Origin of the sequence: Dyella kyungheensis (genome assembly GCF_016905005.1) — a bacterium.
Classification (GTDB): Bacteria; Pseudomonadota; Gammaproteobacteria; order Xanthomonadales; family Rhodanobacteraceae; genus Dyella; species Dyella kyungheensis.
In genome coordinates this window covers 282008-339678 of the sequence record NZ_JADIKC010000005.1, presented here as the reverse complement: position 1 = coordinate 339678, position 57671 = coordinate 282008, and the positions used below count along the sequence as shown (strand labels likewise).

The following is a 57671-nucleotide window of genomic DNA, read 5'->3' as shown; positions in this document are numbered from 1 at the left end:
CCGCCGTGGTGCGCGCGCCCACGCCGGAGGAAGCGCGCATCGCGGCGGAGGCATTGAACGCCAAGCTGCAGGCGGACACGCTGCACTTCCACTCATCGACCACACCGGGCATCAGTCCGTTCTTCAACCGCGAGGGATTGTTGCTGCTGCCGCAGGACGAGCTGCAAAGCACGCTCGACAGCATGCTGCAGGCGCAGCCGCTGCTCGGCCCGCTGGCCAAGGATCCGTCCGCGCGGGGCTTGTTCAACGGCATCGACCTGATGGTGGAAGGCGTGCGCCGCGGCATGGCCAACGACCTGTCGTCGTACGACTCGGCGCTCGGCAATGTGGCGCAAACGATGGAGGATTCGCTGGCCGGCAAGAACGCGCCGCTGTCCTGGCAGGCGCTGCTGACGCCCAACCTGGTGAACAGCAACGGTGGCCAGGAATTCATCCTGATTCATCCCGTGCTCGATCACACCGCGCTCGAACCGGGAGCCGCGGCCACCGAGGCCATGCTGAAGCTGGCCGACACCTTGCCCGAGGTGAAGTCCGGCCGCGTACACGTCAATTACACCGGCTCGGTACCGCTGGCGGATGAGGAGTTCGCCTCGCTGACCGATCGCGCGGGCCCGATCGCCATCGGCAGCAGCCTGCTGCTGGTGTTCTGGCTGGTGCTGGCCCTGGGCACCTGGCGGCTGATCGTGCCGGTCATCATCACGCTGATCGTGGGTCTGATTTACACGGTGGGCTTTGCCGCGTTCGCAGTGGGACGCCTCAACCTGGTCTCGGTCGCCTTTGCCGTGCTGTTCGTGGGCCTGGCGGTGGATTTCGGCATCCAGTTGGGTGTGCGCCTGCACGCGCGCCAGTACAGCGACCGCACCTTCGACGACTCGTTGCACGAGACCGCCAACCGCGTCGTCAGCCAGGTAGGTCTTGCCGCCCTGGCCACTGCCTGCGGCTTCCTCGCGTTCGCGCCCACGGATTTCACCGGCGTGGCGGAGCTCGGCATCATTGCGGGCGTCGGCATGTTGCTGGCGCTGCTGTGCACGCTCACCGTGCTGCCGGCGCTGTTGCATCTTCTGTCGAAGGGATCGCCGCACGCGGAAGTGGCGTTGCCCGGCGGCGCCGCGGCGGATGCGTGGCTGGCGCGTCACAGCAAGGCGGTGCAGATCGTTTTCGCCGTGCTGGGCGCGGTAGGCATCTGGTGTGCCATCACCATTCCGTTCGACGCCAATCCGCTGCATACCAAGAATGAAAACAGCGAAGCGATGCGCACGCTCAAGTCGCTGATGGAAGATCCCAACACCAACCCATTCACCATGGACATTCTGGTCAAGGACCTGCCCACCGCCAAGGCGTTGAGCGAACGCCTGGGCAAGCTGCCGGAAGTGGCACAGGTGGTTTCGGGCGTCGACTTCGTCCCCACCGGACAAGCCGACAAGCTCGACCAGCTGCAGCAGGCGTCCGACCTGATGTTCGCCGTGCTCAATCCGGGCGAGAAGATCGCGCCACCCAGCTATGCCCAGATACGCGACGCCGCCAAGGACACCAGCGAAGGAATTGCCAGCGTGGCCGACAAGCTGCCGGCCAACTCGCCGCTGCGCCGGATCGGCCGCGCGCTGGCCGGCTTGTCGCATGGCACGGATCAACAGGCGGCGACCGCCAATCAGGCGCTGACCCAGTTCCTGCCCTATACGCTGCACCAGCTCGCCGACTCGCTGTCGGCTACCGCCATCACCCTGCAGAATCTGCCGCCCGAGGTGAGACGCGATTGGTTCGCCGCCGATGGGCGCGTGCGCGTGCAGGTGACACCGACGGTCCAGGCACAGAGCACGGCGGGCTTGCGCCACTTCGTGCAGGTCGTGCAGCAGGCCGCGCCGGACGCCGCCGGTTCCGCCGTCGACACGATCCGGGCCGCCGACACCATCCTCATCGCGTTCCGCGAAGCGGCCGTCTATGCCATCACCGCCATCGCCATCGTGCTGATGCTGGTGTTGCGCCGCGTGCGCGATGCAGGGCTGGTGCTGGCCACGTTGCTGATGTCGGCCCTGCTTACCGCGTTGTTCGCGCGGCTGTGCGGCATCTCCATCAACTTCGCCAACATCATTGCGCTGCCGCTGCTGCTGGGTGTGGGGGTGTCGTTCAACATCTATTTCGTGATGAACTGGCGACACGGCATGCACCAGTTCCTCGGCTCGCCCACCGCGCGCGCCATCCTGTTTTCCGCGCTCACCACCGGCACGGCGTTCGGCAGCCTGGCCATCGCGCGCCATCCGGGCACGGCCAGCATGGGCACGGTGCTGCTGCTGAGCCTGCTTGCCGTGCTGCTCTCCACCTTCGCGTTTTTGCCGGCAATGCTTTATTCGATTGGGACGTGCAAAGAGCCGCTTGCTAATACGTGAACCAACCCATGTCGGGGCGTTCCTCTCTCGCTCGTCATTCCGGCGTAGGCCGGAATCCAGTAGCCGCTGTACAGGGTTTTCGCGAAGACCTTGCACCCTCGCTACTGGATTCCGGCCTACGCCGGAATGACGCTGAGGGAAATGGTCGTTCGGCCGAGATTTTGAACGGGTGCCTTAGCGGATGCGGTGCACGACCATGTCGGCCAGCTCATGCAGGTGCATGGCACGCTCGCCCAGGGGCGCGAGTGCCGCATGGGCGCGCTCGCCGAGGTCGCCTGCGAGTGCGCGGGACGCATCCAGGCCTAGCAGCGACACATAGGTGGGTTTGTTGTCCTGCGCATCCTTGCCCGGCGTCTTGCCCAGCGTGGCGGCGTCGGTGGTGACGTCGAGGATGTCGTCCACCACCTGGAAGGCCAGGCCCACGGCACGCTGGTAGACGTCTAGCGCCGCATGCAATTCCCCGGACAACGGCAAGGGGCCGCAGTGCGCGCCCATGAAGATGGAAGCCCGCAGCAACGCACCCGTCTTGAGCCGATGCATCTGTTCGAGCTGCTCGCGCGCCAACACGCGGCCCACGCTGGCCAGGTCGATCGCCTGCCCGCCCACCATGCCCAGCGAACTGCTGGCGCTCGCCAGTTCCTTCAACAACGCGACCCGCTGGATCGGCGTGGCGGGAAGATCGCCAAGCACGGCAAACGCCTGCGCCTGCAGCCCGTCGCCTACCAGGATGGCCATGGCCTCGCCGTAGCGCACATGCACCGTGGGCTGGCCACGACGCAGCAGATCGTTGTCCATCGCCGGCAGGTCGTCGTGCACCAGCGAATAGGCATGGATCATTTCGATGGCGCTGGCGGCACCATCGAGGATGGCCGGATCCGCCTCCACCAGCTCGCCCGCCGCATGGCACAGCAATGCGCGCAAGCGCTTGCCGCCGCCCAGCGTGGCGTAGCGCATGCCGTCGTGCAGCGTCGTCGGCGGCGTGTCGCTGGACGGCAGGTAGTGCTCCAGCGCCCGCTCGGTGCGCTGCACGATCCGTGGCATCCAGGTGCTGAGCGGCTCCGCGCTCGCGGCGATGCCGTTCGAGGCAGGCCACAGTTGAAAGGCTTCACTCACGTCAACCACTCCACATCACATCAATGAACGGCGCCGACGGCCTGGCGAATCGTCGGCAGTTGCGCGATGAACTGGCGCGCCGTCGCGCGTGCAAGTTCGTCCGCGGCAAGAATGTCTTCCAGCGTCGCGGAGCCGGCCAGCGGCGGCAGGCGATCCAGCGTCCGCTCGACCAGGCGCGCGATATCGGTAAAGCGGAGCTTCTCGTGCAGGAACGCGTCCACGGCGATCTCGTTGGCTGCGTTGAGGGTGACGCTGGCCGTGCAACCGTCGCGCAGCACCTGCAATCCCAGCCGCAGGCAGGGGAAGCGCGCGAGATCGGGCGTATGGAAACTCAGGTTGGCCATGCGCGTGAGATCCAGCGGCGCCACACCGGAGTCGACACGCTGGGGATAGGCCATGGCATGCGCAATCGGCGTGCGCATGTCCGGATTGCCCAGCTGCGCGAGCACCGACTGGTCGGCATACGCCACCATCGAATGGATCACGCTCTGCGGATGGATCAACACCTCGATGCGTTCGGGCGGCATGTCGAACAACCAGCGCGCCTCGATGGTTTCCAGCCCCTTGTTCATCATGGTGGCGGAATCGACGGATATCTTGCGTCCCATCACCCAGTTCGGATGCTTGCATGCCTGCTCGGGCGTCACCCCGTCGAGCGTGTCCAGTTCCCGCTGCAGGAACGGGCCGCCGGAGGCGGTGAGGATCAGTCGCTCCACCCCGGTGCCCCTGCACGAGCCGGTGCTCAGGCACTGGAAGATGGCGTTGTGCTCGCTGTCCAGCGGCAACAAGGTGGCGCCGTGTTGCGCCACCGTGCGCATGAACAGCGCGCCGGACATCACCAGCGCCTCCTTGTTCGCCAACAGGATCTTCTTGCCGGCGCGCGCCGCGGCCAGCGATGAAGCAAGCCCTGCACCGCCCACGATCGCCGCCACCACCGCGTCGCATCCGGACGAGCTCGCCACCGCGCTCAATGCCTGCGGGCCGTAGGCCACTTCGGTGTTCAAGCGCGCCGCACGCAACTTCTGTTCGAGTTCGGCCGCGCCGTGGGCATCGCCGACCACGGCGATTTCCGGAAGAAACGCCAGGCACTGCTCGAACAGGCGGTCGATACGCTGATGGGCGGTCAGCGCAAACACGCGGAACCGATCCGGGTGACGCGCCGCCACGTCCAGCGTACTGGTGCCGATGGAGCCGGTGGAACCGAGAATGGCCAGCCGCTGCATGCTCATCTCATTGCCTCCTACCACGTGCGTTCACCGTTCGACGAACGCACGCTCGATCACATAGTCGCCCGGCTCGCGCGTCCGCGGCGAGGCGCGGAAACCGCGGCCATCCAGCAAGGCACTGGTGTCGTCCAGCATGGCCTGGCTGCCGCACAGCATCACCCGGTCGGTCTCGGGGTTGAGCGGCGGCAGGCCCGCAAAATCGCTCATGCGCGCATCCACGATCGCATCCGTCAGACGCCCGCGGTGGCGAAACGGTTCGCGCGTGACGCTGGGGTAATACACCAATTTGTCGCGCACCAGTTCGCCCAGGTAATCGTGCGCGGGCAGCTGTTGCTCCAGGTATTGGGCAAACACCAGGTCGCTGATGCGGCGCACGCCATGGGCCAGCACGATCTTGTCGAAGCGCTGGTAGGCCTCCGGATCGCGCACGATGCTCAGGAAGGGCGCCAGGCCGGTGCCCGTGCCCAGCAGGTACAGATGCTTGCCCGGCTTCAGGTCGTTCAACACCAGCGTGCCGGTGGGTTTGCGGCTGACCATGATGGGATCGCCGGGCTTCAGGTGCTGCAGGCGCGACGTGAGCGGCCCGTCCTGCACCTTGATGCTGACGAATTCCAGGTGTTCCTCGTAGTTGGCGCTGGCAATCGAATACGCGCGCATCAGCGGCTTGCCTTCCACCTCCAGCCCCAGCATCACGAAGTGTCCGCTGTCGAAGCGAAAACCGGGGTCCCGCGTGGTACGGAAACTGAAGAGGCTATCGTTCCAGTGATGCACTTCGAGCACGTACTCCGTCGCCAATGCCACCATCGCTGCCACCTTTGCCGAGTGAAGAGATCGACTTCGATGAGGCGAACGTTGCAACGCTTCGTGCCAAATGGACGTGAGGATCGCGCCCGAAACAGGCCGAGGCGGCGCCTTGCATCGGCCGCCGACGCCACCACTTCCGGACCCGTCGGATGGGGCAAAATGAGGCTCCAGGCCGACCACCCATAGCCAGGCTCAATGAGCCTGATGCCAACAATCAATTAGACCTATGGATTCAAACCCCGTAGTCTTACTACTCAACCCACCACAACCAACGGAAACCAACCGATGTCGTTGATCAACACCGAAATCAAACCGTTCAAGGCCCAGGCTTACAAGGATGGCCAGTTTATCGAAGTGACCGATGCCTCCTTGAAGGGCAAGTGGTCCGTGGTGGTGTTCTACCCCGCCGACTTCACCTTCGTCTGCCCGACGGAGCTGGAAGATCTGGCCGATCACAACGCCGAGTTCCAGAAGCTGGGCGTGGACATCTACGCCGTATCGACCGACACCCACTTCGCGCACAAGGCGTGGCACGACACGTCCGACGCGATCAAGAAGGTGAACTACGCCATGATCGGCGATCCGACCGGCGCGATCACCCGCAACTTCGACGTGATGATCGAAGAGGAAGGCCTGGCCCTGCGCGGCACCTTCCTGATCAACCCGGAAGGCCAGATCAAGCTGTGCGAAATCCACGACAACGGCATCGGCCGTGACGCGTCGGAGCTGCTGCGCAAGGTCAAGGCCGCGCAGTACGTCGCCTCCCACCCGGGTGAAGTGTGCCCGGCCAAGTGGAAGGAAGGCGAGAAGACCCTGAAGCCGTCGCTCAGCCTGGTTGGCAAGATCTAAGTTCATCGCTGTCCTGTCTTGCGGCCCGCTGCATCGGGCCGCCCTGGACCCGGCGATCCGCCGGGTCCGCTCTCCCCGATTCACGATGCGCACGACGCCGGGCCAAGGCCGCGGCGGCGGTAGCGCTCACCCCGAATAAAGGATGAATTCACCATGTTGGATGCCGATCTGAAGTCCCAGTTGCAGGCCTATCTCGAAAAGGTCGTCCACCCGATCGAGCTGGTCGCTTCGCTCGACCAGGGCGAAAGCTCGCAGGAGCTGAAGGAACTGCTGGAAGACATCGCGCCGCTGTCCGACAAGGTGTCCCTGCGCCTGGACGGCAACGACAAGCGCAAGCCCTCCTTCGCGATCAATCGCACCGGCACCGACGTGAGCGTGCGCTTCGCCGGCATCCCGATGGGCCACGAGTTCACCTCGCTGGTGCTGGCGTTGCTGCAGGTGGGCGGTCATCCGTCCAAGGCTTCGCAGGAAGTGATCGAGCAGGTGCGCAATCTCGACGGCGAATATCGCTTCGAGACGTTCATGTCGCTCTCCTGCCACAGCTGCCCGGACACGGTGCAGGCACTGAACCTGATGAGCGTGCTCAATCCGAACATCTCGCATGTCGCGATCGACGGTGCGCTGTTCCAGGACGAAGTGAACGAGCGCCAGGTGATGGCCGTACCCACCGTCTATCTCAACGGCGAATTCTTCGACACCGGCCGCATGGAGATCGAACAGATCGCCGCGCGCCTGGACACCAATGCGCATGCACGCGCTGCCGAACGTCTAAACACCAAGGCACCGTTCGACGTGCTGGTGGTCGGCGGCGGCCCGGCCGGCGCTTCGGCGGCCATCTACGCCGCGCGCAAAGGCATCCGTACCGGCGTGGCCGCCGAGCGTTTCGGCGGCCAGGTGCTGGACACCATGGCAATCGAGAATTTCATCTCGGTGCCGTACACCGAAGGCCCCAAGCTGGCTGCCTCGCTGGAACAGCACGTGCACGAATACGACGTGGACGTGATGAACCTGCAGCGTGCCGAGCAGCTCATTCCCGCCACCACCGAAGGCGGCCTGCATGAGGTGCGCCTCGCCAACGGCGCCACGCTGAAGGCGAAGACGGTGATCCTTTCCACCGGCGCGCGCTGGCGCAACATGAACGTGCCGGGCGAGCAGGAATACCGCAACAAGGGCGTCACCTATTGCCCGCATTGCGACGGCCCGCTGTTCAAGGGCAAGCGCGTGGCGGTGATCGGCGGCGGCAATTCGGGCGTTGAGGCGGCGATCGACCTGGCCGGCATCGTCGGTCACGTCACCCTGCTCGAATTCGACAGCAAGCTGCGTGCGGATGAAGTCCTGCAGCGCAAGCTGCGCAGCCTGCCCAACGTCACCATCATCGTCAGCGCGCAGACCACCGAAGTGCTGGGCGACGAGCAGAAGGTGACCGGTCTCAACTACACCGACCGCAGCAGCGGCCAGGCGCATTCGGTGGCGCTCGAAGGCGTGTTCGTGCAGATCGGCCTGCTGCCCAACACCGACTGGCTGAAGGGCACGGTGCAGTTGTCGCCGCGCCACGAGATCGAAGTGGACGCCCGCGGTGAAACCTCGGTACCGGGCGTATTCGCCGCAGGCGACGTTACCACCGTGCCGTACAAGCAGATCGTGATCGCGATGGGCGAAGGCTCGAAGGCCTCGCTGAGCGCCTTCGATTACCTGATCCGCCTGCCGGTTGAAGAGATCGAGCAGGAAGCCGTCACCGCCTGACGAAAGCCGTTCCACGCCCGGTCGTGCGCAGCCGAATCCCCTCTCGGCGCGCGGGGCCGGGCTTTTTTTTGCGCGGCCGCCCAGGCGCACATACCCGGCAGCCCAATCACCACGCGGCTTATAACCCCGCGTGATGCCGACATGAGAAATGCTCATCTGCCGGAGTCTTTCAATCGTTCAGCGTCCGGGCTTCCATAGCGCTACTTCCGCCGTCGACCCGCCGCCATGCTCAACGCCCTCCGTCACACCAAGGCCCCGCTGCTCGCGGCGCTGCTTGCTGCCCTGCCCGCCGCCGGACTGCATGCGGCCGAGGCAAAGACGCCACTGACCATCGACGAGGCGTTGAAGGCTTCCGCCGCACAGCATCGGCCGGTGCTGGTCGATTTCCAGGCGGTGTGGTGTTACTCGTGCTACTACATGGCCAGCCATGTGTTGAACGGCGCCGAATGGAATGCCGTGGAACGCAAGGCCATCGTGGTACAGGCCGATGCCGATTCGCCGGACGGCCAGACCTGGATGAAGAAACTCCACGCCTCCTTCCTGCCGAGCTATGTCGTGCTCGACGAACATGGCAACGAACTGGGGCGTATTTCGGCGGAACAGCCGCGCGAAAAGTTCTATCCGAAGATCAACGCCATCCTGGCCAGCGGCGACACCCTCGACGGCCTCAAGCAGAAGGCCGCCAACGGCGCGCCCGATGCCGTGGCCGATGTGCTGGAGGCGTATCAGGCACGCTCCGAGGGCGGCGAAGGCCTGGCTTGGTTCGCCGCGCTGTCTTCGTCGCGACAACAGGACGCGGGCAAGAACGCGCGCGTCCAGGTCGCCCTCGATCAGCTCGCACTGGCCAAGGCCCGGGCAGCGAACGACAACGCAGCGGTGATCGCCAGCGCACAGAAAGTGCTGGCCCAGGAGATCGGTTGCCAGCGGCCCTACGTGCTGGACAACCTGCTCGACGCCAGCGCCAGGTTGCCGGCGGACCAGCGCAAGACCCTGTTGGCCACGCAACGCCAGCCGCTCGAGCACTACGTCAACACGCAGGTGCTGATCGCCACGCCCGCATGCGCGGACCAGCGCAGTGCCGTGCTCGCCAGCGCCGACCTGGATGACGCACTGGGGGATGCAGCGGCAGCCTCGGCCATCCTCGACCGCGCCATCACGCAAACCCGGCAGCGCCTGGGCAACAAACTCGGCAGCGATCGCAATCTCGCCGACAACCTGCGCATCTATCTATTGCGCGCCAAGCGCACGGCCGAGCTGGACGACTACCAGCAACAACTGATCGCGGCGTATCCGGACGATTACGTCTACGCCTACCGCTATGGCCGCAACCTGGTGGAAACCGGCAAACCGGCGCAGGCCCTGCCCTATCTCTCGCAGGCAGCCGACAAGGCCTATGGCGCCAACCGGCTCGCCGTGGCCCTGCAGCGCGTGAAGGCACTCAAGGCGCTGCATCGCGACGATGAGGCCAGCAAGGTGGCCAGCGATGTGCTGGAAAGCAACGGACCATGGTTCCCCAAGCAGGCCGACGCGTTGAAGGCTGCGCTGAAGGCATAGGCGATCGGCATCATTCGATCCGCGCCGACGCCGTCGTGGTCACCGCACCGCACTGCGGCGGCCACGCTTCCTGTCCATCGATGTGCCAGACGAAGAACTCGCCCGATTTCGGTTCGCCGGTGTCGCGGGCGAACAGCAGGGTTTTCCCTGATGGCGAGAACAGTGCGCCGATTTCCGAGCCGTTGACGTTGACCTCCTGCCCCAGCTTCCTGCGCGGCAGCCAGCCCTGCAGGCCCAGGCGTGACTGGTAGAGTCCGCCGTCGGCCATCAGGATCAGGCGCCCACCGTCCGGGGAAGGTAACGGCTCATATTCGTCGCCGGCCGTATTGATCGCGGGGCCGGCGTTCTCGACCACCCATGCGCCAGACTCGGTTTCACGTGCACGCCAGATGTCGTTCTTCCCCAGGCCGCCCGGCCGGTTCGAACCGAAGTACAGCCATCCATCCGGCGCCAGACGCGGAAACCATTCGGCCTCCTCCGAATTGACCGGAGCGGGCAGACGTACCGGCGTTTTCCAGTGGCCATCGGCTGCGCGGTCGGCCCGCCAGATGTCCAGATCCCTGCTCTTGATGCTGCCGGTCGCGCGCGTGGAGATGTAATACACGCTGCGGCCATCCGGCGTGAACCACGGATCGGCTTCCGCACCCGGCGCGGCGAAAGCCGCAGGCAGCGGATCGCTCCAGCGCGTGCCATCGCAATGCGAATGAAGAATGCGCCAGCCGGAAAACGACTTGGAGCTGCGCACGAAGTACAGCTCGCCGGTGCGCGGATCGAAGGCCGGATGCGACTCGAACAGGTCGCTGGACACGCCCGGCGGCGTCCAGGGCTGCACGCTCGATGAGGCTGCGGCGGCAACTGCGCCCAGCGGCGTAAGGGCAAGCCAGAAAGCGACAACGCGAGGCTTCATGCGCATGGGCACCGCAACGCTCGTGTGAGGTGGGCCGATGGTAGCCCAGCCGCGTCCGCGCGATACACGCACGGACGCGCCACCGCCTCGCGCACCGACCGAGTGCGCGAGGTGACGGCCGTTGCGCATCGCCTCAGCGATGCAGCTGCTGCAGCAAGTGCTCCAACTCGGCGCGCAACTGCCTCACCTGAGACAGGGCGCCATCGCGCTCGCGCATCACTTCCTGATGCACCGCGAGCGACACCACGTGCATCGACAGGGTTTTCTTTCTGGCCCGGTAGCGTCGAGCGCGCTCGGCCGCCGTCAAGGCATTGGGCTTGCGTGGACGTCCGCGCGGACGCTTGAAATTCAAGGGCAACGCAAGCGTGCCCGGATCTCGTGGATCAACCATGACGCCTCCTCCTTGTGTGCCGCCTATTTTACGTGACGTCACGTAAAATACAAGAAAAATCTCACGAAAAAACAGCCGCAAACGCGAGTTTTTTCATCTGAAGTAACTGATAGGCGTTGTCGACCGACCGGCCTCTCGCGCGTTCACCTGACGAGGAGATTCCTGTCGCTACCGTGCGATACGTGGCTATCGGGGGAGGCAGACGCACGGCCCCAGTCCACCAAGTAGAAGAAGAAAGGAACACCGAAGATGGATTCGCTCTATGAGCTGTCATCACGGGCCATCCGCCGTCTCTACGACGCTCGCATCCGCACTCCGCCCGTGCTGGATATCGACACCCAGTTCCCCAATGGACGCCGTTTCCACGACGCGTGGGAAGTGATTCGCGGCGAGGCCATGGCCATCCTCGAAAGCAGCCAGCCGATCCCGCGCTTCCACGAGATCATGCCGGCGCAAGCGGACATCTCGGCCACCGACGGGCGCGACTGGCGCATGTTCCTGCTCAAGGTGTACGGGCAGGACCTCCCTTCGAACCAGGCCCGCTGTCCGTTTTTATCGGAGCTGCTGGCCACCTGCCCCGACGTGCTGTCGGCCACGCTGTCCTTCCTGGCGCCGCACAAACACATCCCCCGTCACAGCGGACCGTTCCGCGGCATCCTGCGTTACCAGCTGAACCTGGAAGTGCCGCTGGCCGACGATGGCCGGCCGGGCGCCGTGCTATGGCTGGCCGGCGACGAACACCGGCTGGGCAGCGGCGAGCAGTTGCTGTGGGACGACACCTATCCGCATGAAGTGTGGAACCGCAGCGAGCAGACACGCGTGGCGTTGCTGCTGGATGTGCGTCGACCGGACATGCCGCTGGACCTGCGCCTGCTGTCGAACGCCGTGACCAAGGGCGTCGGCCTGGTGGCGCGCTGGCGAGGCTTTTCCTGAGTCGGCAGCGCTATCCTTGCCCTTCCGTGCGTAGAACACGAACTCAGGCAGGAAAGGGAAGCATGCTCGGCAAAGTGGAGGAAACCCGCGCACTCGACTTCAGCGGAATGAGCACGCTGGTGCTCGCCGGCGGCGGCAATCGATGCTGGTGGCAGGCGGGCGCACTACGGCATTTGATGGAGCAAGGCATGCGCCTGCCCGCGCAACTGGTCGGCACCAGTGCGGGCGCCGCCGTCGCTGCCTCCATTCTCGCGGAAGGCGCCGACACGGCACTGCAGGCATGCCTGAAGCTCTATGCGAGCAATCCAAGGATCTTCGACTGGTCCAGCCTGTCGAAACTCAAGCTGAAATTTGCCCACCAGCACGTGTACCCCGCATGGGTCGAAGCGTTCTTGAACGAAACCACCTTCGACACGCTGCGCCACTCGTCGTCACGCCTTGTCGTTGCGCTCACGCGGCCGGCGCGGTTCCTGGGCATGAGAGGGTCCGTTGCCGCGGGAACAGTGGCCTACCTCGTCGACAAATACCTGTGGAACAGCATCCACCCCCGCCTCCCTCGCCTGTTCGGGCTTCGCCAGGACTTCATGGTCTTGAACGACTGTTCCGATATCGAGATGGCGCAGTCGCTTCTTATCGCGGCGGCGTCGGCACCACCCATCATGTCCGCCCGTCCGGTGGGCGGCGGACCTGCGATCGATGGCGGCTACACGGACAACGCGCCGATTCCGCCCCAGTCGGAACAGGAGCGGTCGACCACGCTGGTGATGCTCACCCGCCACTATCCGAAACTCCCGCCATTGTTCCGCTGGCACGGACGAACCTACTGGCAGCCCAGTCAACGCATTCCTGTTTCAACCTGGGACTGCACCTCGAAAACCACGGTGCATGAGGCCTACGATCTGGGTGCGCAGGATTCGATACAGGCACTGGAAACGGGCCTGCTTCGATAGCCATGCGTTTGTTTTACAGCGATCGAAGATCCATGCATGGCAACCTCGCCAGCCATGGGGCGGGCTTGGCGCGGCGGCTTCCGGCGACCCTCAGGCGGCGGTGCCTGTCTGCTGCGTCTCGACCCGCTCCCGATGATCGGACAGCTCGGTGCGCAGACGCGGCAAGGCCTCCGGATAGCGCGACTGGATGAAGGCGATAAGTCCCTCGCGCACCTTGCAGCGCAGGTCGAAATTGCGCCCGGAGTCGGTCGAGCTCACCAAGGCGCGCAACTGCATGGCGCGCTCGTCCGCGTCGGTGACCTGCAGCACACAGACGCGCCCATCCCACTCCGCCGCCGCGCGGCACAGGCGACCCAGCTCTTCGCGCAAGGGTTCGGTGGGCACGCCAAAATCCATCCACAGGAAGACCGTGCCCATCAGCTGCGCGCTGTTGCGCGTCCAGTTCTGGAACGGGTTTTCCATGAACCAGCCGAGCGGTACCACCATGCGCCGCTCGTCCCAGATGCGCACCACCACGTAGCTCCCGGTGATCTCTTCGATTCGCCCCCATTCACCCTGGATGATCACCACGTCATCCAGCCGGATCGGTTGGGTCAACGCGATCTGCAGGCCCGCGATGAGATTGCTCAGCACGGGCTTGGCGGCCATGCCCAGCACGATGCCGGCCACGCCCGCCGAGGCCAGCAGGCTCGTACCGAGCTGGCGCACGCCGGGGATGGTCAGCAGGACGGCCGACGCACCGAGCATCAACACCAGCACGTCGGCGGTGCGACGCAACACGCGCACCTGGGTGAGCATGCGGCGGGCGGCAAGATTGTCGGAGACGTCCAGCGGGTACTTGCGTATCGCCGCCAGTTCGAAGGCGCCCAGGCTGCGCAACACCAGCCAGGTCAGCGCCACCATCAAGGCGATGACCAATGCGTGCTGCACCAGCACGAATGCGGGAAACACATCGGCATCCGGCAACACGCGCAAGGCGACCGCCATCATCAGCAGGGGAATCAGCCATTCCATCGGCGCACTGGCACGCCTCAGCAGATCCGCCAACAGGGGACGTCGCTTCGCAGACCGGCGAAGCGTCGCGTAGGCCAACGCGCGCAACAGCACGGCGCCGACCAGGGCGCCGCCAACAGCCATCGCAAAGCGCGCCCAGGGATCGTGCTGCCACCAGCGCAGCAAACTATCGAACACGAGTAGCCCGTTTCGTTTTCGTCATCGGTGAATCTTCTTGTCATGCCCGTTAGGCACATGCCTTGCGCATGTGATCGGGCCTGGACGTAGATCAAAACGACGCTCACACCAACGTCACGAGCCGGCGAACTTCCGCCGGCGCATTCGCTCACGGGCCATGCTTTTCATGAAAACAGCACGCGTCTTGCGCGTATCGCCGATCAGCATGCGCCACGTTCAACGCACGCATCGAGGAGGGCGACATGGACCACTGGCTTCCCACCCTGCCCTGGTGGACTTTCGTAGTCCGCGGCGCCATCGCTTATGTGGGCCTGCTGGCCCTGATGCGCATGGCAGGCCGCCATTCGTTCGGCGAAATGTCGGCGTTCGACATCATCGTGCTGGTACTGGTCGGCGGCACGCTGCGCGCGGCCATCGTCGGCGAGGACAACTCGCTGTGCGGCGCCTTTATCGGTGTCGCCACGGTATTGATGATCGATCGGCTGTTCGCCTGGGCGGCCACCCGATCGCCCGCCTTCAACCGGCTGGTCGAAGGCAAGCCCACCACGCTGGTGCGCGACGGGCAGTTATTGCAAGACGAACTGCGCCGCCATGACGTGCCGATGCCCGCCTTCGAGCGCTCGCTGCGAAAACGCGGCGTGGTCGACGCGCGCGACGTCGCCGAAGCCCGGCTCGAACCGAACGGCAAGATCACCGTGATCCGCCAAAGCGATACCCGTGGCTAGCCCGCGGCCGCCACGGGTATCCATGGATCAGGCGTGACGGCTGGTCTCGAACAGGAACCACACGCGGCGCTCGGCCTCGTCGATCCAGTTCTCCAGCAGGCTGGCCGTGGCCACGTCCTTGTACTCGTCGCACAGCTCATGCGTGGCACGCATATAGCCGGCCAGACGCTGGTTGTCCTCGCGCAGCTCGGCCAGCATGTCGTCCGGCGTCACGAAGTCGGCATCGTTGTCGGACAGGCGCGCCAGCCGCTTGGCATGGCCCAGCGAACGCAGCGTGGTGCCGCCCAGCTTGCGCACGCGCTCGGCGATCGGGTCCACCGTGGCGTAGATCTGGTCCGACTGCTCGTCGAGCAGCAGGTGGTAGTCGCGGAAGTATGGACCGGACATGTGCCAGTGGAAGTTCTTGGTCTTCATGTACAGGGCCAGGATGTCGGCCAGCAGCGCGTTCAGCTCGCCGGAGATGTCGCGCGTGGCCTTCTCGCCGAGCGCGGAAGGCGTGTTGAGCGCCGCCTTCTGGCGGTTCTTGGCGGCACTGGTGTCGCCCTTGGCCTTGCTGGTCTTGCTCGTCTTGCTCATCAGATTTGCTCCGCTGTTGACCCTGCGAGTATGCACCTGTGGATGTCATTCCGATGTCGCCGCGGGCGCCACGAGGACATGGCGCCCGCCTTTTTACTTCGCTTCCTTCTCCATCAATGCGTCCACCATGTTGGCGGGCACTTCCTCGTAGTGGTCGAACTCCATGGTGAAGGTGCCGCGGCCGCGCGTGGCCGAGCGCAGGAAGTTGATGTAGCCGAACATTTCCGCCAGCGGCACGAAGCCCTGCACGAACGCCTGCGCACCCTTCTGCCCCTGGTCGCTCACCGTGCCACGGCGGCGGTTGATGTCGCCAATGACATCGCCAAGGTAATCGGCTTCGGTCACCACTTCCAGTCGCATCACCGGCTCCAGCAGCTTGGGCTTGCTCAGTTTCTGCGCTTCGCGGAAGCACTGGCGGGTGGCGATTTCGAAGGCCAGCGCGGACGAGTCGACGTCGTGGAACTTGCCGTCGATCAGGCGCGCCTTGAAATCGACCACCTCGTAGCCGGCGATCTGGCCCTCGCGCGACTCCACGTTCACCGCGTGCTCCACCGCCGGGATGTACTCACGCGGCACACGGCCGCCGACGATTTCGTCGGAGAACACCACGCCGCTACCGGTTTCGCCCGGCTCGAAGACCATGGTCACCTCGGCAAACTGGCCCGAGCCGCCCGACTGCTTCTTGTGCGTATAGGTGTGCTCCACCTTGCGGCCGAACGCTTCGCGGAAGCTCACCTTGGGCTTGCCCATGTTCGCGTCCACGCCCAGCTCGGTGCGCATGCGGTCGATGGTCACCTCCAGGTGCAGCTCGCCCATGCCCTTGAGCACGGTCTGGCCGGTCTCCTTGTCCATTTCCAGGCGCAGCGACGGATCGGCCTTGACCATCTTGTAGAGCGCCGACGACATCTTGTCGATGTCGTTGCGGGTCTTGGGTTCCACCGACACGCTGATCACCGGATCGGGGAAGCGCATGCGTTCGAGCAGCGCCGGATGCGCCGGGTCGGACAGCGAGTCGCCGGTTTCGGTTTCCTTGAGCGAGACGAAGGCGCAGATGTCGCCCGCGCGCACCTCGTCGATTTCCTTGGTCGCGTTGGCCTGCACTTCGACGATGCGGCCGATGCGCTCCTTCTTGCCGCGCGTGACGTTCTGCAGCGTGTCGCCCTTCTTGATCACACCCGAATACACACGGCAGAAGGTGAGCGTGCCGAACTGGTCGTTGATCACCTTGAAGGCCAGCGCGCGCGCCGGCGCATCGTCGATCACGCCCTGTTCGCCGGTCACATGACCGTCCTCGTCGACCAGCGCGATGCCGCCGTTCTCGCCGGGGTACGGCATGTAATCGATCACGCCATCCAGCAGCTGCTGCACGCCCTTGTTGCGATACGACGAACCGCAGAACACCGGCACCAGCTTGCCCGACACGCAGCCCTTGCGGATGCATGCCTTCAAGGTCTCCGGATCGAACTCGCCCGTTTCGATCAGCCGGTTGAACGCGGCGTCGTCCATGGCCAGCGCGTATTCCAGCGTCTCTTGGCGCAGTTTCTCCAGGTTGTCGACCCACGCCTGGTCAGCCGCCGTGGTGAACTTCACGCGGCTGGCAATTTCATTGAGCGGCACGGTATCCCACGGGCTGTCCTTGTCGTCGCCCTTCCAGAGATAACCCACGCCCGCCACCAGGTCGGCCATGCCGACGAATTCGTCGTGGCTGCCCAGCGGCACCTGGCACAGCAGCACGCTGGCGCCCAGGCGCTCGCGGATGCCCTTCACGCAATGCTCGAAGTTCGCGCCGGTGCGATCCATCTTGTTGACGTAGCACACGCGCGGCACGTTGTACTGGTCGGCCAGGCGCCAGTTCGTCTCGGTCTGCGGCTCCACCCCGGCGACGCCGTCGAACACCACCACGGCACCGTCGAGCACGCGCAGGCTGCGATTCACTTCGATGGTGAAATCGACGTGGCCCGGCGTATCGATCAGGTTGATCTGGTAACCCTTCCACTCGGTGGACACAGCCGCCGACTGGATGGTGATGCCGCGCTTGCGTTCCTGCTCGAGGTAATCGGTGGTGGTGGAACCCTTGCCGTCCTTGGTGTCGTGCACGTCCACGATCTGATGCTTCTTGCCCGTGTAGTACAGGATGCGCTCGGTGGTCGTGGTCTTGCCGGCATCGATGTGCGCGATGATTCCAATGTTGCGATACAGCTCAAGCAATTTCTTGCGTGCCATGACATCCCGCCTTGATGAAGGTGCAATCCAGCCAGGCGCGCAAGCCACAACGACAGCCCGCCCGGCGCTCCGCTCAATATAGGGTCGTTCAGGCAAGCATCAATGCCACGTGAAATCCTTTTAAATCAGCGACTAAGAAAACCCGGATAACAAGGATTGCCTGAAGATTGTGCCGGGCTTGGCGTTTTCTCCCTGTCACTTCTGTCACGTGACGACCCGGCATCGGGAAGGCATGCTCATGCCGTCATGTTATGAGCTGACAACCAAATTTCATTGGACATGTTTGGACGTCTATACCGCTGTTGACTCGCGCTGACCAACGCCGCTAGCCTGCGATTGCTGCACTGCGTCACTGCATTTTTTTAGACTGGGGAACCCACACTAATGAATAAGAATTCCGTCGGCCTCAAGGCCGCGCCAAGCCTCCTTGCCGTTGCTCTTCTTTCGATCCTCTCCCAGGCCTCCGCACAGGACGCCACCCCGCCCCCGCCCCCGCCCTCCGCCGACAACGCCAAGAAACTCGGCACCGTGATCGTCACCGGCACGCGTGCCGACAACCGCACCGAAAGCAGCTCGCTCACGCCGATCGACGTGGTCTCCGCGCAGACGCTCAAGCAAACCGGCACCACCGAACTCACCACCGCACTCGCGCGCATCATTCCGTCGCTCACCTTCCCGCGCCCCTCCGCCGCCGACACCGCCGACTCGCAGCGCCCCGCGCAATTGCGCGGCCTGTCGCCGGACCAGGTGTTGGTGCTGGTGGACGGCAAGCGCTGGCATCCCGGCGCGATCCTGCTCACCAACGGCGTGCTCGGCCGCGGTTCGCAGGCGGTGGATCTCAACACCATTCCGCTCGGCGCGGTGGACCATATCGAAGTGCTGCGCGATGGTGCGTCCGCCCAATACGGTTCAGATGCGATCGCCGGCGTGATCAACGTCGTGCTGAAGAAAGGCGCGCAAGGCGGCGAAGTCGACCTCACCGGGGGCCAGTATTCCGCGGGCGACGGACGCCAGTGGCAGGGTTCGGCCAACTTCGGCATTCCGCTTAGCGACAAGGGCTGGATCCGCTTCACCCTGCAGGACGGCAACCAGGATTACACCAACCGCGCCGAACCCAACCGCACGCTTCCGGCGCAGGGCACCACCCAGCGCTATGGCGATCCGGCGGTGCAGGATCACAACCTGTTCCTGAATTCGCAGTTCGATCTCACGCCGAACGTGCAGCTCTACGCCTTCGGCCATTACAGCGAACGCAACACCACCTCGCCCGCATTCTTCCGCAGCAATGTCAGCAGCAACTCGGTGCCGTCGCTGTATCCGAACGGCTACCTGCCGCTGGAACACGCCGACTCCACCGACCGTTCGCTGGTGCTCGGCATCCGCGGCAAGACCGAAGGCGGCTGGCGCTGGGACGTGAGCGGCAACTACGGCGGCAACCGCGTGTCGTATGCCACCGAGGACAGCGTGAACCGCGCCTTCCTGCACGACTTCGGCTATAGCCCCACCGAGTTCCACGACGGCATCCTCAATGCCGCGCAACAGTCGTTCGACGTGGATATCGCCAAGGAACTTTCGACCAGCTTCCTGCCCAACCCGGTGACCCTGGCCTTCGGCGCGGAATACCTGCGGCAGACCTACCAGATCGACGCCGGCGACCTGACCTCCTGGTACACCGGCACCTCGGGCGTCTCCGGCGGTGCGCAGGGCTTCGGCGGTTACCAGCCCACCGATGCGGGCTCGTACAGCCGCCACGACGTGGCCGAATACGTGAGCCTGGAATCGAACCTGACCGATCGCTTCGGCGCTTCGGCGTCGTTGCGCCATGAGGATTACAGCGACTTCGGCAACACCACTTCGGGCGCGCTGGCCGGCCGCTTCGACTTCACCGACCGCTTCGCCCTGCGCGGCAGCGCCTCCACCGGCTTCCGCGCACCGTCGCTGGCGCAGCAGCACTACTCGTACACCTCGTCGCTGTACTACGGCGCGGGCAATTCGCTGCAGCTGCCGCCGGGCATCTACAACACCGGCCTGGTGCCGGTGAACAGCGCCATCGGCACCCTGCTGGGCGCGCAGCCGCTGGAGCCGGAGAAGTCGCGCAACTACACACTGGGCGCGGTGTGGAATCCGCTCGATGCGTTGAACCTGAGCCTGGACGTCTACCAGATCACCATCGACAACCGCATCACCCTGTCCAGCAACCTGGCCACCACCTCGCCCGCGGTGCAGGCGTACCTGGCGGCCAATGGCGTGGCCAATCTCAACTACAGCGGCATCGCCTATTTCACCAATGCGGTGGACACCCGCACGCGCGGCGTGGACCTGGTGGCCAGCTACCTCAGCGACTTCGGTTCCGCCGGCTCGCTGCAGAGCACGCTCAGCTACAACTACAACAAGAACAAGGTCACCGACATCAAGGCCAACCCGGCCGTGCTCGACCAGCTCGGGGTGAACCTGAAGCGCATCGACCGCCGCGACCAGTTCGGCCTGCTGGCCGATACCACGCCGCGCAGCAAGCTGATCCTCAACGAGGTGTACAACCTCAGCCGCTGGAGCTTCAACGGCACGCTGACGCGCTACGGCAGCTTCGTCTCGTACAACTCCACCACGGCCACGCTGGACCAGACCTTCGGCGCCAAGTGGATCCTGGATCTGGCGGTGAACTACAACCTCGACCGCTGGACCTTCACCGTCGGCGGCGACAACGTGCTCAACACCTATCCCGACAAGGTCATCCACGCCAACGACAACAACGGCACCATGCCCTATTCGGTGTTCTCGCCGTTCGGCTTCAACGGCGCCTATGTCTACGGCAAGGTGGCCTATCGCTGGTAAGCACGCCGCGCCGGTCCGGACCCACGGACCGGCGCGGGTCTTTTTCACCGTCCACCAACGATTCCTGTGCGATAGCTAGGCGCTGATCCATCCAGGGAATCGCCACCATGGCCGCCGAGCAGTCGCACCTCAGTCCCGAGTTCATCGCGCAGCAACGCAAGCGCCTGGAGGACTTGCGCAAGCAGGTGCTCGGGGGCGAGTTGAACGTCAATGCGCGCAAGCGCGCCTTCACCGAAGAACACGGCGACGAAGCGGAGGAATTCGAGGATTCCGCCCAGGACCTGGCCCAGGAGGAAGTGCGCCAGGCGCAGCACGACGTGGACGAACACCGCGTAGCCGACATCGAACGGGCCCTGCAGAAGATCGACGAGGGCAGCTACGGCCTGTCGGACGAAAGCGGCGACCCCATTCCCAAGGCGCGACTGGAAGCCAGTCCCGAGGCCGTGCTGACCGTGCAGGAGGAGGAAGCACGCGAACGCGGACGGCAAACCCCTTGAGCCGTGCGCCTGCGCCCCGATCTTGTGGGGACCCGGGCCTCCGCTCTTGAGATGGTTCGCCGAGGAGAGCAAGCAGTGAGCAATCGTCCCACCTTCGACCTGTCCCCTCCCACGCCTTTGCAGTTCGATACGCTCGCGGCCGGCCTGACCGCCGACGAGCGCCAGGTGCTGCTCGATCACGGGACCGAATCGCCGTTCTGCGGCGTGCTGCTGTCCGAGAAACGCGCGGGCGTGTATTGCTGCCGCCTGTGCGGGCTGCCGCTGTTCCTTGCCGGCAACAAGTTCGACAGCCGCACCGGCTGGCCCAGCTTCACCACCCCGTTCGACGAGAAGCACCTGGCCTACGTGCGGGACAGCAGCTACGGCATGGTGCGCACCGAGATCCGCTGCGTCCGCTGCGGCAGCCATCAGGGCCATGTGTTCGACGACGGTCCGCCGCCGACGCACCAGCGCTACTGCATCAATTCCGTGTCGCTCCAGTTCGTCGCGTCCACCGACCCGCTGCCGGACAAGCTGGATCGTGGCGCGCCGGAAGGCGCGGTCTGGAACCTGTTCGCCTGATCTCCCACCTCGCCGTCAGGACACGCCCATGCCTCTGAAGTCACGTTATAGCCAACCCGTTTGGCTGGCCTCCGGTGTACGCACGCCGTTCTCCAAGGTCGACGGTGCATTGGCCTCGCAGGACGCCATCGCGCTGTCGGTGCCGGTGGTGCAGCACATGCTGGCCAGCCTGCCCGAGGGCAAGCGGCCGGACTTCGCCGCCTGGGGCGCCGTGGTGCCGAACCTCACCTGGAGCAACATCGCCCGCGAAGTACTGATGGATGCCGGCGCACCGGCGACCATTCCCGCCTTCTCCACCATCATGGCCTGCTCGACCAGCATGATCGGCATGATCGAAGCGGCCGGCATGCTCGACAACGACAGCCTGCAGCTGGCCCTGGTCGGCGGCGTGGACAGTCTGAGCCGGGTCCAGCTGGGGCTTCCGCAAAGCCTCTCCGACTGGATCCGCCAGTTCCAGAAAGCGCGCTCGGTCGGTGAGAAGGTGTCGCACGCGCTCACGCTGAAAGCCGGCGACGTGCGGCTGTACATTCCCGGCATCGTCAACCGCACCTCGGGCCTGAGCATGGGCGAACACACCGAGATCACCGCCAAGGACTGGCACGTGCGCCGCGAGGACGAGGACGCCTGGGCACTGGACAGCCACCAGCACGCGTTGGCGGGCTGGAACAGCGGCTTCTTCGACGACCTGGTGATCCCCATCGGCGACTTCCGCCGCGACAGCATCCCGCGCGCCGATACCACGCTGGAAAAACTCGCCAAGCTCTCGCCCGCGTTCGACCGCACCACCGGGCAAGGCACCCTGACGGCAGGCAATTCGTCGCCACTCACGGACGGCGCTGCCGGCCTGTGGGTAGCGAGCGAGAAAGGCCTCGACCGGATACCCGCCCATGTGCCGCGCGTCAAGCTGGTGGACTGGGAAATCGCTGCCGTCGACTTCCGCGTGGAAGGCCTGCTGATGGCGCCCGCGTTCGCCATTCCCAAGCTGCTCGCGCGACACAACCTGCGCTACGACGACATCGGCCTGTGGGAGATCCACGAGGCATTCGCGGCGCAGGTGCTGTTCCATATCGCCGCGCTGGAAAGCCGCGAGTTCCTCACCCGCAAGGCGGGCGTCGACCGCGACTTCGGACCCTTCCCGCGCGAGCGGGTGAACCCCAACGGCGGCAGCCTCGCCCTCGGCCATCCGTTCGGCGCCACCGGCGCACGCATCCTCAGCCAGGCCGTGAAGGAGCTGGCCGCGCAGCCGGCGGGTACGCTCGCCATCGTCAGCATCTGCGCGGACGGCGGCCAGGGCACGGTGGCACTGCTCGAGGCGGGTTGATCCAACGCCAACGCGGCTTGCTACGATGCTCCCCACTTTGACAGGGGGAACACCATGGTCTTGCCGCGTTCGCTTTTCACCGTCGCCCTTGCGGGCTTGCTGTCCACCGCCGGTGCCTGGGCGGCCGACAGCAAGCCGGCCACCGATAAGGATTTCATCGCCTACGATCAACCGCTGATCGCCTTCACCCACGCCACCGTGATCGACGGCACCGGCGCCAAGGCCGCACGCGACCAGACGCTGGTGATCGACAAGGGCCGCATCGTGGCGCTGGGCAAGAGCAGCAAGGTGAAGGTGCCTGCGGATGCGAAGGTCATCGACGCGAAGGGCAAGACCCTGATGCCCGGCTTCGTGATGGTGCACGAGCACATGTTCTATCCGGCCGGCGGCGTCGAATACAACGAGATGAGCTACAGCTTCCCCCGCCTGTACCTCGCCGGCGGCACCACCACGCTGCGCACGGCCGGTTCGATGATGCCGTACGCCGACATCAACGTGCGCGACGCCATCGCCAAGGGCACCGTGATCGGCCCCGACATGGACGTGACCGGCCCCTACCTCAACGGCCCCGGCCTGCCCATTCCCGCCGTGCACGTGCTGGGCGGCCCCGACGATGCCGAGCGCACGGTCAACTACTGGGCCGACGAAGGCGTCACCTCGTACAAGGCCTATATGCAGATCACCCGCGACGAGCTGAAGCGCGTGATCGACACCGCGCACGAGCGCAAGGCCAAGGTCACGGCGCATCTGTGTTCGGTGACCTATCGCGAAGCGGTGGACATGGGCATCGACAACCTGGAGCACGGCTTCTTCGTCTCCAGCGATTTCGTCAAGGACAAGCAGCCGGACGAGTGCCCCAGGAGTCCCGGCGTCAACGATTCGCTGGCCGCTGTCGATCCGAAGTCGGCCGACGTGAAGCTGCTGATGCGCGACATGATCAACCACAAAGTGGCGCTCACCTCCACGCTCACGGTGTTCGAAACCTTCGTGCCGAACCGGCCCAAGGCGCCGCAGGGCGCGCTCGACCTGATGCTGCCCGAAGTGCGCGCGCAGTACGAAGCGACCTGGAACAAGGTGCAGGACAGCAAGGCGAGGATGACCACGGAGACCTACCTCAAGCTCGCCCGCATGGAAAAACAGTACGCCGATGCCGGCGGCCTGCTGCTCGCCGGCACCGATCCCACCGGCTACGGCGGCGTGGTGCCGGGCTACTCGTCCAAGCGCGAAGTGGAACTGCTGGTGGAAGCCGGCTTCGGCTTCGAGCAGGCAGTCAAGGTGGCTACCTCCAACGGCGCGAAGTATCTGGGCCGCGATGCCGACGTCGGCACGCTGGCCGTGGGCAAGCGCGCCGACCTGGTGGTGATCGACGGCGACCCGGCCAAGCGCACCGCCGACATCGAACAGATGCCGTACGTGTTCAAGAACGGCGTGGGCTACGACACGCAGAAGATCTTCGAGGCGACACGGGATACCGTGGGACTGCGCTGAAGCTCCGCGACGGGCGCCTGAGCTATTCGGGGTGGGCTTCAAACCCACCCCGGTCAGCCAACTCGTCATTCCGGCGCAGGCCGGAATCCAGGCGCCTCGGTAAAGGTCATTGCCTCAAGACAGCCTGCGTTGGCGGCGTGCGAAGACCGCACGCTGTCGCCACTGGATTCCGGTGTGCGCCGGAATCACGACAAGAAGTGTTCGCACAAGGATTGAACGGGCAGCTAGAAATAGAGCTGCGCCCGCACCTCGAAAATCCGCGGGTTCACCTGCAGATTGCCGCGATCACTGAAAGCCCATACGTAGTTGGTCTGGAACTTCACATGCTCGCCGATGTACCAGTTGGCACCCAATGTCCAGTCGTGTTCCTTGCCGCCGGTGATGGCGCCGTCGTTGAGGTCCAGCTCGCTGTAGCGTAGCGCCAGTTCCACCGCGCCCCAGGCATGCGTGGGGCGCACGGCCTGCAGGTCGCGGCCGTTGTAGCGGCGGTCGGCCACGTTGCCGTCGCTGTAGAAACGCGACTCGCCAGTAAGCGTCCAGGTGGTGAACACGTAGAAGCCGTTCACGTCCACGTTGGGCTTGCCGTTGGTGCGATCCACCTGCGCCTGCAGGTACTCGCCCTGCAACGACCACGGCCCGCGTATCCATAGCGCTTCGAAGCCCTGGCGTTGCACGCTCTTGCTGTAGGGAAGATTGCCCGTATCCACCAGGCGCACCGGCGAGAGCCCGGCTTCCGGACGGGCGCGCAGACGCGCTGCAGGCGGCACCGAACCGTCGTCGGCCCAATCAAGTTTCTCCCGCGACGCGGACACGCCAAGATGCAGCACGTCGCCAGGCTTGTTCCGCGGCATCCACGCCGCGCGTCCAGCCCACGTGCGTCCCGGGTTGTTGCCGTCGAAATCCTTGCGCCAGAAATAGTCGCCGATGTTGACGATGAAATGCGGCCGCACGAATGCCCAGTCAACGCCTGCCCGGCGCCCTTCCCAGATCGCCTGCGTGGGCAACGCGGTTTCGATGAAGGTGGTGGCGGACGAACTGGTGACGCCTTCGAAACCCACCGGGGTCTTCGAGTAGCCGAAGCGGAAGTTGCCCACGTCCTCGCCGATCACGCCGCCGCTGCGAAAACGCACGAACGCATCGGCCCACTGGTTGGCCTGGAAGTCGTACTGCGCGATGGCGTCGTACACGCCTGGCTTGCGCAGATAGAACCCGAAATAACGGCGCCGGTTGGTATTGGCGTCCTCGAACTTGCCGGCATCGTTGGAGAACTGGTTGACGTCGTACTGATAGAGCACGGCCAGGCCAAAGTCGGTGCCGTCGGATGCAGACACATGGGTGGGCCAGTTGCTGTAGACGTCATAGGTATCGGCGAGACCGCACAGCGGCCACGCGCAGGCGAGCACCATCGCGGTGAATGCGCGACGCGGGGTGATCACCGTGCTTGCGGACGTGGCTCGGTTCATGGTCTCGCCTCCCAACGAGTGAAAACATGCTGTCCAATCGCCGCTGGTGCCGGAAATGACTTTTGTGCATATGCACATGGCCCGGCAGCCGCTTGTCGCCTGGCCAATCTACCCGTTCGCAACGCGCACGGAATGACCTCGTTGCTTGACGTGGCATAGACGCCCGCCCCCGCAACCTGATCACCGTTGCTGATTGGCCATGGCCATGTACCCGACGCTGATCGTGCACAACGCGAAGATCCACACCGGCGTCGCGCAGCGGCCCGAGGTGCAGGCGCTGGCCGTGAACGGGCGGCGCATCGCCGCGGTGGGCACCAATGGCCAGATACGATCGCTCGCCGGCCCCGCCACGATGGTGATCGACGCGGGCAGGCGCCGCATCATTCCCGGGCTAATCGACGCGAACCAGCATCTGATCGCCACCGGCCTGGACTACAACCAGGAGCTGCGCTGGGACAGCGTGCCCAGCTTGGACGAGGCGCTGCGGCTGCTGGCCGACCAGGTGCAGCGCACGCCATCGCCGCAATGGATACGCGTGGTGGGCGGTTTCTGCGAACACCAGTTCGCCGAGCAACGACTGCCGACGGTGGAGGAATTGAACCGGGTGGCGCCCTCCACGCCGGTCTACCTGCAGCATCTGCAGGATCGCGCGTTGCTCAACGCGGCGGCCATGGCCGCTTGCGGCTACGACGGGCAGACGCCCGATCCGCCGGGCGGCCATATCGAGTGGGACGATCAAGGCGTGCCGATGGGTTCGCTGGTTGCCACGCCCACGCCGGAGCTGTTCCATCAAACGCTGGCCCATGCGCCGGTGCTGCCGCACGAATACCAGGTCAACAGCCTGCGCCAGACCATGCGCGAACTGAATCGGCTGGGCATCACCAGCGTGATCGATGCCGGCGCTGCGCATCTGCGCTATCCGGACGATTACAAGGCGGTCGAAGAACTGGCCCATCATCATTTGCTCACCGTGCGGATGGCCTATCACCTGGCCGCGCAAACACCGGGCGGGGAAACCGGCGACTTCCTGCACTGGTCCACCATCAATCACTACGGCGACGGCGACGAACTCTTCCGCTTCAACGGCGCGGGCGAGGTGCTGGTGCATGCCGCCATGGATTACGACAACTTCCGCCAGCCGCCGCCGGCGTTCACCGCCCAGACGGCCGTCGAACTGGAAGACATCGTGAGCCGGCTGGTGGCGCGCGGATGGCCCTGGCGCATGCATGCCGTGTACGACGAGACCATCGATATGGCGCTGGATGCCTTCGAACATGTCGATGCGGCGATGGGTTTGCGCGCCCTGCCCTGGTTCTTCGATGGCGCCGAAACGATCAGCGCGCGGAACATCGAGCGGGTGGCGCGCCTGGGCGGCGGCGTCAACGTGCAACCGCGCATGGCCTACCAGGGCGAATATTTTCTCGAACGCCACGGTGCGGACGTTGCCGCGCATACGCCACCGATCCGCCGCATGCTCGATGCCGGCCTGCATGTGGGCGTCGGCTCGGGCGGTGCCACTGCAGCCAGCATGGATCCCTGGACGACGCTTTACTGGCTCACCACCGGCCGCACGCTGGGCGGCAGCACACTCTATCCGCCCGAGCACCGGCTGGATCGCGCGCAAGCGCTCGCGTTGCACACGCGCGACAACACCTGGTTCTCCGGCGAGCAAGGCAGCAAGGGCCAGCTCGACATCGGCCAGTGCGCCGATTTCGCCATCCTCTCGCAGGACTATTTCAGCGTGCCCGACGAGGACATCCGCCAGATCGAGTCCGAGCTGACCGTGATGGATGGGCGCGTGGTCTACGCGGATGGGGATTTCCGCGCTTTCGATCTCGCCCAGCCCAGACCGTTGCCGGAATGGTCGCCCGTCAATCACGGTGGCGGTTGCTGGCGAAATGCCCACCACGCGCAAGCAGCCAGCGCTATCGCCTCAAGCGCACGCGATGGCGGCCGCGCTCAACGATGAAAGCGCAGCCGCCACGTCGCCTGTGACGTTTCTAGAAGCGCAAGCGGGCGAACAACGAGGGGCCCTGCAACTTCATGTCCAGGTTCGCCTGGTAGGACGGATGGTTCTGGTCGAGGCGAATGCGCGTGTAGCTGTATTCGGCGCCTACGCCCAGGTTCTCGATGGGGAACCATTCCAGGCCGAGCGCTGCGTTGTAGATATGGCCAGCGAGATTGCCGCCGTTCTTCTTCACGCCGTACGCATCGGCGTAGATGCGGAAGTTGTGCGAGAACGCGTGCCGCCAACCGAGCTGCAACACCGGCGCCCAGGCCGTTTCGTGGGTGCTGGCCACGGCGCTGCCGCCGAAGCCGTCGATGTCGACCTGCCCTTCGACGCGGGCCTTCACGCCGTAGTACGCCGCACCGATGCCGAGGCCGAACACGTCGCTGCCGGTCCCAAACCACCAGCGATAGGCCGCGCTGCCGAAGTTGAAGTTCAGTTTGCCGTCCACACGGGCGGAAGCGGGGAAGTCGTTGCCGTCGTAACTGATGTCGCGACTGATCGAGCGGCCGTGCGAGCGATCGATGCCGAAGAAATCGAACGAAAAGCCCTGGTGGTCGCCGATCAGGAAATCCAGGCGTGCACGCGGCACTGCCTTATGCTCCCGGAAACCCAGGTCGTCCTCCAGACTGAAGTGGCCGCTGTAGCCGTCGATGAGGCCGCTGCGGCCGGTGGCGCCGATCTGGGTCTGCGTATCGGAATAGAACGCACCCAGCCAGATGCTGACACGGTCGAGTGCGGGGGAAGGATCGGCAAAGGCGGGGGCGCTGCCGAGCGCGGTGAGGGTCACGAGTGCAAGACGAGTGCAAAGACGCGTTTTCTTTTGTTGTTGTTTCATCGATGGTCTCCCTGGGCGGTGTGCGAACCCTAAGGAGGCAAATGTCGACAGACGGTCCCAGGAATGTGACCGTGGCGCAAAAGGGAAAGTGCACGGTCATCTATGTCGCCATCGCGTGCGCAATGTTTTGACAGCACGCGTACATCGCCGGCATCGCACGTTGGCGCGTCGCATATCTCTTGTGCACATACGTGGGCATGGCGCGAACAAGGGACTTCCAAAAAACGTTCGATGCGATCGAACGTGTTCATCGAAAACATGGCACGGCAACGCCGACGCTGGCGCGCACCATCACTCCATCGACCACACATCACCCAAGGAAGCACGCCATGAACCGTTTCACCGACAAGACCATCCTCGTCACCGGCGGCAACAGCGGCATCGGCCTGGCCACTGCCCAGGCCTTCGCCGCCGAAGGCGCCCGGGTCGTCATCACCGGCCGCGATGAAGCGGCCCTGGAAAAGGCACGCGCCGCCATCGGCCCGCAGGCCATCGCCATTCGCAACGACGCCAGCAGCGTCGCCGGCGCCAAGGAGCTGGCCAGTGCGCTGGGCGCCAAGGGGCTCCGTCTGGACGGCATCTTCCTCAATGCCGGCGTCGCCAAGCTCGCCCCGTTCGAGGCCATCGACGAGGCGCTGTGGGACCAGACCTTCAACGTCAACGTGAAGGGCCCCTACTTCCAGATCCAGGCCCTGCTGCCGCTGCTCAACAAGGGTGCCTCCATCGTCATCAACGGCTCGATCAACGCCCATATCGGCATGCCGACCTCATCGGCCTACGCGGCCAGCAAGGCCGCGGTGATTTCGCTGGCCAAGACGCTCTCGGCCGAGCTGCTGCCGCGCGGCGCGCGCGTGAACGTGGTAAGCCCCGGCCCGGTGGAAACGCCGCTCTACGGCAAGCTCGGCCTGGACCAGGCCAGCCTGGAAGCCACGGCGGCACAGATCCAGTCGCAGGTGCCGCTGGGTCGCTTCGGCACGGCCGCCGAAATCGCCTCGACCGTGCTGCATCTCACTGCGCCGGAATCGGCCTTCATCGTCGGCACCGAAATCATCACCGACGGCGGCATGAGCCAGCTGTAAGTGCCGCGCATGACTGGAGCGGCCGGCGCCTGCCGGCCGCTTTGGCGCAGCTCGTCCCAATCTCGATACCCGCTGTTTTCTGGGAAAATGCCCCCATCTAGCTGGCACGGCCAGTACGGCAGACGGGTGAACAAGTGATCGAGTTGGTAGGTTTCGACGGCGACGACACGCTGTGGCACAGCGAGGGCTATTACCAGTCGGCGCATGCTGAATTCGAACGCATCATCGGCGAATACATCGATCTCGCCGATGTGCGCGTGCACGACCGGCTGCTGGCTACCGAGCGGCGCAATATCAAGCTGTTCGGCTATGGCGCCAAAGGCATGACGCTGTCGATGCTCGAATCGGCCATCGACATCACCGGCCAACGCATCAGCGCCACCGACCTGCATCGCATCATCGAACTGGGCAAGCACGTACTCGCGCATCCGGTGGATCTGCTGCCCGGCATCCGCGCGGCGGTGGAAGCGGTGGCGCAGCACCATCGCGTCGTGCTGATCACCAAGGGCGACCTGTTCCACCAGGAGCAGAAGGTTGCCAGCAGCGGCCTGGCCGACCTGTTTCATCGCATCGAGATCGTCTCGGAGAAAGACGAGCGCGCCTACCGCACCGTGCTGGACGAATTCCAGCTCTCGCCCGCCGGCTTCGCCATGGTCGGCAATTCGCTGCGCTCGGATATCGCGCCCGTGGTGGAAATGGGCGGCTGGGGCGTCTACATGCCCTATCACGTCACCTGGGCCCACGAGACCGAGACCGATTTCGTCGATCACAGCTCGCGCGTGGTGCAGGTGGAAAATCCCGCCGGCATCGCCACCGCCATCGAGGAGTTGCAGGCTCGTGCAGTCGCCTGAGTTGACCATCGACGCATCGATCGGCACGACGGCAGCCGAGGTCGAGCGGGATCGTGCACGGCTGCGTGAGTTCGTGGAAGCGCATCCACGCCTGTTCGTGTTGACCGGCGCCGGCTGCAGCACCGACTCGGGCATTCCCGATTACCGCGACACCAATGGCGGCTGGAAACGCCCGCAACCGGTGACGTACCAGGCTTTCATGGGCGAAAAGGCCACGCGCCAGCGTTACTGGGCGCGCAGCCTGGTGGGTTGGCGCCGCTTCGGCCGCGCACAACCCAATGCCACCCATCGCGCGCTGGCCCGGCTCGAACAGCAGGGCCGCATCGCCACGTTGCTCACCCAGAACGTCGATGGACTGCACCAGGCGGCGGGGCATCGCAACGTGATCGACCTGCATGGGCGGCTGGATGAAGTGCGCTGCATGGGCTGCGACGCGCGCCTGCCGCGCAACGCGTTCCAGCAGGCGCTGGTGGAACGCAATCCCTCATGGGCCCTGCTCGACGCAGGCGACGCCCCGGATGGCGACGCCGATCTGGAAGGCCGCGACTTCTCGCGCTTCGATGTGCCACCTTGCCCGGCCTGCGGCGGCATCCTCAAGCCCGACGTGGTGTTCTTCGGCGAGAACGTGCCCCGTCATCGTGTTGACGCCGCCGTCACCTCGCTGAATGAGGCGGACGCCATGCTGGTCGTCGGCTCGTCGCTGATGGTGTTCTCGGGCTATCGGTTCGCCGCTGCCGCGGCGCGCGAAGGCAAACCGATCGCGGCCGTGAACCTGGGCAAGACCCGCGCCGATCCGCTGCTCAGTCTCAAGATCGAACAATCCTGCGCCGAGGCCTTGTCCTTCGTGTCATGAAGGCGCGGCGAGTCGCCCCTCGCGCATTGTCACCATTTGATGCAGAGTAGACGTCCCCGTTGTCTGGAATCACTGCATGAATGCCAGGCTTCAACATCGCGCCGCGTCGTCGCGCGCTTCTTCCGTCCACAGCAAGGACGCGCCGAGGAAGCCATCGGAATTCGAGCGCATCTGCACGACGCTGGACGGCTATTTCGCCAAGGCATTCGATGCGCGCAAGCGCCTGCTTGAACAACCCTACGACGCCAAGCTGCTGCATGCATGGCGGGTCAACCTGCGCCGCGTGACGGCCACGCTGAACGACCTTGCCACGCTGTCCGATGACGATCTGGGTGACGTGCTTGCGTATCTGAAGTCGTGCCGCGAGGCCACCGGGCAATCGCGCGATCTGGACATCCTGGCGCAAGAAACCCTGCCCGCCTTCCTGGACAAGGAAAGCGCCATGCCTGCCGGCGTCGGTGCCGCCCACAAGGCGCTGTCCGAACGGCAGCAGGAAGCGCACAAGCGGGCCGTCGTCGAACTCAAGAAGCACAACCTCGCGGCGTCGTTGCAGTCATGGCGTCACTGGGTGCAAACGGTCGAGCCGCCGACGGACAACCACATCCGCAAGTTGGCCGCCGCCGCGATCCAACAACGCTGGAGCACGCTCAAGAAGCGCGCGGCCAAACTCGACGGCGGACAGAAACGACTGCATCGCCTGCGCAGCGCCACCAAGAAGCTGCGCTACAGCATCGAGCTGTATCAGCATGCGTTTCCCAAGCAGGCCACGTCGGCCTGGATGAAACAGCTCGCCGACCTGCAGGGCCACCTCGGCGTTGCACACGACCGCATGATAGGTCGCACGCTGATCCGTGATTTCCTGGTCGCGGAAGATACGCAGACCCTGCTCAAGCCGTTTCGCGGCTGGGGCAAGCGCACCGCCTATCACGCGTCGGAAGAAGCCATGCAAGCGCTGAAGAAGCTGGAAAAGTTGAATGTCTTCTGGCGCAAGGCTGCGCATTGATTCGCAGCAAGCGCACGACATTCCGGACCAACCTCGATTTCCCTCACCGTCATTCCGGCGCAGGCCGGAATCCAGTGGCGTCGGTGCGAGATTTTCGCGAAGCGCTTATGCCGTCGGCCTGCAGCGACAACCCAATGCGCTCGCTACTGGATTCCGGCCTGCGCCGGAATGACGGTGAGGTATCTACATTGCCTGCGAGATTTCAGCGCCGGGCGCGGAAAAACTCGCGCAGCATGCTCGATGCCTCATCGGCCAACAAACCGCCTTCGACCGTCACCCGATGGTTATGGCGATCTGAAACCAGCGTATCGAACACGCTCCCGGCCGCGCCGGTCTTGGGATCGGTGGCCCCATACACCACACGCCCAATGCGGGCGTGCACCAGGGCCATCGAGCACATCGCGCACGGCTCCAGCGTGACGTACAACGTCGCCCCCGGCATGCGGTAGTTGGAGAGCTTCTCGCCCGCAGCACGCAGCGCCATGATTTCCGCATGCGCGCTCGGATCGTTGAGCGTGATGTTGCGGTTCCAGCCCAGCCCGATGATCTCCCCGTCCTGCACCAGCACGGCGCCGACCGGCACTTCGTTCTCCGCATCGCGTGCATGCATGGCAAGCTGCAGCGCGCGGCGCATGTAGCCCTCGTCTTCAGCGGAGAACGACGGCGGCGTGGCGGAGAAATCGTCGGTCATCAGATCGGCAAGCAGGTAGCGGGGCTGGCCATTCTATCGTCTGTGAGGCCGGCTAGACCGCCGTCGTGAGCGCCACGACAAAATCGAGAAAGGCTCGCACCTTGGCCGACGGATGATGGCGCGAGGGATACAGCGCATAGAGCGGAAAGCGCTCGTCCGGCCAGTCGGGAAACAGCTCCACCAGCTTGCCGCTGGCCAGCAACGGCGCGGTCGCCACCGCCATCACCTGGGCAATCCCATAACCGGCCACGCAGGCGCTGTGCATGGTGCCCCCGTCGTTGACCACCAGCCGGCCGGACGTCCTGACGGTCACTCGCTTGCGTTTGCGATGGAACTCCCACGGAAAGGTGTGCCCGGTCGCCGGATCGCGAAACTCGATGCAGACGTGCCGGTCGCCTTCCAGTTCCTGCGGATGCTCGGGTCGACCATGCCGGCGCAGGTACGCCGGCGAGGCCACGGTCACAATGCGTGTCTCCAGCAGCTTGCGTGCCACCAAGCTGGAATCGGGCGGCTCGCCAAAGCGCACGGCCAGATCGAAGCCGTCCGCCACGATGTCGCCCAGTTGATCGCGCGTGGCCAGTTCCACCTGCAACTGCGGATGGGCATCCATGAATTCGCTGATGCGGGGCGCCAGTACCAGGCGCGAGAACAGGGGATCCAGGTGGACACGCAAGCGCCCACGCACCCTCGTGGCCCCCTCCGCCGCACCTGCCGCAGCCTCCTCCAGCCCCGCCAGCAAGGGCATCACTTGCGCATGCAAGCGGCGCCCTTCGTCGGTCAGGCGCACCGATCGCGTGGTGCGATCGAACAACCGGATGCCCAGCCGCGCCTCCAGCCGCGCGATGGCGCGACTGACGCCGGGCGGCGACATGTCCAGCATCTCGCCAGCCGCGGCGAAGCTGCCGCCGTCCACTACGGCGGTGAACACGCTCATGCCATTGAGGATGCGCTCGTCGAAGGCCATCGATTCGTGCTCTTTTGTCACTTATCCATTGTCATTGATGTTATCGCGAAATGAGTGGCCGGCGCCCAGAATCCTCGCCCAAGCGCGGCATGGCCGCCAACACGAGGATTTCCGAACATGTATGCCGTGATGGGTGTGACGGGCCAGGTAGGCGGCCAGGTGGCAAACGGGTTGCTGGCTGCGGGCCAGCGCGTGCGCGCGGTGCTGCGCGACGAGGCCAAGGCTGGGCCGTGGATCGAGCGCGGCTGCGGGATCGCCATTGCCGGCAGCGACGATGCGGATGCGCTGGCCACTGCCTTCGAAGGCACCGAGGGCGTATTCCTGATGATTCCGCCCGACTACGATCCCGCGCCGGGCTTTCCCGCCGTGCAGAAGGTGATCGCTGCCGTCAGTCGCGCTGTCGAAGCGGCGCGACCGGGCAAACTGGTGTTCCTGTCCACGGTGGGCGCCCATGTGGAAGAGTTCTCGCTGTTGAACAACTCCCGCCTGGTCGAGTCCGCCCTGCGCAACCTGCCCGTTCCCACCGGCTTCGTGCGGGCGGCATGGTTCATGGAAAATGCCTCATGGGATGTCGCCGCAGCCCGCACGGGCGTGATTCCCAGCTTCCTGCAGCCGCTGGACCATCCGATTCCCATGGTTGCGACCGCCGATATCGCCCGCACCATCGTGGCGACGCTGCAGGATCAGTGGCAAGGTACGCGCGTGACCGAACTGGAAGGGCCGCAGCGCTATTCGGCGATCGACATCGCCAACGGTTTCGCTGCCGTTCTTGGCCACCCTGTGCGCACCGAACCGGTGCCACGCGACACCTGGAAACCGCTGTTCCTCACGCAGGGTATGCAGCATCCCGAACCACGCATGCGTATGCTTGACGGCTTCAACGAAGGCTGGATCGATTTCGAGCACGGCCCGTCCGGTTCGCTCAAGGCCGCCACCACGCTGGACAGCGTGCTGCGCCGCCTGGTCGAACGTTCTTCCTGACGTCCCATGGCGAGGCACTTATGACAACGAAGCCGCAGACCGCATTCATCGTCGGCGCCTCGCGTGGGCTGGGTCTCGCCCTGGCCGCCGAATATCTCAAGCGCGGCTGGCACGTCATCGCCACCGTGCGCGGATCGGCACGCACCAAGCTGCACGACCTCAAGGCAGCGGCCGGCGGCCGGCTCGAGATCGAACCACTCGACATCGATATACCGAGCGACGTGGCCGCCCTGCGTCAACGACTGGATGGCCGCACGCTCGACGTGCTGTTCGTCAATGCCGGCGTCGCCATCGACCCGGACAAGTCGATGACCGAGATCGATACCGACGCCTTCACCCGCATGATGGTGACCAACGCACTCAGCCCCATCCGCATCATCGAGGCGTTCGACGCGCTGGTGGCACCACGCGGCACCATCGTGGCCATGTCGTCGGAACTGGGCAGCGTCAGCGACAACACCGGCGGCGGCTGGGAGGGCTATCGGGCCAGCAAGGCCGCGCTCAACACCCTGATGCGCAGCTACGCGGCCCGCCACAGCGCGAGCCCACGCACGCTGCTGCTGATCGCGCCCGGCTGGGTGCGCACGGACATGGGTGGCGCAGGCGCGCCACTCGACGTCAGCGACAGCATCCCGCGCGTGGTGGACGTGGTGGCCTCGCAGGCCGGCCGCCGCGGCCTGCAGTACCTCGACTACCAGGGCGAAACCGTGCCGTGGTGAAGGTCGCCACCAGCGACTAGAACGTCACCCGCATGCCCACTCTTGCGGCCGCCTGCTCACCCGTCGACGACGGTCCCATATAGGGGAGTGCCGCCACCGCCAACTGGCCCGTCGAATCCACGCCAGTGGCCTGCTGGCGGTACAGCAGCGCATAAAGCAGAACCTGTTTGGAGAGGCTGTACCATGCGCCCGCATTCCATTGCTGATAGGTCGCGGTCTGGCCCTTGGTGTAATCGTACGAAGCGCCCAGCAGCCACGCGGATGTCAGCTTGTAGGTGGCGAGCAGCTCGTAGTTGTTGAACGTGGCGGTGCCCGAGAACGGTGTCGACGACGTGCGAACCACATCCTCGAAGCGGGTCGACGTATAGGTGAACCCGACCAGTGCCTGGCCCCGGCGGTAGTTGACGCCTGCACCCGTCTCCACCAGCGCCTTCGCCGAAACATAGCCGCGGAATATCGGGCTGGCGATCGGATTGACGAAGCTTGCTCCCGCTACGGGGCTCGCCCCCGCATCGTATAGCGACGTCGCCGGCTTGCCGATATAGGAGTAGAACGCGCTCGAACTCAGGGCCTCGTTCGCATAGCTGACGCTGACCGAGTGCTTGCTGCCCACCGTGGACTCGCTCGCCCCGCCCGCGGGACCGTACAGTGCCGCAAACTTGAAGCCGGCGAATACCGGCGAGTTGTACTTGATCACACCCGTGAGCGAATAGCTTCCCCACATGTTGTCCTGGTCTGACGCATGGCTCGCCGCCACGCCACCGAATCGTCCGGCGCCCGACAAACCGATAAGCGAATCGAGCACCAGATCGTACTGCCGCCCCAGCGTTACCACGCCGTACGGCGATTCCACTCCCGCAAAGGCCTGGCGCCCGAACACGCGTCCGCCATTGGCGAGCTTGCCGGTGTTGATGTCGAAGCCGCCTTCCAGACGGCCGATCACGCGATAGCCGTTGTCCAGCTTGAAATCGACCAGCAGCCCGAACTTGCTGCTGCCGAGACCGCCATTGGTGAGCTTGACCTGGCTGTGGCCCGATTGGTTGGTGGTGTAAGTGAGGCCGTCGTCCAGAACTCCATAGAGAACGGCATTTTCGGCGTGGCACGTCAGCGCCATCGTCAACGCGGCTGCAGCGACAAATCTTTTCATGGCCAATCCACCCCTGTGTATTGAACAGACGATTGAAGCGAGGTCTTTCGAGCGATGCGTGGGAAGCCACGCGATGGTTCAGCGGGCCAGCAACGCCGGCACGACCAGGTGGGCAAGGATTCGAACGAGATCGATCTCGAGATGGGCGTAGCGCCCTGGCGCATCGAGCATGTTCAAGCTGCCGAGCACCCTGCCGCGCCAACGGACCGGCATGTTCACGACGCTGCCCAGGCCCAGAGAAGCCAGCCGCTGGTGATAGGCGAAGACCGAGGCAAGCTCCTCCTCGCTATGGCCGACAAACGGCAGGCCCAGATGCAATACCTGCTCGGCCCAGGCCGACGATGCGACCGGATCGAGCGCTCCCTCGGGATAGGTCGCCGGATCGCTGGAATAGAGCCGCGTGGCAAGGGTCATGGCATCGTCGTAGACGAGAATCGTCAGCAACCGGTGTCCGACCATGCGTTGCAACGCCGAGTCGACGGCATGGAATACGTCGTGCGTGCCTTTCGCCTGGAAGCAGGCCCGTTCGATCAGGACCAGTTCGTGGGGCAGATGATCCCTCATGGGCTGCCCTCCTCTGCCGAGATGGCCTCCAGCGACAAGCCCGTGGTCTGCGGCCCGAGCAGGATCACCGCGCACACACCTGCCGCCAGCACCACCGTGGTCATGGCGAACACGCCACCGAAGCCGAGCACCGGATACAGCAGTCCCACCAGCAACGGAGCACTGATGGCACCGATGCGCCCCACTGCCGACGAACTGCCCGCACCGATCGCACGGATCGCAGTGGGAAAGATTTCCGCCGTGTAAGCGTAGACGCCGGCATAGGCGCCATTCATCGCAAACGAGAGACACGCGCCGGCCAGCAGGATCGCCTGATGATCGTGGGCGAAAGCCATCGCCAGGGCGAAGGCCGTACCCATCGTCATGTACAGCACGATGGTGCCTTTGCGCCCGATTTTTTCGTTCAGCAGTGCTGCCGAGAAATAGCCTGGAATCTGCGCCAGATAGATGATGAACGAGTAGCCGAAGCTCTGCGTGATGCCCATCCCTTTCTGCATCAGCAGGCCGGGAATCCAGGTAAAGAACAGGTAGTAGCTGAAGGTGAGCGAGAGCCACATCAGCCAGGCCATCGTCGTGACGCGCGCCTGCCTGCCGTGCCACAGGCCTTGCAACAAAACATTCAACGACGGTCGTCCCAGATCCTTTCCGCTCGCTGCCGCCGCCTCCGCTGCCGTGTCGGATGATGGCGTACGCTGGTCGAAGGTCGATTCGATCTTGGCGATGATCGCCCTCGCCTCTGCATGCCGTCCGCGACTTTCGAGCCAGCGCGGCGATTCATCGAGCGAGCGCCGCCACCACAGCAACATGCCTACCGGCAATGCGGTGATGATGAGCACGACCCGCCAGCCTTCCGCGCATGAGCGGACGACGAAATAGCCGAGCGCCGCGGCGGCCACGAAGCCGAACGAGAAGAAACCGGTGAGCGCGCCAACGAAGGTGCCGCGATAGCGCTTGGCCACGAACTCCGCCAGGTACGGCGCGATGATGGCGCTCTCTGCCCCGGTGCCGATGCCAGCGATGATGCGCAAGACCAGGAACATCGACCACGACGTCGACCACGCCGAGGCCAACGAAGCTGCTGCATAGATGGCCAGCGCATACATCATCACGCGACGCCGGCCGAACACGTCGCCGAGCAAACCCGCGCCAAGCGCACCGAAGAAGAAACCGATGTACGCCACGCTGCCCAGCACGCCGGTCTGCGCGCTGCTCAAGCTCCATAGCGAGCGCAGCACCGGCAGGATGAAAGCCAGTACAGCCGTGTCCATCGCATCGAATGCGTAGCCCAGGCCACCGATGAGGAACAGGCGGCGGTGGTAGCTGGCGTACGGCCAGCTTTCCGTTCTTGACGAAACGAATGACAAAGTACCCCCCCTGCGTCGGCGAGCGACGCGGTTTGAAGAGAACGACGATGGGACGGGAAGCGCGGCCATCCCCATGGCCACGCAGCGTTGCCGTGTCCGGCGTTTGGACCGTTCAGGCCGGCGCGCGAGTGAGTCGGTCGACCACCGGCTTGCCTGCCTTGAGCACCATCCGAAGATTGCGTTCGTGTTGGAAAGCGCGCAGATCGCGCAGAGGGTCACCGTCCATGACCAACAGATCGGCGCACGCCCCCTCGGCGATGACGCCCAACCGCCCCGACGCTCCTATCAGCTCTGCATTGACGTGAGTCGCACTGCGCAGGACTTGCGCCGGCGACATCACCTGTTGGCGCAGCACGAGTTCGTCGCACTGCAGATCGTGCATGTCGCCGAGCAGATCCGAGCCCAGCGCGATCTTCACCCCGGCCGCCTGCGCGATGCGTATCGCCTCGAGGCCGCGGTCTTTCACCTGGGCGCACTTCTCCAGCATGGCGGGCGCCCAGCCCAGCGCGCTGCCGCGCTCGGCCAACGCCGCGTAAGTGGCCAGCGTGGGCACCAGATAAACGCCGTATCGCGCCATCAGCTCGGCCGTCTGCTCGTCGAGCAGGTTGCCGTGCTCGATCGAGCGCACACCCGCTCGCACGGCCCGACTGATCGCCTCCGGCGAATACGCGTGCGCCATCACGTAAGTCCGGGCCGCGTCCGCCTCTTCCACGATTGCGCCCAGTTCCTCAGTGGAGAATTGCAGGCCGTCGAGTGGATCGTTTGGCGTCGAGATGCCACCACCGGCCATCACCTTGATGTGATGGGCGCCGTTGCGGATCTGCTCCCGTACCGCCCGCCGAACCTCGGGCACGCCGTCGGCGACGTAACCGAGCAGGCCGGCCGAGCCGCAGCAGATGCAACCGCCATGGGAAAAGTGTGGCGGACGCGGGTCACCGTGACCGCCGGTCTGCGTGATGGCCTGTCCCGCAATCAATAGCCGCGGCCCGACGATATGTCCTTGTTCGATCGCCTGCACCAGACCCGAATCAGCCCCGCCCGCATCCCGCACCGTGGTGTAGCCACGCCGAAGCATGGCCTCCAGCACCGTCTCGGTGTGGGCGGCAATCAGCGATTGCGTCATCAATGAGAGTTTGAAGAAGTCAGCGACGATCGCTGTGACATGCACGTGCGCATCGATCAATCCTGGAAGCAAGGTAAGACCGTCGAGCGCAATGCTGGCTCCGCCGTTGTCAGGCAAATCTCCCTGGACGACGGCGGTGATGGTCTCGTCCTCGATGCGCACAGACATGCCGGTTAGAAGCTCGCCGGTAGTGCTGTCGAACATGCTCGCGTTGCGGAACGTCAACGATGTCATCGGCGATTCCCTTCGTAGGCCGTGGCATCGATTGTGTTGAGCGCCTGCTATGCGAACAATGACATCGCCCTGACAACGTCTTTGCCTTCAAGGCAACACTGTCTTCTCGATGTTTCGCCAAGGATTGCGAATGAATGGTCTGTCGATGGGCCGACTGAAGTATCTGTTCGAAGCAGCGCGACTGGGCAGCATGCGCGCAGCGGCAGACTTCCTGGACGTCGCGCCTTCAGTGGTCAGCCGGCAGATCGCCGAGCTGGAGAAAGTGACTTGCACGCCGGTGATGGAAACCAATCGCCGTGGCGCCAAGCCGACCGAAGCCGGCCGCTTGCTGATCGAGCACTACCGCAACCACCTGGCCCAGGAGGAATCGCTGGCGTCGCGCTTGAATGCGCTGGCGGGTTTGTCGATCGGCACAGTAAGCATTGGCGCCGTGCAGGGCTTTGCCGATGACCTCATGCGACACGTGCTGCAGCCGTTCCATGCACAGCATCCCGGCATCGCCATCCATCTGCAGCTGGGCAGCATCAACGACATCCTTGGCTGGCTCGAGCAGGATGAAGTTCACCTCGGCCTGATTTATGGTCCCGGCTTTCACTCGCACCAGGGGCGCTTGAAAGAGGTGCGGTCCCACCCGCAGCCGTTGTGCGTGGTGGTATGCGCGCAGCATCCGCTGGCCGAAGCCACCTTGTTGCAGGTCGGAACTCTGTTCGAGCATCCGTTTGCGCTGGCGCATGCCGGCTTCGGCACACGCAAGATCGTCGAGCAGATCGAAGCCGCCGAGCATCGACGTCTCAAGCTGGCAATGGAATCGGATCACCTGATCTGCCTAACCGGTTTCGCCCGCTGCGGCATGGGTGCGACCCTGCTTCCCGCCTTTGCCGTTTACGACGATCTCCAGCGCGGAACCCTGAAAGCGATTCCCGTGGCCCACCCCTTGCTCACCGAGGTACAGGCCCAACTGGTGGCCCGGCGCGGTCGTGCGCTGCCCGCCGCCGCGCAGCGACTGCAGCGCCATATCGTTCAGCACATGGAGGCGTTCAATGCGTTGAGCGCGTCAGGGTGATCCGCGCCGGGGGGCAAAAACCGCGACATCCGACACCGCCTTCCGCGGGTTGCGGACCTTGCTTGGCGAGTGCGCTCAGGCCTGGATGTAGATCCAGGCCTGCTTGCCCGACTTCAGCCGCACGGCGACCCGCTGGTAGTCGGCGACCTCGTAGCGATCGGCCGCGGCCAGCTCAGCCGCAGTGATGCGGAACACCTTGCCGGCGACTTCGTCCGACGGGTTGTCGCTGGGCGCGACGATGGGATGGAATTGCTCGCCGCTCTGGCGCAGCACCTCGGGATCGGTGATCTCGATCAGCGTCCGGCGGTAGCCCGGCATGGCGTCATCTTCGCCTTCGAGCACGCGCCCGAAGGACGCAAGCTGGACGCGCTCGAGCTGCAAGGTGCCGTAGGAGAACAACAGCTCGTTGCGGGCCTCGTCCACCATCATCAACGTCCCTTTGATATCAACGAATTACGGCGACTTTCTGAGAAAGTCGCCGTCGCCCCGAAGTCGGGAACTCACTCCCACTCAATGGTTGCGGGCGGCTTGCCACTGATGTCATAAACGACACGAGAAACACCGCGCAACTCATTGATAATACGATTGGAAACCTTGCCAAGGAAGTCGTACGGCAGGTGCGCCCAATGCGCCGTCATGAAGTCGATCGTCTCGACCGCACGCAGGGCAATCACCCATTCGTAGGCTCGGGCATCGCCCACCACGCCCACCGACTTCACCGGCAGGAACACGGCGAAGGCCTGGCTGGTCTTGTCGTACAGATCCCAGGCGCGCAGCTCTTCGATGAAGATGGCATCGGCACGGGCCAGCAACTCGGCGTATTCGGGCTTCACTTCGCCCAGGATGCGCACGCCCAGGCCAGGGCCAGGGAACGGATGGCGGTAGACCATGGCGCGCGGCAGGCCGAGTTCCACGCCGATGCGGCGCACCTCGTCCTTGAACAGCTCGCGCAGCGGCTCGACCAGCTTGAGTTTCATGTGCTCCGGCAGGCCGCCCACGTTGTGGTGGCTCTTGATCACGTGCGCCTTGCCGGTCTTGCTGCCGGCGGACTCGATCACGTCCGGATAGATGGTGCCCTGGGCCAGCCACTTCACCTGGCCGTGGCCGGCGTTGGTGACCTTGGCCGATTCCTCGTCGAAGATTTCCACGAACAGGCGGCCGATGATCTTGCGCTTGGCTTCCGGATCGGCCTCGCCTTCCAGGGCCTTGAAGTAGCGCTCGGCGGCATTGACGCGGATCACCTTCACGCCCATGTGCTCGGCCATGGTGGCCATCACCTGGTCGCCTTCCTGGAAGCGCAGCAGGCCCGTATCGACGAACACGCAGGTCAGCTGGTCGCCGATGGCCCGGTGCAGCAGCGCGGCCACCACGGACGAATCCACGCCGCCGGAAAGACCAAGCAGTACGTGATCGTTGCCAACCTGCTCGCGCACGCGGGCGATCTGGTCTTCGATGATGTGCGCGGCGGTCCACAGCGTCTGGCAGCCGCAGATTTCCGTGACGAAACGCTTAAGCAGCGCGGTGCCCTGCTTGGTGTGCGTCACTTCCGGATGGAACTGCACGCCGTACCAGCGCTTGTCCTCGTTTTCCATCACCGCGACGGGGATGCGGTCGGTGGTGCCGGTGATCACGAAGCCCGGCGGCGCCTTGGACACGTGGTCGCCATGGCTCATCCAGACGTCCAGGCGATGCGCGCTGTCGTGGTCGCTCAGGCCCGCGAACAGGCGGCTGGTCGTCGCGATGTCCACTTCGGCGTGGCCGAACTCGCGCGCGTCGGCAGCCTCGGTGGCGCCACCCAGCTGCGCGGCGAGCGTCTGCATGCCGTAGCAGATGCCGAGAATCGGCAGGCCGGCATCGAACACTTCCTGCGGCGCCTTGGGCGCGCCCGGCAAGGTGGTCGACTCGGGGCCGCCGGACAGGATGATGCCCTTGGCGCCGAACGCGGCGATCTCAGCCGGGTCGTGGTCCCACGCCCAGATTTCGCAGTAGACCCCGATCTCGCGCACGCGGCGGGCGATCAGCTGCGTGTACTGCGCGCCGAAATCGAGGATGAGGATTTTGTCGCTATGGATGTCGGTCACGGTCCGGCTCCGGTGCGCTGCAGGCTTGCCCTGCCCGCGCTTGATTCAGTGAATGCGAAGGCGACGCGCGTGGGCGTCGCCTCCCGTTAAAACGAATGCGCCGGCCATCGGGCCGGCGCGTATCCCTCAGGAATTGAGCCGGTAATTCGGCGCTTCCTTGGTGATCTGGATGTCGTGCGGGTGCGCTTCAGTGACGCCGGCGCCGGTCACCTTCACGAACTGCGCGTTGTTGCGCACATCGTCGACCGTGGCGGCACCGAGGTAACCCATCGAGGCACGCAGGCCACCGATCAGCTGGTGGATGATGTTGCGCAGCGAACCACGGTACGGCACGCGACCTTCGATGCCTTCGGGCACCAGCTTGTCGGCGTCGGCTTCGTCCTGGAAATAGCGGTCCTTGGAACCCAGCGCCATCGCACCCAGCGAACCCATGCCGCGGTAGCTCTTGTACTGGCGGCCTTGGAACAGTTCGACGTCGCCCGGCGATTCTTCGGTACCGGCAAACATCGAACCCAGCATCACGGTGGATGCACCGGCGGCGAGCGCCTTGGGGATATCGCCCGAGTAGCGGATGCCACCGTCGGCGATCAGCGGGATCTCATCCTTCAGCGCGGTCGCGACGAGGTCGATCGCGGTGATCTGCGGCACACCGACACCGGCGACAACGCGCGTAGTGCAGATCGAGCCGGGACCCACGCCCACCTTCACCGCATCGACGCCGGCATGGAGCAGCGCACGCGCCGCTTCGCCGGTAACGATATTGCCGGCAATCACCTGCACCTGCGGGTAGCGCTTCTTCACCCAGCCGGCGCGATCGATCACGCCCTGCGAATGGCCGTGCGCGGTATCGACCACCAGCACGTCCACGCCTGCGTCGACCAGCGCTTCAATACGTGCTTCGGTGTCGCCACCTACGCCCACCGCGGCACCGACCAGCAGACGCTCGAGGCGATCCTTGGCGGCGTTCGGGTTGTCACGGGCCTTCTGGATGTCCTTGACGGTGATCAGGCCACGCAACTGGAAGTCGTCGTTGACCACCAGCACTTTCTCGATGCGGTGCTTGTGCAGCAGCTGCAGCACTTCGTCCTGGCTGGCGCCTTCACGCACCGTCACCAGCTTCTCCTGGCGGGTCATGATGTTGCGCACGGGATCTTCATGCTTGCGCTCGAAGCGCAGATCGCGGCTGGTGACGATGCCCACCAGCTGTTCGCCATCCACCACCGGCACGCCGGAGATGTTGTGCGCGCGGGTCAGCTGCAGCACTTCGCGAATGGAAGTATTCGGACCGACGGAAATGGGGCTGCGGATCACGCCGGCTTCGAACTTCTTCACCAGGCGCACTTCAGCGGCCTGCTGCTCGGCGGTCATGTTCTTGTGGATGATGCCGATGCCGCCCTGCTGGGCCATGGTGATGGCGAGGCGGGCTTCGGTCACCGTGTCCATCGCGGCGGACACGATGGGAATGTTCAGTCGCAGGTTCCGGGTGAGCTGCGTGGAAGTATCTACGTCACGTGGCAGAACGGCCGAATGGGCCGGAACGAGGTAAACATCGTCGTAGGTGAGAGCCTCGGCGAGGATGCGCATGCGTTTTGTCCCGCTGCAAAGAGGAGATTATACGCAGAAGGCCTAGGCCTCGCCACACTCCGTATGAACGAAAAGTCGGCCAGACCCGCTGCAGGATGGCCGCTTGCATGTGGTTTGACGTCGCAGTTTTCAAGGTCGCGGAGCCTGCTCCCCTGTGGGAGCGCGGCGGCCTACCGCTTCGTAGGTTTGTCGCGCACAAGTGCGCTCCCACAAAAAATCTGCGCTCAGGCCTGCTGCGCAGCTTCGCGTGCTTCCGCCGCTTCGAGCGTGTTTTCCAGCAGTGTCGCCACCGTCATGGGACCGACGCCACCCGGCACCGGCGTGATCCAGCTGGCGCGTTCGGCGGCGGTCGCGAAGTCCACGTCGCCCACCAGGCGGCCGTCTTCCAGGCGGTTGATACCCACGTCCACCACCACCGCACCCGGCTTGATCCATTCGCCCTTGACCAGACCCGGGCGACCGACCGCGACGATCACGATGTCCGCTTGGCGCACGAAGCCTTCCAGGTCGCGGGTGAACTTGTGGCAGCAGGTGGTGGTGCAGCCGGCGATCAACAGTTCCAGCGCCAGCGGGCGACCGACGTGGTTGGACACGCCCACCACCACCGCATGCTGGCCGCGCACCGGACGGTCGGTGTGGCCGAGCAAGGTCATCACGCCGCGCGGCGTGCACGGACGCAGGCCGAAGCGGCGCAACGCCAGGCGGCCCACGTTGACGGCCTGGAATCCGTCCACGTCCTTGCCCGGATCGATGCGGTCGACCAGCGCGTCCTCGTCGATGTGCTCGGGCAACGGCGACTGCACCAGGATGCCGTGCACTGCCGGGTCGGCATTGAGCCGGTCGATCAGCGCGATCAGTTCTTCCTGCGTGGTGCTCGCAGGCAGATCGAAATCGAACGAGCGGAAGCCAACCTGATGGCAGGCTTTGCGTTTATTGCGAACGTAGACGGAGGAACCGGCGTCGTCGCCCACCAGCACCACGGCAAGGCCGGGCACGTCCAGGTTCCTGGCAACGCGCTCGGCGACCCGGCGCCCGATCCGCTCCATCAGTTCCTGCGCAATGCGTTTGCCGTCGAGGATGCGTGCGCTCATGATCGGGACCGTCTACAAAGAAACCCATTATCCCGGCTCGGCCGCACGCACACAAACGATCCCGCATGACCGACACAGCCAACTTGCCCGCCTCTCTCGAACTCGACGCGCAAGGCCTGCGCCTGCGGCCGTGGCGACCCGACGACGCGCAGGCGCTGTTCGAGGCCACCCGCGAGTCGATCGCTTCGGTTTCGCCCTGGCTGCCCTGGCTGCACGAGGGTTACAGCCTGGAGGACAGCGCGAACTGGATCGCCGAATGCCAGGCCGGCCGCGAGCGTGGCGACGTCCACGACTTTGGCGTGTTCGATGCGCAAGGGCGCGTGCTGGGCGATCTGGCGCTCAACCGCATCGACCCGAAACGAGGCAGCGCCAATCTCGGTTACTGGGTGCGCGAGTCGGCCCAGGGCCAGGGCGTCGCCACGCGCGCGACTCGCGCGATCGCCGCGTTCGGTTTCCAGGTACTCGGCCTGGTCCGCATCGAGATCGTGATCGGCGTCGACAACCTGGCGAGCCGGCGCACCGCCGAGCGCCTGGGCGCCCATTTCGACGGGATCTTGCCCAACCGCATCATTCTCGATGGCAAGGCCCTTCCGGCGGCCGTGTACTCGTTGCTGCCGCCCGAGCGCGACGACGCGTCGCCCGGACCGGCACTGGAAGACAGTCAGGTACGGCTGCGCCCTTACCGTTCGACCGATGCCCCGGCACTGCATGCCGCCTTGCACGAGTCGATGAAAACCATTGGCCGTTGGCAGTCCTGGTGCACACCTGCCTACAGCCTGGAGGATGCCCGCCGCTGGGTCGCGCAAACCCGCCTGGCCTGGCAGGGCGTCGGCGACGAATGCGCGCTGGCCATCGCCGATCGCAGCAGCGACGAGGTCATCGGCAGCGTCGCCCTCAATCATTGGCAGCCCGACATCGGCATGGCCAACCTGGGCTACTGGGTGCGCCAGTCGCGCCAGGAGCAAGGCGTTGCCACCGCGGCCGTGCGCCTGCTGGCGCGGCACGCATTGCGCGCCACCGATCTGCGGCGGCTGGAGATCGTGGTCGCCGCCGACAATCACGCCAGTCGACGCGTTGCCGAACGCGCCGGCGCGCACCTCGAGGGCGTCGCCCGCCACCGGCTTATGCTGCGTGGCGAGCCGGTGGACGCGGCGATCTACTCGCTGGTTGCGAACGACCTGCGCTGATCAGCCCGCCGCGGCGCACATCTGCAGCAGGTCTTCGTAGCCCTGGAACGTGGCGCCTTCAGCGCAGCCGGGGCAATCGGGATCGCGCGGTAGACGCGTTTCGCGAAAGCGCATGGCGAGCGCATCGAAGTTGAGCAGGCGACCGACCAGCGGATCGCCGATCTCGAGAATGAGCTTGAGCGCCTCGGTGGCCTGCAACAGACCCACGATGCCGGGCAGCACACCCAGCACGCCCGCCTCGCTGCAATTGGGTGCATCGGCGGCGGCGGGCGGCTCGGGGAACAGGCAGCGATAGCATGGCGAATCGGCGCGGCGCGGATCGAACACGCTGACCTGGCCGCTGAAACGTTCCACCGCACCGTAGACCATCGGAAGGCGCAAGCGCTGGGACGCTACCGCCACGAGATAGCGCGCGGGAAAGTTGTCCGCGCCATCGATGACCAGGTCGTGGTCGATCAACAGTCGCTCGACGTTGTCGGCCTGCAGGCGTTCGGTGCGGATCTCCACGCGCACACGCGGATTGAGCGCGGCCAGTGCGATCCGTGCCGATTCGGTCTTGGCCATGCCGACGCGCGCATCCGCATGGATGATCTGCCGATGCAGATTGGATCGTTCGACGCGATCGTCGTCGATGAGCGTGAGTTGCCCGACACCGGCCGCCGTCAGATACAGCGCAGCCGGCGCACCAAGACCACCCGCCCCCAGCAACGCCACGCGCGCGGACGCCAGTTTTGCCTGCCCTGCCTCGCCTACCTGCGGCAATTGCAGTTGGCGTGCATAGCGTTCGGCGGCGTCGCTGTCGAGCGCCCCCTGAGCCACCGGCAGGCCCTCCGTTTTCCATTGCTGGAAACCGCCGGCCACCGAGGCCACGTGCTCATAACCCATGCGCTGCAGTGCTTCGGCGGCGAGCAGGGAGCGCTGTCCGCTGCCGCACAACAGAAGCACCGGATGGGTACGATCGGGCAGCAGCTGCTCGATCCGCAGTTCGAGAAAACCGCGCGACACACCGACGGCACCCAGCGGCAGGCCGCTGGCACGTTCGCCATCCTCGCGCACGTCGATCAGCAGGCTGCCTTGCGCCTGCCGGGCCAGGGCTTCGGCCGGGGATATCTCGGGAATGCTGGCGCGCAGGGAGGCCAGCCAGCTGTCGCGGTTGAGGCTCGTCATCGCGTTAGCTTACTCCAGCGCACCCGCCACCTGCCTGTGAGAGCGCACCCTGTGCGCGACTGTGCGGAGCGCGGGAATCAAACAGCCTGACGCGAGTTGTACGAACCGAGGTACAACGATGCGCCGCGGTCGCGCACAGGATGCGCTCCCACAGCAGAGCGATGGGTCGCGCCTCAGCGGCGCTTCTTCATCTCACGGACCATGCGCTGACGCTTGCGCTGCTGCGCTTCCGTGAGCACGTTCTTCTTGCCGGCGAACGGGTTCTCGCCGTCGCGGAAAAAGATGCGCACCGGTGTGCCATCCAGCTTGAAGCGCTTGCGGAAGAAGTTTTCCAGATAGCGGCGATAAGCGGGCGCGATGTGCTTGGTGCGGCTGCCGTGGATGACGATGCTCGGCGGGTTGGTGCCGCCCGGGTGCGCAAAGCGCAGCTTGGGAGCATGCCCGCGAACCAGCGGCGGCTGGTAGCTCTCGTAGGCCAGTTCGAGCGCCTTGGTCAGTTCGGACGAACCCAGTTCCTTGGTGGCGGCACGATGCGCGTTCACCACCGCTTTCATCAGCTCGCGCAGGCCCGAACCATGCAGCGCGGAGATGAACACTGTCTTGGCCCAGTCGACGAACTGCAGGCGACGCTCCAGCGCACGCTGGCACTGTTCGCGCTGGTAGCCGTCCATGCCGTCCCACTTGTTGACGGCGATGACCAGCGCCCTGCCCTCGTCGAGCGCATGACCGATCAGCGTAAGGTCCTGGTCGGCCAGGTTCTCGCGTGCATCGACCATCAGCACCACCACTTGGGCGGCGGCCATCGACTGCAGCGTCTTGATGACGCTGAACTTCTCCACCGCTTCCTCGACACGCGCCTTGCGACGCACGCCGGCGGTGTCGATCAGGGTGTACTTGCGGCCGTCGCGTTCCAGCGACACGCGGATGGGATCGCGGGTGGTGCCGGCCACGTCGGACACGATCAGGCGATCCTCGCCCAGCAGGCGATTGATCAGCGTGGACTTGCCCGCATTCGGACGGCCAACGATGGCGACGCGGATGCTGTCTGCCTCGACCGGATCGATCTCTTCGTGCTGGTCTTCGGGCAGCAGCGTGATGGCCGAAGCGACCAGATCGTCGGTGCCGCGATTGTGCGATGCCGCCAGCGGCAGCGTGTTGGCGATGCCGAACACGGCGAATTCCGCCATCGCGTTCTGAAGATCCAGGCCGTCGGTCTTGTTGACGCCGGCGATGATCGGCTTGCCGCTGCGGCGCAGCTCGTCGAGGATGGTGCGGTCCTGCGGCAGCAGGCCGTCGCGGGCGTCCACCACGAAGACCAGCACGCTGGCCTCTTCGATGGCCAGGCGCACCTGCTGCGCGGTCAGGCCGTCGATGCCGTCCTCGTCGCCGGACAGGCCGCCGGTGTCCACCACCACGAACGGGCGTGTGCCGGTGCGGCACACGCCGTAGTGTCGATCTCGCGTAACGCCCGGCATATCGGCCACCAGGGCGTCACGGCTGCGCGTCATTGCGTTGAATAGGGTCGATTTACCGACATTGGGACGACCGACCAGGGCAACGACGGGCAGCATGATTCAGACAACCTTTGAAACGATTAGTGTCCGCCGAGACGGTAAGCGCCGATGCGGCCCTTCACGTCTTCGACGTACACGATGTCGCCGACAACCAGCGGTTGGGCGCGAATGGCTTTCTTGGACAGGCGTTCGCGCGCAGCCAGCGCACCGTCGCCGGTCTGCAGGAAGTGCACGTAGCCCTCGAGGTCGCCGACCACGACGTAATCGCCAAGCACCGCAGGCGCGGTGAGCCAGCGATACTTCAGCGCGTCGTTCTTCCACATGTCGGCGCCGGTGCCCTTGTCGAACGACCACACCTGGGACTCGTCGTTCACGCCATAGAGGGCGTTGTCGGTGATGTCCAGCGAGGTGAAGGTCGAGAACGGACGTGCCCACAGCGGACGGCCGCTGGGACCGTCGAACGCGGAGATATTGCCGTGATAGGCGGCGCCGTAGAGGGTGGTGCCCTGGAGCAGGATCGAACCGTCGGCGTCGGCCAGGCGATCGATCTCGGTACGGCCTTCGCCGCTGGCGAGCTTCTGTTCCCACAGCTTCTCGCCGTTGTCCAGGCGCAGTGCCACCAGCTTGCCGGCGTCGTTGCCGTAGAACACCACGCCATTGGCGACCAGCAGCGGACCGTTGCCGCGCAGGCTGAGCAGCGGCACGGTGTCCTGGTCGTAGACCCAGCGGCGCTCGCCGGTGGCGCTGTCGAAACCGTACAGACGGCCATCCTGCGTGCGCGCAATGACCAGGTTGCCGGAGATGACCGGCGAGGAAATCACTTCGGAATTGACGGCCGATTCCCAACGCGGGCTGCCGTCCTTCGCATTGATGCCGTAGACGTGGCCATCGAGCGTGCCGACCACCAGCAGGTCGCCCGAGACCATCGGGCCACCGGCGTAGAGCGCGTCGGCGCGCTTCTTGTCGCCCCAGCCGAACCAGCCCTGGGTACGCGAGCTCTTCGACCACAGCGTCTTGCCGCTGGTGGCGTCGATGGCGGCGACCTTGCCGTCGGTGCTGCAGGCGTACAGCACGCCGTCGGCAAAGGCCGGGCGCAGACGCACGCCGCTTTCGCCGGAGCCATCGCCCACACTAGTGGTCCACAGCTTGCTCACCTCGGTGGTGGGCTTGAAATCCTTGGCCAGCGGAGTCGGCGGCTGGACGTTTTCCTTCTTGAACGAATGACAGCCGGCCAGCACCACCATGGAGGTCAGCGCCACCAGCCACACGCGCTTCATCGCACCGCGCTTCTTCACTTCAGGTTTCATGCACCCTGCTTCCCGGCCACGGCCAGATCATCGATTTTCATCTGCACGCTTTGCGGCGCGTTCTCACCCATCGCCGCCTTGGCGGCTACGTAGGCCTTGCGGGCATCGTCTGGGCGCCCAAGCTTGACCAGCGCATCGCCGCGTAGTTCCTGTGCGACGCCTTCATAGGCCTTGGGCGGCATGCGATCGAGCGCGGCAAGCGCGTCGGCCGCCTTGCCCTGGCCCAGTTGCACGCGCGCGATGCGCATCTGCGCCAGCGCCTTCAGGTTCGGATCGGAGGCATGGCTCTCGGCCCAGCCAAGCGATTCCACGGCCTTGTCCAACTGCTTGGCCTGGACCTGGCGCTCGGCGCGGTCGCTGACGGCGAACATCGCGTAGGTGGAGTCGGCATAGTCCTTGAGCAATTGCTCGGTCAGCGAGTCCGCGCTGTCGGTCTTGCCGGCGGCCGCGGCCACCTGGATCTGCTGGTAGAGATTGGCGGCATCGGCCTGGTGCTCGGCCTTGTGCTTGTTCCACTGCTGCCAGCCGAAGATGCCGACCAGGCCAATCGCGATGCCGACGACGATGGACAGGCCGTTCTGGCGCAACCACTGCTGTACGCGTTCGCTCTGTTCGTAATCGTCGTACGCTTCAAATGCCATGCAATCACCCTTGGGGAACCGCACATCGAAGGCTCCTGGCGGCGCCCGTCATGCGGAAAAGAAAATCAGCCGACTTGCCCGCTCGTTGCCGAGCGGACAATGGGCAAGCATAACCGATTGCGCCAGGCCGCACAGGCCTGGCGCGCAGCTCACGTCCCTGCGGGAGCGGCCTTGCCGTCGCGCAACTCGATGCGGAAATGCGCGACATTGGAACGGCGATAGCTGTCCAGCGGCATGGGCTGGCCATCCAGCGTGACCTGGGCACCGCCGGCGTTGCCGATGCGCACTTCCAGCGGCTGGTCGCTGCGGTAGGTCTTGGAGCTGCCAGCGGGCAGCAGACCGTATTCGAGACGCGAGCCGTCCTTGCCGGTGACTTCCACCCAGCTGGCGTTCTGCAGGTTCAGCACCAGGCTGTGGGCGCCCTCGCCGGTCGGCGCAGCAGGCGTCGGGGCCGCCGGCGCGGCGGCGTGGGTATCGCCGAGGTTCGGGAACGGCGTCATGGACGCCATCAGGGGCTGCTCCTGGGCGGCAGCCGCTGCCTGCGCGGACTGCGGCGCAGGCGTCGCTGCCGGGCTGGACGCGCCCTCTTGTGCGTTCGGCGCGGAAGCGAGCGTGGACGAGGCCGCGCTGGCACCGCTCGCCGGCGCATCCAGCTGGGCCACGGGCGCAGCGTCCAGCGGCGACAGATGGCTGACGTCGCGATCCAGCGTACCGCGCACGCCGAGCCAGATGGTCGGCACCACGATCGCCGCGGTCAGCACCACATAAGTCGCGGCGCGCGCGTAATTTTCCAACAGATAGCGCGAGTGCGAGATGCCACCGGTGGCAACCAGCGCGGGCTCGGGCGGCCGGATGCGCTCGAGCTCGAGCTTCACCTCGTCCTCGTCCACGCCCAGATAGCGCGCGTACTTGGTGAGATAGCTGCCCAGGTAGACGTGGTGGTCGATGCCGCCGTATTCGTTGCTCTCGATCTGCCTGAGCACGCGGGTCGGCAGACGCAGTGCATGCGCACACGTCTCCACATCCAGTCCGCGTGCCTCGCGCGCGGCGCGCAAACGCCCGCCAAGGCTGCCCTTGATCGCTTCCAGCGAGTTGTGTTCGGTTTCCATGGTGGCGTTGGGGGCTTCAGTAAATGGGAATTCTCGGTTGCCGCTATCGGCCGAATTTGACTGCTGAGAGGTCATTGGCGTGCGGTTGCGTCGAGGGCGCGAGCCTGCTCCGAGTCCGGGAACTGGCTTTGCAGTCGCCTGCTGTAGTTGAGAGCAGCATCCTTGTTGCCCAACCGTGCTTCGATGTCGTGCCCAAGCTTCAGCGAGGCCGCGGTCGGCTGACCCTGCGCTTCATAGCGCTGGATGAAAGCACGTGCGCGGAACGCATCGTTCTGAAGATAAAGCACATTGGCGAGTTGATACAACGCCCCGCCGTTATTCGGATCGATTGAGATGGCCTTGCGGAAGTCCGTCTCGGCCACCGCCAGGTTCTGGCCCTTGGCCTGGCAGATGCCGGCATTGGTCCAGGCCAGCGAAGGCGTCTGGTAGAACGGGTCGGCCACGGCCTTCTGGAAATAGGCTTGGGATTCGGCCGTCTTGTCCTCGCGGTTGCACAGGAACCAGCCGAGGTTGTTGTTGGTGTCGCCCTTGTCCGGCGCCAGCGAGGCGGCCTTGCGGTAATGCAGCTCGGCGTTGGGCAGGTCGTTGATGCGTTCGTAGATCACCGCGGCCACGGTGTGCGCGGGCACGTAGTTCGGATCGAACTGCAGGGCCTTGTTGATCTTGACCAGCGCGTCTTCCAGATCGCCATTGGCCATGTACTGCTGGGCCAACTCGGTGTGGATGCGCGCGCCATCCTGCTTCTGCTCCGCCTTGGACTGGCGGTTGATCTTGCTGCCCTCGCTCGAGCTGGTCGCCGTTTTGGATACCGGTACGCAGGCAACCATGAGCATGGCCACCCCCACGCTCAACACAATTCGATCAAGCCGCATGACTCGCCCCTTCGTCCAGACGCTTGCGAAATTCGGCCTGGCGACGGGTGCGGTCCAATACCTGCCCTTTGAGCTGGCCACATGCCGCATCGATGTCGTCGCCGCGGGTACGGCGCAACATGGTCAGCACGTTGGCATTGAGCAACTGGGTCTGGAAGGCGCGGATGGTCTCGGCGTCGGAGCGCTCGAAACGCGTGCCAGGAAATGGATTGAACGGAATCAGGTTGACCTTGCACTGGGGCATGCGACGCATCAGCTTGATCAACTGGCGTGCATGCTCGGGCTGGTCGTTGACACCCTTCATCAGGGTGTACTCGAAGGTGATCGAGGTGCGCGGCTTGCGATCGAGCCAGCGCTGGCACGAAGCCATCAGCTCGGCGATCGGATAGCGCTTGTTGAGCGGGACGAGTTCCGTGCGCAGCTCGTCGTTCGCTGCGTGCAGCGACACCGCCAGCGACACGTCGATGGTCTCGGACAACTTGTCGATCATCGGCACCAGGCCGGCGGTGGACAGCGTGACGCGCTTGGACGCCAGGCCGAAGCCGAGGTCGTCGCGCATCAGGCTCATCGCCTTGGTGACGTTGTCGAAGTTCAGCAACGGCTCGCCCATGCCCATCATCACCACGTTGGTGATGCGACGGTTCTGGTGCGTGATGTTGCCGAGGTATTTGGCCGCCACCCACATCTGGCCGATGATTTCGGCAGTGGAAAGGTTGCGGTTGAAGCCCTGCGTCGCGGTGGAGCAGAACTGGCAGTTGAGGCCGCAACCGACCTGCGACGACACGCACAGCGTGCCGCGGGTCGGCTCGGGGATGTACACCGCTTCGACGGCGTTGCCGCCGTCCATGCCGAGCAACCACTTGTGCGTGCCGTCGGCAGCGCCCTTGTCGAACATGGTCTTCGGCGGACCGACATAGCACGACGCTTCGAGCTTGGCCCGAAGCGTCTTGCCGACATCCGTCATGTTTTCGAAGTTGTCTTCCAGGCGGTGGTAGATCCACTTCATCACCTGCTCGGCGCGATACGGCTTCTCGCCCAATTGAGCGAAGAAATCACGCAGCCCCTGTCGATCGAAATCGAGCAGGTTGACCTTGTCGGTGGTGGTGGAATTTGCCTGATCAGTCATCTTGAAATATTGCGGCTCAACGCCGCCCTCTTAATCCTTACGCTATCCAATGGAACGCGGTTTTCGTGAAGAGTGCGGCCATGGATGGCCGCTTCGTGATCTTCGCGCTCATGGATGAGCGCACTTACCTCGAGAACGTTTCTGTGGTCGCGAAGAAGTACGCGATCTCGACGGCAGCCGTTTCGGCAGCGTCGGAACCGTGCACAGCGTTCGCATCGATGGAATCGGCGAAGTCGGCGCGGATCGTGCCCGGCGCAGCGTCCTTCGGATTGGTGGCGCCCATCAGGTCGCGATGCTTGAGGATCGCGTTGTCGCCTTCGAGTGCCTGAATCATCACCGGACCGGAGATCATGAACTCGACCAGCGCGTTGAAGAACGGACGCTCCTTGTGCACCGCATAGAAACCTTCGGCTTCTTTGCGCGACAGGTGCTTCATCTTGGCGGCGACGATTTTCAGGCCGGCCTTTTCGAAGCGTGCATAAATTTCACCGATCACGTTCTTGGCAACGGCGTCGGGCTTGATAATGGAAAGGGTGCGCTCCAGCGCCATGTGGTGTGCTCCGGAAAAACTGGTATTTGAGTGGGCGGGCCGATCGTTATCGGCGAACTTACGCCAAATCCCGACTAGATATGGGGATTTAGCTCACGAAAGTTTGACAGATTCTACCTGATTCGCAAGCCGCGCGCAGGGGATCTCGGCGCCCCTTGAAACGACCGTTTGACGGGCGCAAATCGTCCCGCGTATCCTCAAACGATCGTTTGATTCCTGCCCGGAGTTGCGGACCATGCCAGTTTCCAGTGCTTCCATGCCCACCAAGGAACGCATTCTCGGCGCCGCGGAGGAATTGTTCGCCCGGCACGGCTTCGAAGGCGCCTCGCTGCGCCAGCTCACCGCCGCCGCCGGGGTCAACCTGGCCGCGGTCAATTATCACTTCGGCTCCAAGGATCGGCTGATCGAAGAGGTGTTCCGCCGCCGCCTGGATCAGCTCAACGGCCGCCGCATGGCTGCCCTGCAGAAGATCGCCGGCGACGCCGGCACCACCGTCGAGGACGTGCTGGCCGCCTTCATCGTGCCTGCACTGGAGCTTTCCCACGATGGCAACGGCTCGCTGTTCATGCGCGTGCTGGCCCGCGCGTTCGCCGAGCACGACGACACCCTTCGCAAGTTCCTGTCGGACAACTACGGCCACGTGATGCGCCAGTTCACCGCCGAATTCGCCCGCCTGCTGCCGCAACTGAGCAAGGAAGAGCTGTACTGGCGAGTGGATCTGGTCACCGGCGCGCTCACTCACGCGATGTCGGGTTTCGGCATGATCCAGCGCAAAAGCGACGTGCCCGAAGACCGCCATCGCGAACAGACCGCGCAGCACCTGATCCGCTTCGCCGCCTCCGGCCTGAAGTCCCCCTGATTCCAACCTTCCCTTCGGCCCGCTGCGGCCGACGTCTTTCTCACCACCAGCGTTTCGCATTACGGAGAAGCCAATGACCGCTCCATCCACCCCCAAAGCGCTACGAATCCGCAAGGCTGCGGTACTGGGCGCCGGCGTCATGGGCGCGCAGATCGCCGCGCACCTGAGCAATGCCGGCGTCGAGACCGTGCTGTTCGACCTGCCCGCCAAGGAAGGTCCCAAGAGCGGCATCGCGCTGAAGGCCATCGCCAACCTGCAGAAGCTCTCGCCTGCCCCGCTGGCCGACAAGAACGTCGCCGCCACCATCATCCCGGCCAACTATGACGAGCATCTCGATCATCTGAAGGACGTGGACCTGGTGATCGAAGCGATTGCCGAACGGATGGACTGGAAGCTGGATCTGTACAAGAAGATCGCCACCCATCTGTCGCCGACCGCGGTGATCGCGTCCAACACTTCGGGCCTGTCGATCAACCAGCTGGCCGAAGCGCTGCCAGAAGAGATGCGCCACCGTTTCAGCGGCGTGCACTTCTTCAATCCGCCGCGCTATATGCATCTGGTCGAGCTGATCCCGACCAAACTCACCGACAAGAACGTGCTGGAAGGCCTCGAAGCGTTCCTCACCACCGCGCTCGGCAAGGGCGTGGTGTATGCGAAGGACACGCCGAACTTCATCGGCAACCGCATCGGCGTGTTCTCGATGCTGGCCACCATGCATCACACGCAGCAGTTCGGCCTGGGCTTCGACACGGTCGACGCATTGACCGGTCCGGCCGTGGGCCGTCCCAAGAGTGCGACCTACCGCACCGCCGACGTGGTCGGCCTGGACACCATGGCGCACGTGATCAAGACCATGGCCGATACCTTGGCCGACGATCCGTGGCACGACTACTTCAAGGCGCCGGTGTGGCTGTCCGCGTTGATCGAAAAGGGTGCGCTCGGCCAGAAGACCGGCGCGGGTTTCTATCGCAAGGCCGGCAAGGACATCGTCGTGCTAGACGTGGCCAAGCAGGATTATCGTCCGTCCGAGCAGAAGGCTTCGGATGAAGTCGCTGCGATCCTGGCGATCAAAGACCCCGCCGAGAAGTTCGGCAAGCTGCGCGCGTCGAGCGATCCGCAGGCGCAGTTCCTGTGGGCGACCTTCCGCGATCTGTTCCATTACAGCGCTTATCACCTGGCCGACATCGCTGACACTGCGCGCGACGTCGACTTCGCCATCCGCTGGGGCTACGGCTGGAAGCTCGGTCCGTTCGAGACCTGGCAGGCTGCCGGCTGGCAGCAGGTGGCGGGCTGGATCGCCGAAGACATCGCGGCCGGCAAGGCCATGAGCAAGGCGCCGCTGCCGGCATGGGTCACCGACGGCCGCAACG

51 protein-coding genes (2 of these 51 running past the window's edge) are annotated in these 57671 nt (G+C 64.9%); 23 read left to right on the top strand and 28 right to left on the bottom strand.

The window, feature by feature from the left end:
- Nucleotides 1-2384: the 3' portion of an MMPL family transporter gene (locus ISP20_RS12900; protein WP_204636493.1), read on the top strand. Its footprint begins 229 nt before the window's first position; the window shows 2384 of its 2613 coding nt (coding positions 230-2613); its start codon lies off the left edge, out of view; its stop codon occupies nt 2382-2384.
- 174 nt (nt 2385-2558) lie between these two features.
- Here ISP20_RS12900 and ISP20_RS12895 read toward each other — a convergent pair whose 3' ends face one another.
- The 3 genes from ISP20_RS12895 to ISP20_RS12885 are packed head-to-tail and all read right to left on the bottom strand — an operon-like array spanning nt 2559 to nt 5527.
- A complete protein-coding gene (locus tag ISP20_RS12895; RefSeq protein WP_204636492.1) occupies nt 2559-3497 on the bottom strand; it encodes a farnesyl diphosphate synthase in 939 nt (312 codons plus the stop codon).
- A 20-nt stretch (nt 3498-3517) separates the two neighbouring features.
- On the bottom strand, nt 3518-4720 hold the full coding sequence (gene ispC / locus ISP20_RS12890; RefSeq protein WP_204636638.1) for a 1-deoxy-D-xylulose-5-phosphate reductoisomerase: 1203 nt from the start codon (nt 4718-4720) through the stop codon (nt 3518-3520).
- Between the two features lie 30 nt (nt 4721-4750).
- On the bottom strand, nt 4751-5527 hold the full coding sequence (locus ISP20_RS12885; RefSeq protein ID WP_204636491.1) for a ferredoxin--NADP reductase: 777 nt from the start codon (nt 5525-5527) through the stop codon (nt 4751-4753).
- 285 nt (nt 5528-5812) lie between these two features.
- Here ISP20_RS12885 and ahpC point away from each other — a divergent pair, with 285 nt between their 5' ends.
- From ahpC to ISP20_RS12870, 3 genes are all read left to right on the top strand, one after another.
- Entirely contained in the window at nt 5813-6376 is a 564-nt protein-coding gene (ahpC, locus tag ISP20_RS12880) for an alkyl hydroperoxide reductase subunit C (RefSeq protein WP_204636490.1), read from the top strand.
- A 153-nt stretch (nt 6377-6529) separates the two neighbouring features.
- On the top strand, nt 6530-8119 hold the full coding sequence (ahpF, locus tag ISP20_RS12875; RefSeq protein ID WP_204636489.1) for an alkyl hydroperoxide reductase subunit F: 1590 nt from the start codon (nt 6530-6532) through the stop codon (nt 8117-8119).
- A 225-nt stretch (nt 8120-8344) separates the two neighbouring features.
- Entirely contained in the window at nt 8345-9673 is a 1329-nt protein-coding gene (locus tag ISP20_RS12870) for a thioredoxin family protein (protein ID WP_204636488.1), read from the top strand.
- A 10-nt stretch (nt 9674-9683) separates the two neighbouring features.
- On the opposite strand, the gene ISP20_RS12865 is transcribed toward ISP20_RS12870, so the two are convergent.
- Together ISP20_RS12865 and ISP20_RS12860 are read right to left on the bottom strand one after the other, a co-directional pair.
- Nucleotides 9684-10580 (bottom strand): TolB family protein, encoded by an 897-nt coding sequence (locus ISP20_RS12865; protein ID WP_239535768.1) that lies wholly within the window; start codon nt 10578-10580, stop codon nt 9684-9686.
- A 133-nt stretch (nt 10581-10713) separates the two neighbouring features.
- Nucleotides 10714-10971, bottom strand: a complete 258-nt coding sequence (locus tag ISP20_RS12860) for a hypothetical protein (protein WP_204636486.1) — start codon at nt 10969-10971, stop codon at nt 10714-10716.
- Between the two features lie 249 nt (nt 10972-11220).
- Between ISP20_RS12860 and ISP20_RS12855 the strand changes: the two genes are divergently transcribed.
- Nucleotides 11221-11904 (top strand): aspartyl/asparaginyl beta-hydroxylase domain-containing protein, encoded by a 684-nt coding sequence (locus ISP20_RS12855; RefSeq protein ID WP_204636485.1) that lies wholly within the window; start codon nt 11221-11223, stop codon nt 11902-11904.
- A gap of 62 nt (nt 11905-11966) precedes the next feature.
- A complete protein-coding gene (locus ISP20_RS12850) occupies nt 11967-12854 on the top strand; it encodes a patatin-like phospholipase family protein (RefSeq protein WP_204636484.1) in 888 nt (295 codons plus the stop codon).
- 90 nt (nt 12855-12944) lie between these two features.
- Here ISP20_RS12850 and ISP20_RS12845 read toward each other — a convergent pair whose 3' ends face one another.
- Nucleotides 12945-14045: a mechanosensitive ion channel family protein gene (locus ISP20_RS12845; RefSeq protein WP_338030998.1), complete on the bottom strand. Its 1101-nt coding sequence runs from the start codon at nt 14043-14045 to the stop codon at nt 12945-12947.
- Between the two features lie 242 nt (nt 14046-14287).
- On the opposite strand from ISP20_RS12845, the gene ISP20_RS12840 reads away from it, so the two are divergent.
- Complete coding sequence (locus tag ISP20_RS12840) at nt 14288-14770, top strand: DUF421 domain-containing protein (RefSeq protein ID WP_204636483.1); 483 nt, start codon at nt 14288-14290, stop codon at nt 14768-14770.
- Nucleotides 14771-14797: 27 nt separating this feature from the next.
- Here the strand turns inward: ISP20_RS12840 and ISP20_RS12835 are convergent, their stop codons facing one another.
- Both ISP20_RS12835 and fusA read right to left on the bottom strand, forming a co-directional pair.
- The gene (locus ISP20_RS12835) at nt 14798-15346 is read right to left on the bottom strand and encodes a Dps family protein (RefSeq protein ID WP_204636482.1); all 549 of its coding nucleotides are present in this window, start codon (nt 15344-15346) and stop codon (nt 14798-14800) included.
- A 93-nt stretch (nt 15347-15439) separates the two neighbouring features.
- Nucleotides 15440-17569, bottom strand: coding sequence for an elongation factor G (gene fusA / locus ISP20_RS12830; RefSeq protein WP_204636481.1), 2130 nt, complete (start codon nt 17567-17569; stop codon nt 15440-15442).
- A 384-nt stretch (nt 17570-17953) separates the two neighbouring features.
- Between fusA and ISP20_RS12825 the strand changes: the two genes are divergently transcribed.
- From ISP20_RS12825 to ISP20_RS12805, 5 genes are all read left to right on the top strand, one after another.
- Nucleotides 17954-20401: a TonB-dependent receptor plug domain-containing protein gene (locus ISP20_RS12825; protein WP_204636480.1), complete on the top strand. Its 2448-nt coding sequence runs from the start codon at nt 17954-17956 to the stop codon at nt 20399-20401.
- A 107-nt stretch (nt 20402-20508) separates the two neighbouring features.
- Complete coding sequence (locus tag ISP20_RS12820) at nt 20509-20898, top strand: TraR/DksA family transcriptional regulator (protein ID WP_204636479.1); 390 nt, start codon at nt 20509-20511, stop codon at nt 20896-20898.
- 75 nt (nt 20899-20973) lie between these two features.
- Nucleotides 20974-21459 (top strand): peptide-methionine (R)-S-oxide reductase MsrB, encoded by a 486-nt coding sequence (gene msrB, locus ISP20_RS12815; protein ID WP_338030997.1) that lies wholly within the window; start codon nt 20974-20976, stop codon nt 21457-21459.
- Nucleotides 21460-21487: 28 nt separating this feature from the next.
- On the top strand, nt 21488-22780 hold the full coding sequence (locus ISP20_RS12810) for a thiolase family protein (RefSeq protein ID WP_204636477.1): 1293 nt from the start codon (nt 21488-21490) through the stop codon (nt 22778-22780).
- A 54-nt stretch (nt 22781-22834) separates the two neighbouring features.
- Nucleotides 22835-24268, top strand: a complete 1434-nt coding sequence (locus ISP20_RS12805; protein WP_204636476.1) for an amidohydrolase family protein — start codon at nt 22835-22837, stop codon at nt 24266-24268.
- 224 nt (nt 24269-24492) lie between these two features.
- Here ISP20_RS12805 and ISP20_RS12800 read toward each other — a convergent pair whose 3' ends face one another.
- Nucleotides 24493-25731 (bottom strand): OprO/OprP family phosphate-selective porin, encoded by a 1239-nt coding sequence (locus ISP20_RS12800; protein WP_204636475.1) that lies wholly within the window; start codon nt 25729-25731, stop codon nt 24493-24495.
- A gap of 199 nt (nt 25732-25930) precedes the next feature.
- On the opposite strand from ISP20_RS12800, the gene ISP20_RS12795 reads away from it, so the two are divergent.
- Nucleotides 25931-27700, top strand: a complete 1770-nt coding sequence (locus ISP20_RS12795) for an amidohydrolase (RefSeq protein ID WP_204636474.1) — start codon at nt 25931-25933, stop codon at nt 27698-27700.
- A 31-nt stretch (nt 27701-27731) separates the two neighbouring features.
- Here ISP20_RS12795 and ISP20_RS12790 read toward each other — a convergent pair whose 3' ends face one another.
- The gene (locus tag ISP20_RS12790) at nt 27732-28577 is read right to left on the bottom strand and encodes a hypothetical protein (RefSeq protein ID WP_204636473.1); all 846 of its coding nucleotides are present in this window, start codon (nt 28575-28577) and stop codon (nt 27732-27734) included.
- 329 nt (nt 28578-28906) lie between these two features.
- Between ISP20_RS12790 and ISP20_RS12785 the strand changes: the two genes are divergently transcribed.
- The 4 genes from ISP20_RS12785 (at nt 28907) to ISP20_RS12770 (ending at nt 32363) form a co-directional block, all read left to right on the top strand.
- Nucleotides 28907-29656, top strand: coding sequence for an SDR family oxidoreductase (locus ISP20_RS12785; protein ID WP_204636472.1), 750 nt, complete (start codon nt 28907-28909; stop codon nt 29654-29656).
- A gap of 134 nt (nt 29657-29790) precedes the next feature.
- Nucleotides 29791-30507, top strand: a complete 717-nt coding sequence (locus ISP20_RS12780; RefSeq protein WP_204636471.1) for an HAD family hydrolase — start codon at nt 29791-29793, stop codon at nt 30505-30507.
- 19 nt (nt 30508-30526) lie between these two features.
- Nucleotides 30527-31360, top strand: a complete 834-nt coding sequence (locus tag ISP20_RS12775; RefSeq protein WP_204636636.1) for an NAD-dependent protein deacetylase — start codon at nt 30527-30529, stop codon at nt 31358-31360.
- Nucleotides 31361-31436: 76 nt separating this feature from the next.
- Nucleotides 31437-32363, top strand: coding sequence for a CHAD domain-containing protein (locus ISP20_RS12770; RefSeq protein WP_204636470.1), 927 nt, complete (start codon nt 31437-31439; stop codon nt 32361-32363).
- A gap of 202 nt (nt 32364-32565) precedes the next feature.
- Here ISP20_RS12770 and tadA read toward each other — a convergent pair whose 3' ends face one another.
- Both tadA and ISP20_RS12760 read right to left on the bottom strand, forming a co-directional pair.
- On the bottom strand, nt 32566-33054 hold the full coding sequence (tadA, locus tag ISP20_RS12765; protein WP_204636469.1) for a tRNA adenosine(34) deaminase TadA: 489 nt from the start codon (nt 33052-33054) through the stop codon (nt 32566-32568).
- Between the two features lie 52 nt (nt 33055-33106).
- A complete protein-coding gene (locus ISP20_RS12760) occupies nt 33107-34039 on the bottom strand; it encodes a LysR family transcriptional regulator (protein WP_338030996.1) in 933 nt (310 codons plus the stop codon).
- Nucleotides 34040-34135: 96 nt separating this feature from the next.
- Between ISP20_RS12760 and ISP20_RS12755 the strand changes: the two genes are divergently transcribed.
- Both ISP20_RS12755 and ISP20_RS12750 read left to right on the top strand, forming a co-directional pair.
- The gene (locus ISP20_RS12755) at nt 34136-34999 is read left to right on the top strand and encodes an NmrA family NAD(P)-binding protein (RefSeq protein ID WP_204636468.1); all 864 of its coding nucleotides are present in this window, start codon (nt 34136-34138) and stop codon (nt 34997-34999) included.
- A gap of 20 nt (nt 35000-35019) precedes the next feature.
- Complete coding sequence (locus ISP20_RS12750; RefSeq protein WP_204636467.1) at nt 35020-35718, top strand: SDR family NAD(P)-dependent oxidoreductase; 699 nt, start codon at nt 35020-35022, stop codon at nt 35716-35718.
- Between the two features lie 16 nt (nt 35719-35734).
- Here the strand turns inward: ISP20_RS12750 and ISP20_RS12745 are convergent, their stop codons facing one another.
- From ISP20_RS12745 to ISP20_RS12730, 4 genes are all read right to left on the bottom strand, one after another.
- Nucleotides 35735-36865, bottom strand: coding sequence for a porin (locus ISP20_RS12745; protein WP_204636466.1), 1131 nt, complete (start codon nt 36863-36865; stop codon nt 35735-35737).
- Nucleotides 36866-36943: 78 nt separating this feature from the next.
- Nucleotides 36944-37429, bottom strand: a complete 486-nt coding sequence (locus ISP20_RS12740; RefSeq protein WP_204636465.1) for a GAF domain-containing protein — start codon at nt 37427-37429, stop codon at nt 36944-36946.
- Nucleotides 37426-38793 carry an MFS transporter gene (locus tag ISP20_RS12735; protein ID WP_204636464.1) on the bottom strand — a complete coding sequence of 456 codons (1368 nt, stop codon included), beginning with the start codon at nt 38791-38793 and terminating at the stop codon, nt 37426-37428. The genes ISP20_RS12740 and ISP20_RS12735 overlap by 4 nt, the downstream gene beginning before the upstream one ends.
- Nucleotides 38794-38905: 112 nt before the next feature.
- A complete protein-coding gene (locus ISP20_RS12730) occupies nt 38906-40120 on the bottom strand; it encodes a metal-dependent hydrolase family protein (RefSeq protein WP_204636463.1) in 1215 nt (404 codons plus the stop codon).
- 160 nt (nt 40121-40280) lie between these two features.
- On the opposite strand from ISP20_RS12730, the gene ISP20_RS12725 reads away from it, so the two are divergent.
- On the top strand, nt 40281-41213 hold the full coding sequence (locus ISP20_RS12725) for a LysR family transcriptional regulator (protein ID WP_204636462.1): 933 nt from the start codon (nt 40281-40283) through the stop codon (nt 41211-41213).
- 75 nt (nt 41214-41288) lie between these two features.
- Here the strand turns inward: ISP20_RS12725 and ISP20_RS12720 are convergent, their stop codons facing one another.
- The 4 genes from ISP20_RS12720 to folD form a co-directional block, all read right to left on the bottom strand.
- A complete protein-coding gene (locus ISP20_RS12720) occupies nt 41289-41642 on the bottom strand; it encodes a gamma-glutamylcyclotransferase family protein (RefSeq protein ID WP_204636461.1) in 354 nt (117 codons plus the stop codon).
- 71 nt (nt 41643-41713) lie between these two features.
- Nucleotides 41714-43294 carry a glutamine-hydrolyzing GMP synthase gene (gene guaA / locus ISP20_RS12715; RefSeq protein ID WP_204636460.1) on the bottom strand — a complete coding sequence of 527 codons (1581 nt, stop codon included), beginning with the start codon at nt 43292-43294 and terminating at the stop codon, nt 41714-41716.
- Between the two features lie 126 nt (nt 43295-43420).
- Nucleotides 43421-44878: an IMP dehydrogenase gene (guaB, locus tag ISP20_RS12710; RefSeq protein ID WP_204636459.1), complete on the bottom strand. Its 1458-nt coding sequence runs from the start codon at nt 44876-44878 to the stop codon at nt 43421-43423.
- 224 nt (nt 44879-45102) lie between these two features.
- Nucleotides 45103-45969 carry a bifunctional methylenetetrahydrofolate dehydrogenase/methenyltetrahydrofolate cyclohydrolase FolD gene (gene folD, locus ISP20_RS12705; protein WP_204636458.1) on the bottom strand — a complete coding sequence of 289 codons (867 nt, stop codon included), beginning with the start codon at nt 45967-45969 and terminating at the stop codon, nt 45103-45105.
- Between the two features lie 65 nt (nt 45970-46034).
- Here folD and ISP20_RS12700 point away from each other — a divergent pair, with 65 nt between their 5' ends.
- Nucleotides 46035-47156, top strand: a complete 1122-nt coding sequence (locus tag ISP20_RS12700) for a GNAT family N-acetyltransferase (RefSeq protein WP_204636457.1) — start codon at nt 46035-46037, stop codon at nt 47154-47156.
- Here ISP20_RS12700 and moeB read toward each other — a convergent pair whose 3' ends face one another.
- The 8 genes from moeB to ndk all read right to left on the bottom strand — a co-directional run bounded on the left by moeB (nt 47157) and on the right by ndk (nt 55442).
- The gene (moeB, locus tag ISP20_RS12695; protein WP_204636456.1) at nt 47157-48323 is read right to left on the bottom strand and encodes a molybdopterin-synthase adenylyltransferase MoeB; all 1167 of its coding nucleotides are present in this window, start codon (nt 48321-48323) and stop codon (nt 47157-47159) included.
- 173 nt (nt 48324-48496) lie between these two features.
- Nucleotides 48497-49894 carry a ribosome biogenesis GTPase Der gene (der, locus tag ISP20_RS12690; protein ID WP_204636455.1) on the bottom strand — a complete coding sequence of 466 codons (1398 nt, stop codon included), beginning with the start codon at nt 49892-49894 and terminating at the stop codon, nt 48497-48499.
- A gap of 23 nt (nt 49895-49917) precedes the next feature.
- Nucleotides 49918-51144: an outer membrane protein assembly factor BamB gene (gene bamB / locus ISP20_RS12685; protein ID WP_204636454.1), complete on the bottom strand. Its 1227-nt coding sequence runs from the start codon at nt 51142-51144 to the stop codon at nt 49918-49920.
- Nucleotides 51141-51785 (bottom strand): YfgM family protein, encoded by a 645-nt coding sequence (locus ISP20_RS12680; RefSeq protein ID WP_204636453.1) that lies wholly within the window; start codon nt 51783-51785, stop codon nt 51141-51143. The genes bamB and ISP20_RS12680 overlap by 4 nt, the downstream gene beginning before the upstream one ends.
- Nucleotides 51786-51934: 149 nt before the next feature.
- Nucleotides 51935-52894, bottom strand: a complete 960-nt coding sequence (locus ISP20_RS12675) for a helix-turn-helix domain-containing protein (protein ID WP_239535766.1) — start codon at nt 52892-52894, stop codon at nt 51935-51937.
- Between the two features lie 71 nt (nt 52895-52965).
- On the bottom strand, nt 52966-53727 hold the full coding sequence (pilW, locus tag ISP20_RS12670; protein ID WP_239535764.1) for a type IV pilus biogenesis/stability protein PilW: 762 nt from the start codon (nt 53725-53727) through the stop codon (nt 52966-52968).
- A 28-nt stretch (nt 53728-53755) separates the two neighbouring features.
- Nucleotides 53756-54892, bottom strand: a complete 1137-nt coding sequence (rlmN, locus tag ISP20_RS12665; protein WP_204636450.1) for a dual-specificity RNA methyltransferase RlmN — start codon at nt 54890-54892, stop codon at nt 53756-53758.
- A 124-nt stretch (nt 54893-55016) separates the two neighbouring features.
- Nucleotides 55017-55442, bottom strand: a complete 426-nt coding sequence (gene ndk / locus ISP20_RS12660) for a nucleoside-diphosphate kinase (protein ID WP_204636449.1) — start codon at nt 55440-55442, stop codon at nt 55017-55019.
- Between the two features lie 235 nt (nt 55443-55677).
- Here ndk and ISP20_RS12655 point away from each other — a divergent pair, with 235 nt between their 5' ends.
- Nucleotides 55678-56301 (top strand): TetR/AcrR family transcriptional regulator, encoded by a 624-nt coding sequence (locus ISP20_RS12655; protein WP_204636448.1) that lies wholly within the window; start codon nt 55678-55680, stop codon nt 56299-56301.
- A 73-nt stretch (nt 56302-56374) separates the two neighbouring features.
- A protein-coding gene (locus ISP20_RS12650) for a 3-hydroxyacyl-CoA dehydrogenase/enoyl-CoA hydratase family protein (RefSeq protein ID WP_204636447.1) crosses the window boundary here: on the top strand, nt 56375-57671 show its 5' portion. 1088 nt of this gene lie beyond the right edge of the window; only the first 1297 of its 2385 coding nucleotides appear in the window; it begins with the start codon at nt 56375-56377; its stop codon lies beyond the right edge, outside the window.

Bases quoted from the DNA above. Each gene is read 5' to 3' on its own strand.
- ISP20_RS12860 (WP_204636486.1), bottom strand. From the start codon at position 10,971: ATGGTTGATCCACGAGATCCGGGCACGCTTGCGTTGCCCTTGAATTTC.
- ISP20_RS12790 (WP_204636473.1), bottom strand. From the start codon at position 28,577: ATGAAACAACAACAAAAGAAAACGCGTCTTTGCACTCGTCTTGCACTC.
- ISP20_RS12680 (WP_204636453.1), bottom strand. From the start codon at position 51,785: ATGGCATTTGAAGCGTACGACGATTACGAACAGAGCGAACGCGTACAG.
- ispC (WP_204636638.1), bottom strand. From the start codon at position 4,720: ATGCAGCGGCTGGCCATTCTCGGTTCCACCGGCTCCATCGGCACCAGT.
- ISP20_RS12750 (WP_204636467.1), top strand. From the start codon at position 35,020: ATGACAACGAAGCCGCAGACCGCATTCATCGTCGGCGCCTCGCGTGGG.
- ISP20_RS12655 (WP_204636448.1), top strand. From the start codon at position 55,678: ATGCCAGTTTCCAGTGCTTCCATGCCCACCAAGGAACGCATTCTCGGC.
- ISP20_RS12840 (WP_204636483.1), top strand. From the start codon at position 14,288: ATGGACCACTGGCTTCCCACCCTGCCCTGGTGGACTTTCGTAGTCCGC.
- moeB (WP_204636456.1), bottom strand. From the start codon at position 48,323: ATGACGAGCCTCAACCGCGACAGCTGGCTGGCCTCCCTGCGCGCCAGC.
- rlmN (WP_204636450.1), bottom strand. From the start codon at position 54,892: ATGACTGATCAGGCAAATTCCACCACCACCGACAAGGTCAACCTGCTC.
- fusA (WP_204636481.1), bottom strand. From the start codon at position 17,569: ATGGCACGCAAGAAATTGCTTGAGCTGTATCGCAACATTGGAATCATC.
- ahpC (WP_204636490.1), top strand. From the start codon at position 5,813: ATGTCGTTGATCAACACCGAAATCAAACCGTTCAAGGCCCAGGCTTAC.
- ahpF (WP_204636489.1), top strand. From the start codon at position 6,530: ATGTTGGATGCCGATCTGAAGTCCCAGTTGCAGGCCTATCTCGAAAAG.
- ISP20_RS12835 (WP_204636482.1), bottom strand. From the start codon at position 15,346: ATGAGCAAGACGAGCAAGACCAGCAAGGCCAAGGGCGACACCAGTGCC.
- ISP20_RS12820 (WP_204636479.1), top strand. From the start codon at position 20,509: ATGGCCGCCGAGCAGTCGCACCTCAGTCCCGAGTTCATCGCGCAGCAA.
- ndk (WP_204636449.1), bottom strand. From the start codon at position 55,442: ATGGCGCTGGAGCGCACCCTTTCCATTATCAAGCCCGACGCCGTTGCC.
- folD (WP_204636458.1), bottom strand. From the start codon at position 45,969: ATGAGCGCACGCATCCTCGACGGCAAACGCATTGCGCAGGAACTGATG.
- ISP20_RS12865 (WP_239535768.1), bottom strand. From the start codon at position 10,580: ATGAAGCCTCGCGTTGTCGCTTTCTGGCTTGCCCTTACGCCGCTGGGC.
- der (WP_204636455.1), bottom strand. From the start codon at position 49,894: ATGCTGCCCGTCGTTGCCCTGGTCGGTCGTCCCAATGTCGGTAAATCG.
- ISP20_RS12755 (WP_204636468.1), top strand. From the start codon at position 34,136: ATGTATGCCGTGATGGGTGTGACGGGCCAGGTAGGCGGCCAGGTGGCA.
- ISP20_RS12675 (WP_239535766.1), bottom strand. From the start codon at position 52,894: ATGGAAACCGAACACAACTCGCTGGAAGCGATCAAGGGCAGCCTTGGC.
- ISP20_RS12855 (WP_204636485.1), top strand. From the start codon at position 11,221: ATGGATTCGCTCTATGAGCTGTCATCACGGGCCATCCGCCGTCTCTAC.
- ISP20_RS12810 (WP_204636477.1), top strand. From the start codon at position 21,488: ATGCCTCTGAAGTCACGTTATAGCCAACCCGTTTGGCTGGCCTCCGGT.
- ISP20_RS12850 (WP_204636484.1), top strand. From the start codon at position 11,967: ATGCTCGGCAAAGTGGAGGAAACCCGCGCACTCGACTTCAGCGGAATG.
- ISP20_RS12725 (WP_204636462.1), top strand. From the start codon at position 40,281: ATGAATGGTCTGTCGATGGGCCGACTGAAGTATCTGTTCGAAGCAGCG.
- ISP20_RS12885 (WP_204636491.1), bottom strand. From the start codon at position 5,527: ATGGTGGCATTGGCGACGGAGTACGTGCTCGAAGTGCATCACTGGAAC.
- ISP20_RS12795 (WP_204636474.1), top strand. From the start codon at position 25,931: ATGGCCATGTACCCGACGCTGATCGTGCACAACGCGAAGATCCACACC.
- bamB (WP_204636454.1), bottom strand. From the start codon at position 51,144: ATGAAACCTGAAGTGAAGAAGCGCGGTGCGATGAAGCGCGTGTGGCTG.
- guaB (WP_204636459.1), bottom strand. From the start codon at position 44,878: ATGCGCATCCTCGCCGAGGCTCTCACCTACGACGATGTTTACCTCGTT.
- tadA (WP_204636469.1), bottom strand. From the start codon at position 33,054: ATGACCGACGATTTCTCCGCCACGCCGCCGTCGTTCTCCGCTGAAGAC.
- ISP20_RS12745 (WP_204636466.1), bottom strand. From the start codon at position 36,865: ATGAAAAGATTTGTCGCTGCAGCCGCGTTGACGATGGCGCTGACGTGC.
- ISP20_RS12805 (WP_204636476.1), top strand. From the start codon at position 22,835: ATGGTCTTGCCGCGTTCGCTTTTCACCGTCGCCCTTGCGGGCTTGCTG.
- ISP20_RS12740 (WP_204636465.1), bottom strand. From the start codon at position 37,429: ATGAGGGATCATCTGCCCCACGAACTGGTCCTGATCGAACGGGCCTGC.
- ISP20_RS12700 (WP_204636457.1), top strand. From the start codon at position 46,035: ATGACCGACACAGCCAACTTGCCCGCCTCTCTCGAACTCGACGCGCAA.
- ISP20_RS12730 (WP_204636463.1), bottom strand. From the start codon at position 40,120: ATGTTCGACAGCACTACCGGCGAGCTTCTAACCGGCATGTCTGTGCGC.
- ISP20_RS12870 (WP_204636488.1), top strand. From the start codon at position 8,345: ATGCTCAACGCCCTCCGTCACACCAAGGCCCCGCTGCTCGCGGCGCTG.
- ISP20_RS12785 (WP_204636472.1), top strand. From the start codon at position 28,907: ATGAACCGTTTCACCGACAAGACCATCCTCGTCACCGGCGGCAACAGC.
- ISP20_RS12825 (WP_204636480.1), top strand. From the start codon at position 17,954: ATGAATAAGAATTCCGTCGGCCTCAAGGCCGCGCCAAGCCTCCTTGCC.
- pilW (WP_239535764.1), bottom strand. From the start codon at position 53,727: ATGCTCATGGTTGCCTGCGTACCGGTATCCAAAACGGCGACCAGCTCG.
- ISP20_RS12770 (WP_204636470.1), top strand. From the start codon at position 31,437: ATGAATGCCAGGCTTCAACATCGCGCCGCGTCGTCGCGCGCTTCTTCC.
- ISP20_RS12720 (WP_204636461.1), bottom strand. From the start codon at position 41,642: ATGATGGTGGACGAGGCCCGCAACGAGCTGTTGTTCTCCTACGGCACC.
- ISP20_RS12800 (WP_204636475.1), bottom strand. From the start codon at position 25,731: ATGAACCGAGCCACGTCCGCAAGCACGGTGATCACCCCGCGTCGCGCA.